The 54,785-nt window shown below is 69.9% G+C and carries 61 protein-coding genes (2 of these 61 cut by a window edge); 37 read left to right on the forward strand and 24 right to left on the reverse strand.

Features of this window, described 5'->3' with window-relative positions; translation table 11 throughout:
- The 7 genes in view from ABZX12_RS07045 to ABZX12_RS07075 are tightly spaced (at most 34 nt apart) and all read left to right on the forward strand, a layout consistent with a single transcriptional unit that may run on beyond the window.
- Positions 1–1,058, forward strand: partial view of a cobyric acid synthase gene (locus ABZX12_RS07045; protein ID WP_355690606.1) — the 3' portion only. 394 nt of this gene lie to the left of the window's left edge; only the last 1,058 of its 1,452 coding nucleotides appear in the window; its start codon lies beyond the left edge, outside the window; it ends in the stop codon at positions 1,056–1,058.
- Positions 1,055–1,621 (forward strand): DinB family protein, encoded by a 567-nt coding sequence (locus tag ABZX12_RS07050; protein ID WP_355690608.1) that lies wholly within the window; start codon positions 1,055–1,057, stop codon positions 1,619–1,621. Before ABZX12_RS07045 ends, ABZX12_RS07050 begins: the two co-directional genes overlap by 4 nt.
- Before the next feature lies 1 nt (position 1,622).
- The gene (sigJ, locus tag ABZX12_RS07055; RefSeq protein ID WP_355690610.1) at positions 1,623–2,531 is read left to right on the forward strand and encodes an RNA polymerase sigma factor SigJ; all 909 of its coding nucleotides are present in this window, start codon (positions 1,623–1,625) and stop codon (positions 2,529–2,531) included.
- Between the two features lie 14 nt (positions 2,532–2,545).
- Positions 2,546–3,271 (forward strand): NAD(P)H-binding protein, encoded by a 726-nt coding sequence (locus ABZX12_RS07060; RefSeq protein ID WP_355690612.1) that lies wholly within the window; start codon positions 2,546–2,548, stop codon positions 3,269–3,271.
- The gene (locus ABZX12_RS07065) at positions 3,268–3,657 is read left to right on the forward strand and encodes a hypothetical protein (protein ID WP_355690614.1); all 390 of its coding nucleotides are present in this window, start codon (positions 3,268–3,270) and stop codon (positions 3,655–3,657) included. Before ABZX12_RS07060 ends, ABZX12_RS07065 begins: the two co-directional genes overlap by 4 nt.
- 34 nt (positions 3,658–3,691) lie before the next feature.
- On the forward strand, positions 3,692–4,813 hold the full coding sequence (locus ABZX12_RS07070; protein WP_355690615.1) for a CaiB/BaiF CoA-transferase family protein: 1,122 nt from the start codon (positions 3,692–3,694) through the stop codon (positions 4,811–4,813).
- A 13-nt stretch (positions 4,814–4,826) separates the two neighbouring features.
- A complete protein-coding gene (locus ABZX12_RS07075; protein WP_355690617.1) occupies positions 4,827–5,969 on the forward strand; it encodes an acyl-CoA dehydrogenase family protein in 1,143 nt (380 codons plus the stop codon).
- 7 nt (positions 5,970–5,976) lie between these two features.
- Here the strand turns inward: ABZX12_RS07075 and ABZX12_RS07080 are convergent, their stop codons facing one another.
- The gene (locus ABZX12_RS07080; RefSeq protein ID WP_355690619.1) at positions 5,977–6,690 is read right to left on the reverse strand and encodes a GAF and ANTAR domain-containing protein; all 714 of its coding nucleotides are present in this window, start codon (positions 6,688–6,690) and stop codon (positions 5,977–5,979) included.
- Entirely contained in the window at positions 6,687–7,535 is an 849-nt protein-coding gene (locus ABZX12_RS07085; protein ID WP_355690620.1) for a GAF and ANTAR domain-containing protein, read from the reverse strand. The genes ABZX12_RS07080 and ABZX12_RS07085 overlap by 4 nt, the downstream gene beginning before the upstream one ends.
- 147 nt (positions 7,536–7,682) lie before the next feature.
- Here ABZX12_RS07085 and ABZX12_RS07090 point away from each other — a divergent pair, with 147 nt between their 5' ends.
- From ABZX12_RS07090 to ABZX12_RS07100, 3 genes are read left to right on the forward strand one after another with little or no spacing between them, the layout of a single operon-like run.
- A complete protein-coding gene (locus ABZX12_RS07090) occupies positions 7,683–8,279 on the forward strand; it encodes a sulfite oxidase-like oxidoreductase (protein WP_355690621.1) in 597 nt (198 codons plus the stop codon).
- Positions 8,249–8,977 carry a ferredoxin reductase gene (locus ABZX12_RS07095; RefSeq protein WP_355690623.1) on the forward strand — a complete coding sequence of 243 codons (729 nt, stop codon included), beginning with the start codon at positions 8,249–8,251 and terminating at the stop codon, positions 8,975–8,977. The genes ABZX12_RS07090 and ABZX12_RS07095 overlap by 31 nt, the downstream gene beginning before the upstream one ends.
- Positions 8,974–9,240, forward strand: a complete 267-nt coding sequence (locus ABZX12_RS07100; protein ID WP_355690625.1) for a DUF6510 family protein — start codon at positions 8,974–8,976, stop codon at positions 9,238–9,240. The genes ABZX12_RS07095 and ABZX12_RS07100 overlap by 4 nt, the downstream gene beginning before the upstream one ends.
- Here ABZX12_RS07100 and ABZX12_RS07105 read toward each other — a convergent pair whose 3' ends face one another.
- Positions 9,241–9,978 (reverse strand): MerR family transcriptional regulator, encoded by a 738-nt coding sequence (locus tag ABZX12_RS07105; RefSeq protein WP_355690627.1) that lies wholly within the window; start codon positions 9,976–9,978, stop codon positions 9,241–9,243.
- A 181-nt stretch (positions 9,979–10,159) separates the two neighbouring features.
- On the opposite strand from ABZX12_RS07105, the gene ABZX12_RS07110 reads away from it, so the two are divergent.
- The 5 genes from ABZX12_RS07110 (at position 10,160) to ABZX12_RS07130 (ending at position 16,859) form a co-directional block, all read left to right on the forward strand.
- Positions 10,160–11,380, forward strand: coding sequence for an acetyl-CoA C-acetyltransferase (locus ABZX12_RS07110; RefSeq protein WP_355690629.1), 1,221 nt, complete (start codon positions 10,160–10,162; stop codon positions 11,378–11,380).
- Between the two features lie 5 nt (positions 11,381–11,385).
- Positions 11,386–13,521: a 3-hydroxyacyl-CoA dehydrogenase NAD-binding domain-containing protein gene (locus ABZX12_RS07115; RefSeq protein WP_355691319.1), complete on the forward strand. Its 2,136-nt coding sequence runs from the start codon at positions 11,386–11,388 to the stop codon at positions 13,519–13,521.
- A 208-nt stretch (positions 13,522–13,729) separates the two neighbouring features.
- On the forward strand, positions 13,730–15,016 hold the full coding sequence (locus ABZX12_RS07120) for a sugar ABC transporter substrate-binding protein (protein WP_355690631.1): 1,287 nt from the start codon (positions 13,730–13,732) through the stop codon (positions 15,014–15,016).
- Positions 15,013–15,975 (forward strand): sugar ABC transporter permease, encoded by a 963-nt coding sequence (locus ABZX12_RS07125; protein WP_355690633.1) that lies wholly within the window; start codon positions 15,013–15,015, stop codon positions 15,973–15,975. The genes ABZX12_RS07120 and ABZX12_RS07125 overlap by 4 nt, the downstream gene beginning before the upstream one ends.
- Positions 15,975–16,859: a carbohydrate ABC transporter permease gene (locus tag ABZX12_RS07130; protein WP_355690635.1), complete on the forward strand. Its 885-nt coding sequence runs from the start codon at positions 15,975–15,977 to the stop codon at positions 16,857–16,859. The genes ABZX12_RS07125 and ABZX12_RS07130 overlap by 1 nt, the downstream gene beginning before the upstream one ends.
- A 303-nt stretch (positions 16,860–17,162) precedes the next feature.
- Here ABZX12_RS07130 and def (ABZX12_RS07135) read toward each other — a convergent pair whose 3' ends face one another.
- Positions 17,163–17,786: a peptide deformylase gene (gene def / locus ABZX12_RS07135; RefSeq protein ID WP_355690637.1), complete on the reverse strand. Its 624-nt coding sequence runs from the start codon at positions 17,784–17,786 to the stop codon at positions 17,163–17,165.
- 57 nt (positions 17,787–17,843) lie between these two features.
- On the opposite strand from def (ABZX12_RS07135), the gene ABZX12_RS07140 reads away from it, so the two are divergent.
- Complete coding sequence (locus ABZX12_RS07140) at positions 17,844–18,341, forward strand: winged helix-turn-helix domain-containing protein (protein WP_355690639.1); 498 nt, start codon at positions 17,844–17,846, stop codon at positions 18,339–18,341.
- 61 nt (positions 18,342–18,402) lie between these two features.
- On the opposite strand, the gene ABZX12_RS07145 is transcribed toward ABZX12_RS07140, so the two are convergent.
- Positions 18,403–19,254: a nucleotidyltransferase domain-containing protein gene (locus tag ABZX12_RS07145; RefSeq protein WP_355690641.1), complete on the reverse strand. Its 852-nt coding sequence runs from the start codon at positions 19,252–19,254 to the stop codon at positions 18,403–18,405.
- A gap of 49 nt (positions 19,255–19,303) precedes the next feature.
- Here ABZX12_RS07145 and ABZX12_RS07150 point away from each other — a divergent pair, with 49 nt between their 5' ends.
- Positions 19,304–19,681, forward strand: coding sequence for a YchJ family metal-binding protein (locus ABZX12_RS07150; protein ID WP_355690643.1), 378 nt, complete (start codon positions 19,304–19,306; stop codon positions 19,679–19,681).
- Between the two features lie 233 nt (positions 19,682–19,914).
- Positions 19,915–20,424: a hypothetical protein gene (locus ABZX12_RS07155; RefSeq protein ID WP_355690645.1), complete on the forward strand. Its 510-nt coding sequence runs from the start codon at positions 19,915–19,917 to the stop codon at positions 20,422–20,424.
- Positions 20,425–20,467: 43 nt separating this feature from the next.
- Here ABZX12_RS07155 and ABZX12_RS07160 read toward each other — a convergent pair whose 3' ends face one another.
- Complete coding sequence (locus ABZX12_RS07160) at positions 20,468–20,998, reverse strand: YbhB/YbcL family Raf kinase inhibitor-like protein (RefSeq protein WP_355690646.1); 531 nt, start codon at positions 20,996–20,998, stop codon at positions 20,468–20,470.
- Positions 20,999–21,133: 135 nt separating this feature from the next.
- Between ABZX12_RS07160 and cobT the strand changes: the two genes are divergently transcribed.
- The 6 genes from cobT (at position 21,134) to ABZX12_RS07190 (ending at position 26,524) form a co-directional block, all read left to right on the forward strand.
- On the forward strand, positions 21,134–22,168 hold the full coding sequence (gene cobT, locus ABZX12_RS07165; protein ID WP_355690648.1) for a nicotinate-nucleotide--dimethylbenzimidazole phosphoribosyltransferase: 1,035 nt from the start codon (positions 21,134–21,136) through the stop codon (positions 22,166–22,168).
- On the forward strand, positions 22,165–23,409 hold the full coding sequence (gene cobA, locus ABZX12_RS07170; RefSeq protein ID WP_355690649.1) for a uroporphyrinogen-III C-methyltransferase: 1,245 nt from the start codon (positions 22,165–22,167) through the stop codon (positions 23,407–23,409). The genes cobT and cobA overlap by 4 nt, the downstream gene beginning before the upstream one ends.
- Positions 23,406–24,212 carry an RNA methyltransferase gene (locus tag ABZX12_RS07175; protein ID WP_355690651.1) on the forward strand — a complete coding sequence of 269 codons (807 nt, stop codon included), beginning with the start codon at positions 23,406–23,408 and terminating at the stop codon, positions 24,210–24,212. Before cobA ends, ABZX12_RS07175 begins: the two co-directional genes overlap by 4 nt.
- A 27-nt stretch (positions 24,213–24,239) precedes the next feature.
- Positions 24,240–25,040, forward strand: coding sequence for a helix-turn-helix transcriptional regulator (locus ABZX12_RS07180; protein ID WP_355690653.1), 801 nt, complete (start codon positions 24,240–24,242; stop codon positions 25,038–25,040).
- A gap of 71 nt (positions 25,041–25,111) precedes the next feature.
- Positions 25,112–25,954 (forward strand): MBL fold metallo-hydrolase, encoded by an 843-nt coding sequence (locus ABZX12_RS07185; protein ID WP_355690655.1) that lies wholly within the window; start codon positions 25,112–25,114, stop codon positions 25,952–25,954.
- Positions 25,955–25,975: 21 nt separating this feature from the next.
- Positions 25,976–26,524, forward strand: coding sequence for an AAA family ATPase (locus ABZX12_RS07190; protein WP_355690656.1), 549 nt, complete (start codon positions 25,976–25,978; stop codon positions 26,522–26,524).
- Positions 26,525–26,527: 3 nt separating this feature from the next.
- Here ABZX12_RS07190 and def (ABZX12_RS07195) read toward each other — a convergent pair whose 3' ends face one another.
- The 12 genes from def (ABZX12_RS07195) to tkt form a co-directional block, all read right to left on the reverse strand.
- Positions 26,528–27,127 (reverse strand): peptide deformylase, encoded by a 600-nt coding sequence (gene def, locus ABZX12_RS07195; protein WP_355690657.1) that lies wholly within the window; start codon positions 27,125–27,127, stop codon positions 26,528–26,530.
- 99 nt (positions 27,128–27,226) lie between these two features.
- Complete coding sequence (locus ABZX12_RS07200; protein WP_355479328.1) at positions 27,227–28,042, reverse strand: LLM class F420-dependent oxidoreductase; 816 nt, start codon at positions 28,040–28,042, stop codon at positions 27,227–27,229.
- 45 nt (positions 28,043–28,087) lie between these two features.
- On the reverse strand, positions 28,088–28,492 hold the full coding sequence (locus ABZX12_RS07205; protein ID WP_355690658.1) for an SRPBCC domain-containing protein: 405 nt from the start codon (positions 28,490–28,492) through the stop codon (positions 28,088–28,090).
- 188 nt (positions 28,493–28,680) lie between these two features.
- The gene (locus ABZX12_RS07210; protein ID WP_355690660.1) at positions 28,681–29,241 is read right to left on the reverse strand and encodes a hypothetical protein; all 561 of its coding nucleotides are present in this window, start codon (positions 29,239–29,241) and stop codon (positions 28,681–28,683) included.
- Positions 29,231–30,046: an isocitrate lyase/phosphoenolpyruvate mutase family protein gene (locus tag ABZX12_RS07215; protein ID WP_355690662.1), complete on the reverse strand. Its 816-nt coding sequence runs from the start codon at positions 30,044–30,046 to the stop codon at positions 29,231–29,233. Before ABZX12_RS07215 ends, ABZX12_RS07210 begins: the two co-directional genes overlap by 11 nt.
- 42 nt (positions 30,047–30,088) lie before the next feature.
- Positions 30,089–30,982: a hypothetical protein gene (locus ABZX12_RS07220; RefSeq protein ID WP_355690664.1), complete on the reverse strand. Its 894-nt coding sequence runs from the start codon at positions 30,980–30,982 to the stop codon at positions 30,089–30,091.
- A 79-nt stretch (positions 30,983–31,061) separates the two neighbouring features.
- A complete protein-coding gene (gene pgl, locus ABZX12_RS07225; RefSeq protein ID WP_355690666.1) occupies positions 31,062–31,787 on the reverse strand; it encodes a 6-phosphogluconolactonase in 726 nt (241 codons plus the stop codon).
- Positions 31,784–32,914 carry a glucose-6-phosphate dehydrogenase assembly protein OpcA gene (locus ABZX12_RS07230; protein ID WP_355690668.1) on the reverse strand — a complete coding sequence of 377 codons (1,131 nt, stop codon included), beginning with the start codon at positions 32,912–32,914 and terminating at the stop codon, positions 31,784–31,786. Before ABZX12_RS07230 ends, pgl begins: the two co-directional genes overlap by 4 nt.
- The gene (gene zwf, locus ABZX12_RS07235; protein ID WP_355690669.1) at positions 32,911–34,461 is read right to left on the reverse strand and encodes a glucose-6-phosphate dehydrogenase; all 1,551 of its coding nucleotides are present in this window, start codon (positions 34,459–34,461) and stop codon (positions 32,911–32,913) included. Before zwf ends, ABZX12_RS07230 begins: the two co-directional genes overlap by 4 nt.
- 27 nt (positions 34,462–34,488) lie before the next feature.
- Entirely contained in the window at positions 34,489–36,069 is a 1,581-nt protein-coding gene (locus ABZX12_RS07240; RefSeq protein ID WP_355690671.1) for a glucose-6-phosphate isomerase, read from the reverse strand.
- Positions 36,066–37,175, reverse strand: coding sequence for a transaldolase (tal, locus tag ABZX12_RS07245; protein WP_355690673.1), 1,110 nt, complete (start codon positions 37,173–37,175; stop codon positions 36,066–36,068). Before tal ends, ABZX12_RS07240 begins: the two co-directional genes overlap by 4 nt.
- Before the next feature lie 41 nt (positions 37,176–37,216).
- Complete coding sequence (gene tkt / locus ABZX12_RS07250) at positions 37,217–39,394, reverse strand: transketolase (RefSeq protein WP_355690675.1); 2,178 nt, start codon at positions 39,392–39,394, stop codon at positions 37,217–37,219.
- A 298-nt stretch (positions 39,395–39,692) separates the two neighbouring features.
- Here tkt and ABZX12_RS07255 point away from each other — a divergent pair, with 298 nt between their 5' ends.
- Both ABZX12_RS07255 and ABZX12_RS07260 read left to right on the forward strand, forming a co-directional pair.
- Complete coding sequence (locus ABZX12_RS07255; protein WP_355691321.1) at positions 39,693–40,631, forward strand: heme o synthase; 939 nt, start codon at positions 39,693–39,695, stop codon at positions 40,629–40,631.
- A gap of 119 nt (positions 40,632–40,750) precedes the next feature.
- On the forward strand, positions 40,751–41,854 hold the full coding sequence (locus ABZX12_RS07260; protein WP_355690676.1) for a ScyD/ScyE family protein: 1,104 nt from the start codon (positions 40,751–40,753) through the stop codon (positions 41,852–41,854).
- 25 nt (positions 41,855–41,879) lie between these two features.
- On the opposite strand, the gene ABZX12_RS07265 is transcribed toward ABZX12_RS07260, so the two are convergent.
- Genes ABZX12_RS07265 through ABZX12_RS07275 form a run of 3 tightly spaced genes read right to left on the reverse strand, consistent with a single transcriptional unit; the run spans position 41,880 to position 44,318 of the window.
- Positions 41,880–42,806 (reverse strand): COX15/CtaA family protein, encoded by a 927-nt coding sequence (locus tag ABZX12_RS07265; RefSeq protein WP_355690677.1) that lies wholly within the window; start codon positions 42,804–42,806, stop codon positions 41,880–41,882.
- Positions 42,807–42,825: 19 nt separating this feature from the next.
- Positions 42,826–43,602: an ABC transporter permease gene (locus ABZX12_RS07270; protein ID WP_355690679.1), complete on the reverse strand. Its 777-nt coding sequence runs from the start codon at positions 43,600–43,602 to the stop codon at positions 42,826–42,828.
- The gene (locus tag ABZX12_RS07275) at positions 43,599–44,318 is read right to left on the reverse strand and encodes an ABC transporter ATP-binding protein (RefSeq protein ID WP_355690681.1); all 720 of its coding nucleotides are present in this window, start codon (positions 44,316–44,318) and stop codon (positions 43,599–43,601) included. The genes ABZX12_RS07270 and ABZX12_RS07275 overlap by 4 nt, the downstream gene beginning before the upstream one ends.
- A 127-nt stretch (positions 44,319–44,445) precedes the next feature.
- Here ABZX12_RS07275 and ABZX12_RS07280 point away from each other — a divergent pair, with 127 nt between their 5' ends.
- The 11 genes from ABZX12_RS07280 (at position 44,446) to ABZX12_RS07330 (ending at position 52,402) form a co-directional block, all read left to right on the forward strand.
- Positions 44,446–45,162, forward strand: coding sequence for a metalloregulator ArsR/SmtB family transcription factor (locus tag ABZX12_RS07280; protein ID WP_355690683.1), 717 nt, complete (start codon positions 44,446–44,448; stop codon positions 45,160–45,162).
- Positions 45,159–46,571 (forward strand): Fe-S cluster assembly protein SufB, encoded by a 1,413-nt coding sequence (sufB, locus tag ABZX12_RS07285; RefSeq protein WP_355690685.1) that lies wholly within the window; start codon positions 45,159–45,161, stop codon positions 46,569–46,571. Before ABZX12_RS07280 ends, sufB begins: the two co-directional genes overlap by 4 nt.
- On the forward strand, positions 46,571–47,767 hold the full coding sequence (gene sufD / locus ABZX12_RS07290; protein WP_355690687.1) for a Fe-S cluster assembly protein SufD: 1,197 nt from the start codon (positions 46,571–46,573) through the stop codon (positions 47,765–47,767). The genes sufB and sufD overlap by 1 nt, the downstream gene beginning before the upstream one ends.
- Positions 47,764–48,102 carry a non-heme iron oxygenase ferredoxin subunit gene (locus tag ABZX12_RS07295; RefSeq protein ID WP_355690689.1) on the forward strand — a complete coding sequence of 113 codons (339 nt, stop codon included), beginning with the start codon at positions 47,764–47,766 and terminating at the stop codon, positions 48,100–48,102. The genes sufD and ABZX12_RS07295 overlap by 4 nt, the downstream gene beginning before the upstream one ends.
- 22 nt (positions 48,103–48,124) lie before the next feature.
- Positions 48,125–48,886 (forward strand): Fe-S cluster assembly ATPase SufC, encoded by a 762-nt coding sequence (gene sufC / locus ABZX12_RS07300; protein WP_355690691.1) that lies wholly within the window; start codon positions 48,125–48,127, stop codon positions 48,884–48,886.
- Complete coding sequence (locus ABZX12_RS07305; protein WP_355690692.1) at positions 48,883–50,139, forward strand: cysteine desulfurase; 1,257 nt, start codon at positions 48,883–48,885, stop codon at positions 50,137–50,139. Before sufC ends, ABZX12_RS07305 begins: the two co-directional genes overlap by 4 nt.
- Before the next feature lies 1 nt (position 50,140).
- Positions 50,141–50,611 (forward strand): Fe-S cluster assembly sulfur transfer protein SufU, encoded by a 471-nt coding sequence (sufU, locus tag ABZX12_RS07310; protein ID WP_355690694.1) that lies wholly within the window; start codon positions 50,141–50,143, stop codon positions 50,609–50,611.
- On the forward strand, positions 50,604–51,002 hold the full coding sequence (locus ABZX12_RS07315) for a metal-sulfur cluster assembly factor (RefSeq protein WP_355690696.1): 399 nt from the start codon (positions 50,604–50,606) through the stop codon (positions 51,000–51,002). The genes sufU and ABZX12_RS07315 overlap by 8 nt, the downstream gene beginning before the upstream one ends.
- An 84-nt stretch (positions 51,003–51,086) precedes the next feature.
- Positions 51,087–51,317, forward strand: coding sequence for a toxin-antitoxin system antitoxin subunit (locus ABZX12_RS07320; RefSeq protein WP_355690698.1), 231 nt, complete (start codon positions 51,087–51,089; stop codon positions 51,315–51,317).
- Positions 51,314–51,739 carry a type II toxin-antitoxin system VapC family toxin gene (locus ABZX12_RS07325; RefSeq protein ID WP_355690699.1) on the forward strand — a complete coding sequence of 142 codons (426 nt, stop codon included), beginning with the start codon at positions 51,314–51,316 and terminating at the stop codon, positions 51,737–51,739. The genes ABZX12_RS07320 and ABZX12_RS07325 overlap by 4 nt, the downstream gene beginning before the upstream one ends.
- Positions 51,740–51,775: 36 nt before the next feature.
- Positions 51,776–52,402: an acVLRF1 family peptidyl-tRNA hydrolase gene (locus tag ABZX12_RS07330; RefSeq protein ID WP_355690701.1), complete on the forward strand. Its 627-nt coding sequence runs from the start codon at positions 51,776–51,778 to the stop codon at positions 52,400–52,402.
- Here ABZX12_RS07330 and ABZX12_RS07335 read toward each other — a convergent pair.
- The 3 genes in view from ABZX12_RS07335 to ABZX12_RS07345 are tightly spaced (at most 48 nt apart) and all read right to left on the reverse strand, a layout consistent with a single transcriptional unit that may run on beyond the window.
- Positions 52,381–52,953, reverse strand: coding sequence for a hypothetical protein (locus ABZX12_RS07335; RefSeq protein ID WP_355690703.1), 573 nt, complete (start codon positions 52,951–52,953; stop codon positions 52,381–52,383). The two genes, ABZX12_RS07330 and ABZX12_RS07335, sit on opposite strands and share 22 nt — an antisense overlap.
- A gap of 3 nt (positions 52,954–52,956) precedes the next feature.
- Positions 52,957–53,496, reverse strand: coding sequence for a hypothetical protein (locus tag ABZX12_RS07340; protein WP_355690705.1), 540 nt, complete (start codon positions 53,494–53,496; stop codon positions 52,957–52,959).
- A 48-nt stretch (positions 53,497–53,544) separates the two neighbouring features.
- On the reverse strand, positions 53,545–54,785 hold the final stretch of the coding sequence (locus tag ABZX12_RS07345; RefSeq protein WP_355690706.1) for a hypothetical protein. It continues 5,764 nt past the right edge of the window; only the last 1,241 of its 7,005 coding nucleotides appear in the window; the start codon falls outside the window, past its right edge — the gene reads right to left on this strand; its stop codon occupies positions 53,545–53,547.

Genomic DNA, 54,785 nt, shown 5'->3' on the forward strand with positions numbered 1-54,785 from the left:
GCGCAGGCAGTCCGGCGGAGATCAACCTGCGGCAGTCGGACTACGTGAACATGGGCCTCGCACAGCACACGCGAGCGCCGGTCGTCGTGGTCGGCGACATCGACCGCGGCGGCGTGTTCGCATCGATGTTCGGCACGGTCGCGTTGCTCGACGCCGCCGACCAAGCGCTGGTCAGCGGGTTCCTGGTGAACAAGTTCCGCGGCGACGTGTCGCTCCTGCAGCCGGGCATCGACATGCTGACCTCGGTCACGGGCCGCCCGACGTACGGCGTCCTGCCCTGGCTGCCGGAGCTCTGGCTGGACTCCGAGGACGCGCTCGACATCCCGGTCCGGCGGACCTCGCCGGGCGACCTGCTGACGATCGCGGTGGTGCGGTTCCCGCGGATCAGCAACTTCACCGACCTCGACGCGCTCGCGGTCGAGCCGACCAACAGCGTGTTCTTCACGACGAGCCCGGCCGAGATCCGGGACGCCGACCTCGTCGTCCTGCCCGGATCCCGCGCCACGGTCGCGGACCTGGCATGGCTCCGCGCCCAGGGCCTGGCCGACGCGCTGACGGCACGGGTGGCCGACCGCCGTCCGGTCCTGGGGATTTGCGGCGGGTACCAGGCGCTGGGCACAGTCGTGTCCGATCCGGACGGGGTGGAGACCGGTGGTGATCACCCCGGACTGGGGTTGTTGCCTGTCACAACTGTTTTCGGGCGGGAGAAGGTGCTGGCGCGGCCGGCGCCGACGGCGTACGAGATCCACCACGGCGTCGTCGACGTGATCGGCGACGCGAAGGAGTTCCCAGGTGGTTGCCGTGCCGGCAACGTCTGGGGGACCATCTGGCACGGTTTGCTGGACGACGACGCCGCGCGGCATGCCTTCCTGCGGGAGGTCGCGGAGCTCACCGGGAAGCCTGCGCCCGACGGTTCGGTCTCGTTCGCGGGGCTGCGGGAGGAGCGGCTGGACCGGCTGGCCGACATGATCGACGAGTACGCCGACACCGCCGCACTGCTGCGCCTGATCGAGGACGGCGCACCCGCTGTTCCCTTCGTCCCGCCAGGAGCGCCATGAAGTCCCACCTGCAGCAGTACCTCCAGGACACGCGCGCGCTGCTGCTCGCGAAGCTCGACGGGATCAGCGAGTACGACCGCAGGCGCCCGCTCGTACCGTCCGGGACGAACCTGCTCGGCCTGGTGAAGCACCTCGTCGGCATCGAGTACGTCTATCTCGGCACCAGCGTCGGCCGCCCGCCGGCCGAGGTCCTGCCCTGGGAGGCGGACGGCTCGGTGTGGGAAGGCGCCGACCTGTGGGCGAAGCCGGACGAGTCGACCGAGTACATCACCGGCCTCTACCGCGAGGCGTGCGCGCACAGCAACCGCTCGATCGCCGAGCTCGACCTGGACCACCCGGCCGAGGTGCCGCACTGGGCCGAAGGCAAACGCGGTACGACGTTCGGCGCGCTGCTGGTCCGCGTCGTCGACGAGACGGCGCACCACGCCGGGCACGCCGACATCGTCCGCGAACTGATCGACGGCCAGGGCGGCAAGGACGCGGACGTGCTCGACGAGGCCGGCTGGTCGGCGTACTACACCAAGATCCAGCGCGCCGCGGAGACATTCCTGCAGGATCGCTGACGTGGACGACTTCGAGCGCCTGCGGGGCCGGTTGTTCGGGATCGCGTACCGGATGACCGGTACCGCGACCGACGCCGAGGAGATCCTGCAGGACGCGTGGCTGCGCTGGCAGGACGTCGACCGCTCCTCGGTGCGGGACCCGGACGCGTATCTGGCCAAGACCGTCACCAACCTGTCCATCAGGCAGCTCACGTCGGCACGGGCACGGCGGGAGACGTACGTCGGTCAGTGGCTGCCGGAGCCGGTGCTGACCGGGCGGACCGAGTTCGACGCGCTCGGACCGCTGGACGTCGTCGCGGAGCGGGAGTCGGTGTCGTTCGCGCTGTTGCTCCTGCTCGAACGGCTGACACCGGCCGAGCGTGCGGCGTACGTGCTGCACGAGGCGTTCGCGTACGGCTACCGCGAGGTCGCCGAGCTGATCGGGACGTCCGAGGCGAACGCGCGTCAGTTGGCGTCGCGGGCCGGCAAGAAGCTGGCCGCGGACAAGCCGCGGGAGCAGCCGGTCGACCGCGCGGGCTGGCGGAAGCTGGTCGAGCGGTTCATCGCGGCCGCCCGGCTGGGGGAGATCGAGGAACTGGAGAAGCTGCTCGCGGCGGACGTGGTGTCCCGCGCGGACAGCGGCGGCAAGGTGTCCGCGGCCCGTAACGTGCTCACCGGGCGGGATCGGGTCGCGCGCTATCTCGCGGGAGCGCTGCAGCGGTTCGGCGGCGGCATCGAGGCACGGCTGGGCGAGGCGAACGGCGGCCCGGCCTTGATTGCCGTCGGCCCCGAAGGCGTGGTCGCGATCTGCTTCGTCGGCATCGGCCCGGACGGTGTCACCGACGTCCAGTTCGTGATGAACCCGGAGAAACTCGCGTTCGCCGTCGGACAGCTGTCACGAATCGGAGGGCTGCCCGATCTGAGCTGGTGACCGAAAGGAATCCGATGAGCTCAATCCTCGTCACCGGCGGGACCGGCACGCTCGGCCGGCCGACCGTGACCCAGCTCGGCGCCGCCGGCCATCAGGTCCGCGTCCTCAGCCGCAGGCCCGGCCCCGATCGGGTCGTTGCCGACCTCACCAGCGGCGCCGGCCTCGACGCCGCCCTCGACGGAGCCGAGGTGGTCGTCCATCTGGCCACCAGCCAGGGCCGGCGCGACGTCGAGCAGACCCGCAACCTCCTGGACGCCGTCAAGGGCGTCCAGCACCTGATCGTGATGTCGATCGCCGGCATCGACCGCATCCCGCTGGCGTACTACCGGTACAAGCTCGAGTCCGAACGGCTGGTCGCCGGGTCGGGCGTGCCGTACACGGTCCTGCGCGCGACCCAGTTCCACGACCTCGTCGACCGGGTCTTCACGGCGCAGCGCTTCGCGCCGGTGATTTTCGCCCCGGCCGTCACCTTGCAGCCGATCTCGGTCGACGAAGTCGCCGTCCGGCTCGCCGAACTCGTGACCGCCGCGCCGGTCAACGGTCACGCCGCCGACATCGGCGGCCCGGAACGGCTGTCGGCGCGGACCTTGGCGCAGCAGTGGAAGCAGGCCCGCTCGTCGCGCCGGTCCGTGCTGCCGGTGCGGGTTCCGGGGAAGACGTTCCGCGCCTTCGCCGACGGTGCTGCGACGGTCGACGGCCCGGCGTACGGGCGGATCACGTTCGCGGAGTACCTGCGATGAAGGCGTACGTCCGCGCGGTGCTGGTCACATTCGCGGCGGTCCAGCTGGTCCTCGGGGTGTGGCTGACGTTCGTGCCGAAGACGTTCTACGACCACGTGCCGACGGTCGACTGGGACCCGCCGTACGCCGAGCACGCGTTCCGCGACTTCGGTGCGGCGTCGCTCGGGCTGGCCGTCGTCCTGATCGCCGCGGCGGTCCGCCTCGACCGGTTCCTCGCGACGCTGGCGCTGGCGGCCTACCTGGCGTTCTCGATCCCGCACACGGTCTTCCACCTCGGCCATCTCGAACCCGATCATCTCGGCTGGTCGATCGTGCTCGCGGTGTTCGTGGGTCTGATGGTCGTGCTACCGCTGACCGCGCTGGCCGGCACGCGCAGGATGACTTGACGACTGTGACAGTAGGACTGTCACAATAGCCCGCATGGGTCCACTCGAGGGCGTGCAGGTGGTCGAGCTGGCCGGTCTCGGGCCGGCGCCGTTCGCGTGCATGATGCTGGCCGAGCTCGGCGCCGAGGTGCTCCGCATCGACCGACCCGGCGGCGGGCTGTCGATGGGGCCGCCGGAACTGGACCTGGTCAACCGCGGCCGTCGCAGTGCGGCCCTGGACCTCAAGCAGCCGGCCGCGGTCGACGTCGTACGGCGGCTGGTCGCGCGGGCCGACGTACTGGTCGAAGGCTTCCGGCCCGGGGTCGCCGAGCGGCTCGGGCTGGGACCGGCCGACTGTCACGCGATCAACCCGCGGCTCGTCTACGGGCGGATGACCGGGTGGGGCCAGGACGGGCCGCTGGCGCAGGCCGCGGGACACGACATCGACTACCTCGCGGTGTCCGGCGCGCTGCACCTGATCGGGCGGGCCGGTGGACCGCCGCAGGTGCCGGCGAACCTGCTCGGCGACTTCGCGGGCGGGTCGCTCTACCTCGTGATCGGCGTCCTCGCCGCGCTGCACGAGGCCGGGCGCAGTGGGCAGGGACAGGTCGTCGACGCGGCGATCGTCGACGGCTCGGCGCACCTGACCACGATGCTGCTCGGTGCGCTCGCGGCCGGTTCCTGGCGGCAGGAGCGCGGGACGAATCTGCTCGACACCGGGGCGCCGTTCTACGACGTGTACGAGACCGCCGACGGCAAGCACGTCGCGGTCGGCGCGCTCGAGCCGCAGTTCTACGCCGATCTGCTCGGCAAGCTCGGCGTGGACGCGCCGGACCGCAACGATCCGGCCAACTGGCCGGAGCTGCGCAAGGTCCTGGCCGAGACGTTCCGGCAGCGCACCCAGGCGGAGTGGACGGCGCTGTTCGACGGATCGGACGCGTGCGTCGCGCCGGTGCTGCCGCTGGCCGGCGAGCATCCGCATCTCGTTGCCCGCGGCACCTTCGTCGACCACCACGGCGTCCGCCAGGCGGCGCCCGCGCCGCGCTTCGGCCGCACGCCGACCAGCCTCGGCCGGCCGCCGGCGCGGCCGGGGGAGCACACCCGGGAGGCCCTGGCCGACTGGGGCATCACCGACCTCGACGACCTGCTGGCCTCCGGCGCCGCCGTCCAGACCTGAAAGGAACCCGCCCGTGGAACGTCAGCTCTTCGACGCCGATCACGATGCCTTCCGCGAGACCGTCCGGTCGTTCTGCGACAAGGAGATCGTCCCGCACCACGACAGCTGGGAGGACGCCGGGATCGTGCCGCGCGAACTCTGGACCGCGGCCGGCGAGGCGGGCCTGCTCGGCTTCATGATGCCCGAGGAGTACGGCGGGGGCGGGGTGCGGGACTTCCGGTTCAACGCGGTGCTGATCGAGGAGCTGACCAGGGTTCGCGCGAGCGGCGTCGGCTTCACGATCCACACCGACATCAACTCGGCGTACCTGCTGGACTATGCGACCGACGAGCAGAAGGCGCGCTGGCTGCCGGCGTTCTGCTCGGGGGAGACGATCACCGCGATCGCGATGACCGAGCCCGGTGCGGGCAGCGACCTGCAGGGCATCCTGACGACCGCACGGCGCGACGGCGACCACTACGTGCTGAACGGGCAGAAGACCTTCATCTCCAACGGCATCCTGGCCGACCTGGTGATCGTCGTGGCCAAGACCGACCCGGACGCGGGCGCCCAGGGGATCTCGCTGATCGTCGTGGAGCGCGGGATGCCCGGCTTCGACCGCGGGCGGAACCTGGACAAGATCGGGCTCAAGGCGCAGGACACCGCCGAGCTGTTCTTCGACGACGTCCGGGTGCCGGTGGACAACCTGCTCGGCGAGGAGGGCAAGGGCTTCGTCCACTTGATGGAGAAGCTGCCCCAGGAGCGGCTGACGATCGCGGTGGTCGCGGCCGCGGCGTGCGAGAACATGCTCGACGAGACCCTGCGGTACGTGAAGGACCGCAAGGCGTTCGGCCGTCCGATCGGGTCCTTCCAGAACAGCCGCTTCGTCCTGGCCGAACTCGCCACCGAGACACAGATCGCCCGGGTCTTCGTCGACCGCTGCATCCAGGAGCTGAACGCCGGCACCCTGACCGTGGCCGAGGCCGCGATGGCCAAGTGGTGGACCACCGAGCTCCAGAAGAAGGTCGTCGACCGCTGCCTGCAACTGCACGGCGGCTACGGCTTCATGACCGAGTACCCGATCGCCAAGGCCTACCTCGACACCCGCATCCAGACGATCTACGGCGGCACCACCGAGATCATGAAGGAAATCATCGGCCGCACGATGGGCATCTGAGCCGGGATCACCGGGTCAGGGTGATCCGGCCTTCGACGACGTCGGCGGCCACCTCGGTCAGGCGGCGGTTGGTCGAGCGCGCGTAGGAGCGGAGGACGTCGAAGGCTTCGTCGACGCCCACGGAGAGTCTGTGGCTGAGGAAGCCTTTGGCCTGCTCGATCAGGATCCTGCTGTTCAGGGCGGTCTGCAGCTGCTCGGTGATGATCTCCTGCCGGGCCATGGCCCGCTGGTGCACGATACCGATGGTTGCCGCGTCAGCCAGCGCCTGCCCGAGCTGGACGGTGTCCGCGGTCAGCGGGCCGGGCCGGTCGCTGAGCAGGTTGACCGCGCCCAGCGTCGTGTCGCGCAACCGCATCGGCAGCGCCTGGACCGAGGCGTAGCCGGCGTCGACGGCCGCCGTCGTGAACTCCGGCCACGGGCTGGACCCGTCGCGCAGGTCGGCGTGCTGCGCCGGATGCCCGGTGGAGAAGGCGTCGAGGCAGGGACCTTCGAGGTTCTGCAGCTGGCCGAGCTCGATCAGTCGCGCCTCTTCGCTGGACGCGGCGACCAGGTTCAGCACACCGAGGTGGTCGACGAGCAGGATGCCGCACGCCGACACGTCCAGCAGCTCGCTGCAGCGGTCCGCGAGCCGGGCGAGAAACTCGATGATGTCGAAGTCGGCGACGAGGGTGTCGGACAGCTCGATGAATACCTCGCGCACTCGCCTGTCAGTCGCGCTCATGAGTCCTCCTGCTGCTCGCCATGCTGTGAATCCGTCTCCTTCGTTCGCGGTTCGGTGTGGTCGATCTCGAAATGCAGCTCGCCCGCCATGACCGCGGCGGCGACTTCCTGCAAGGTCTGGCCGCTGCTGTAGGCGTGGGCTCGCAGCCGCGCGAGCGCGTCGGTGACGCTGACATCGAGCTGCGCAGCGACCGCGCCGGTGGCCTGGTGCACTTCGGCACGCCGGTTGCTGAAGGCTGCCGAGACCGCCTGCTCCGGGTCGGTGCCGGCGCCGACCCGGTCGTCGAGGGCCAGCACCAGTACGGCGTCGGAGTACACCAACGCGTCCTGGAGCAGCTCCCCGGGCAGCGGGCCGCGCTCGGTCCGGTACACGGTCAGGACGCCGATCCGGGCCGCGCCGACGCCGATCGGGAACGCGAACGCGGCCGCGATGCCGCGCTCCGTGGCGGTCGCGGTGAACGCGGGCCACCGCCGCCCGGCGCCGAGGCCGGCGAGGTCGGATTCGAGGACCGGCGTGCCGCGCCGCAACGCGTCGCAGCTCGGGCCTTCGCCGAGGGTGAACTGCACCTCGTCGAGCTCGGCCGCCTCCGGACCGCTGGCGAGCAGCGGCTCCCAGGCGCCGCCGTCGCGGGTCATCGCGAACCCGGCACCGACTGCCGACATCGCCGCAGCGCACGCGCGGACAGCATGCGACAGCGTCGGAGACGTGCCCTCAGCGCGTGCGGAGGACCTGATCGCCCCCCACACCCTCGCACCGCGGTCAAGATCCACGTACCCCACCCAGATCGGAGCCGCCGCTGGGCGGATGCTCCACTCTAACGGCCGGATCATGATCTGGTGACTCATCGCAACACTGGCCTGAAGGATTGTCTGAACGAGACCCGGTACCCGATGTGGTGCCCTTCACTCGCCCGCCGGGGTGCACGCCGTACGATGCGCTCATCAGCGTGTTCCCGAGCGGTGGCCGGGCGGCACACCGAGGGAGGGGTCGGCATGGACATTGTGTCACCAGGTTTCACAGGTCGGCGTGGGGGCGGCAACGACCTACCGCCGGGGCAGTACCTGACGCGGGACTTCCCGGTGCTGTCGGCCGGTCCCACGCCGCACATCCTGACCGATCACTGGGAGTTCACGGTCACCACTGAGACCGGCGAGAAGTACAAGTGGGACTGGGCGGCGCTGATGGCGTTGCCGTCCGAGGAGATCACCAAGGACATCCACTGTGTGACCCGGTGGTCCAAGCTGCAGACGACCTGGAAGGGCGTCGCGCTCGACACGCTGCTCGCGGACGTCGAGACCGGCGCGGACTTCGCGATGGCGCACAGCTACGGCGGCTACACCACGAACGTGCCGCTCGACGATCTGCTCGACGGGCAGTCCTGGATCGTCTACGAGTACGACGGGGAGCCGCTCGATCCCGAGCACGGCGGACCCGCGCGGCTGCTCGTCCCGCACCTGTACTTCTGGAAGAGCGCCAAGTGGGTCCGCGGCCTGGTGCTGTCCGACACCGAGGACCTCGGCTTCTGGGAGACCGCCGGCTATCACGAGTACGGAGACCCATGGAAAGAACAGCGATACGCCGGCGACTGACGTGGCAGGTCGCCACGGTGGCCGAGGTACGGCGTGAGACCGCCACGGCCCGCACGATCGTGCTCGACGTACCGGACTGGCCGGGGCATCTCGCGGGCCAGCACCTCGACGTCCGGCTGACCGCGCCCGACGGGTACCGCGCGTCCCGGTCGTACTCGATCGCGTCGGCGTGGGACGGCTCGACGATCGAGCTGACCGTCGAACAGGTGCCCGACGGTGAGGTGTCGCCGTACCTCGTCGAGGTGCTGAAGGCCGGGGACCCGCTGGAGATCCGCGGGCCGGTCGGCGGCTGGTTCGTGTGGAAGCCCGGCCAGGAAGGCCCGGTGCAGCTGATCGGCGGGGGATCGGGGGTCGTGCCGTTGCGGTCGATGCTGCGCGCGGCGGCCGGCTCCGGGACGCCGATGCGGTTGCTGTACTCCGTACGGCGGCCGGAGTCGGTGATCTACGTCCAGGACCTGAAGCAGCTGGCCGCGTCGGACGACGTCGACGTCCGGCTGGTGTACACCCGTGAGGCGCCGGCCGGGGAGCCGCGGGTCGGGCGGATCGACGCGGAACTGATCGAGCAGTACGCGTTCGCGCCCGAGGACGGGGCGACGACGTACGTGTGTGGGCCGACGCCGTTCGTGGAGACGGTGGCGGATCTGCTGGTCGCGGCCGGTCACGACCCGGCCCGAGTCAGAACGGAGCGTTTCGGATGAGTGAAGCCAACTACCTGGACGGCAACGCGGCGGCCGGGGCCCTGAGCGAAGTGTTCGCCGTGGACCTGACCACCGCGACCGGCCGGTGCAACGGCTGCGGCCAGGTCGCCGTCTTCGCCGAGTCCCGCCTGTACGTCGACGCGCCCGGCATGGTTGCCCGCTGCAACGGCTGCGAGTCCGTCCTGCTCCGCGTCGTCAGGACTCCCGACAACACCTACCTGGACCTCCGCGGCCTCACCTACCTCCGCGTCCCCAACGCCTGATCACCTGGCGGCGCGTTTGTGCTGGGTGCGGCGGATGGTGTCGCGCTGGGTTTCGCCGACGGCGCGTTCGTAGGCGAGGACCAGGCCCTGGATCGTGACCGGCTTGAACCGTTCGACGAGGTGCTGGATGTGCTCCGGCGGGCCGCCGGAGTCGCGGTAGTGCGGCCAGACCTTGGTGCGGAACACCTCGGTCAGCTCCTCCGCGATCGCGCGGCCGTGCTCGGAGAAGATCCGCCCGGCGTCCAGCACCGCCTCGACCGGCAGGTCCAGGTCGAGCAGCTCGACGCCGAGGCTCAGGTGCGCGGTCGCGACCTGGAACACGTCCTCGTCCGGCGTCGGCTCGACCACCCCGAGCGCGACCAGCATCTCGATGTCGTCGTCGGTCAGCTCCCGGCCGGTCCGCCGGACCAGCGCCGCGCGGTCGAGGGTCTCCGGGAGGTCCCGCATCCACGGCGTCAGCAGCGTGCGGTGCAGCGCGATGTCCTGCGGGGTCGCGTCGGACGGGATCCGGTCCAGGTAGCCCTCGATCGCCTGCAGCGTGAAACCGTGCGCCTGCAGCTCCCGCACCAGGTCGAGCCGCGCGATGTGCTCCGGCCCGTAGTACCCCACCCGCCCGCGCCGGATCGGCGGCGGGATCAGCCCTCGTCCCGCGTAGAACCGCAACGTGCGCACCGTCATCCCGACCCGCGTCGACAGCTCGTCGACAGTCAGGGTTGCGTCCCCCGCCACTTCCGACATGGCGGAGATCATAACGAGTCGCCCTTGACCACCGTGACAGCACTACTGTCACAATCAGCCGTATGACTGTACAAAGGCCACGCCTCCGGCGCGGCGGGTCATGGGGCTGTGGCTCCCGGCCTTCCCTCGTCGTTCCGGTCGCTCCGCTCCCTCCACTCCTCAGTCCAGGCCGGGAGGCCCCATGACCGGCCAAGCGTTCCTGTACGACGCGATCCGGACGCCGCGCGGCAAGGGCAAACCCACCGGCGCGCTGCACGAGGTCAAGCCGATCCAGCTGATCACGGGACTGCTGACGGAGCTGCGCGCCCGGCATCCCGGCCTGGATCCGGCCGCGATCGACGACGTGGTGCTCGGCGTCGTCACCCCGATCGGCGACCAGGGCATGGACATCGCGCGGACCGCCGTCCTGATGGCCGGCTACCCCGAGACCACCGGCGGCGTGCAGCTGAACCGGTTCTGCGCCTCGGGTCTGGAAGCCGTCAACCAGGCCGCGCAGCGGGTGCGGTCCGGCTGGGAGGACTTCATCCTGGCCGGCGGCGTCGAGTCGATGTCGCGGGTGAAGATGGGCTCCGACGGCGGCGCCTGGGCGATGGACCCGGAGACCGCGCTGGAGACCGGCTTCATCCCGCAGGGCATCAGCGCGGACCTGATCGCGACCATCGACGGCTTCTCCCGCACCGACGTCGACACCTACGCCGCCGAGTCGCACGCGCGGGCCGCGAAGGCCTGGGCCAACGGGTACTTCGCGCGCTCCGTCGTACCGGTGGTGGATCGCAACGGCCTGCGGATCCTCGACCACGACCAGCTGGTCCGGCCGGGGACGTCGGTCGAGACGCTGGCCGGTCTGCCGTTGTCGTTCGCGGCGATCGGGGAGCACGGCGGCTTCGACTCGGTCGCCCTGGAGAAGTACCTGACCGTCGAGCGGATCGAGCACGTTCACCATGCGGGCAACTCGTCCGGCATCGTCGACGGCGCCGCGCTGGTTGCTGTCGGCAACGAGAAGGCCGGGGAGGCGCTCGGCCGGGCGCCGCGCGGACGGGTGGTCGCAACCGGTGTCAGTGGCGCCGATCCGACGATCATGCTGACCGGCCCGGCGCCGGCGGCCCGGAAGGCGCTGGCGCGCGCCGGGCTGGACGTGAGCGACATCGACCTGTTCGAGATGAACGAGGCGTTCGCGGCCGCGGTGATGCACTTCATGAAGGATCTCGGCGTACCGCACGAGAAGGTGAACGTGAACGGCGGTGCGATCGCGCTCGGGCACCCGCTCGGCGCCACCGGCGCGATGCTGATCGGAACCCTGCTGGACGAGCTGGAGCGGCGCGAGCTCCGCTACGGACTGGCCACCCTGTGCGTCGGCGGCGGGATGGGCGTCGCGACGATCATCGAGAGGCTCGCTGCATGAACGGCATGATCGAGTGGAAGAACGACGCGGGTGTCGTCACGCTCACGCTGAACGACCCGGACGCGTCGGCCAACACGATGAACGATGCGTACGTCGCGGCGATGGGCCGGACCGTCGACCGCCTGGTGGCCGAGAAGGCCCTGCTCAAGGGCGTGATCATCACCTCGGCGAAGTCGACGTTCTTCGCCGGCGGCAACCTGCAGATGCTGGCGCGGATCCAGCCGTCGGACGCCGCCCAAGTCTTCGAGACGATCGAGCTGGTCAAGCAGCAGTTGCGCACCCTCGAGACCCTGGGCGTCCCGGTGGTTGCCGCGATCAACGGATCCGCGCTCGGCGGCGGCCTGGAGATCGCGCTCGCCTGCCACCACCGGATCGTTGCCGACGACCACCGGATCGAGATCGGCGTCCCCGAGGTGACGCTCGGCCTGCTGCCCGGCGGCGGGGGAGTGACCCGCACGGTCCGGATGCTCGGTCTCCAGGACGCGCTGATGAAGGTGCTGCTGCAGGGGCAGCGGATGAAGCCCGCGCACGCGCTGTCGGTCGGCATCGTCGACGAGGTCGTACCGGCCGGCGACCTGCTCGACGCGGCCCGTCGCTGGATCACGACGTACGACGGCGACGCGAAGCAGCCCTGGGACCGCGACGGGTACAAGATCCCTGGCGGCACGCCGTCGTCGCCGAAGCTGGCCGCGTTCCTGCCGGCGTTCCCGGCGAATCTGCGCAAGCAGCTCAAGGGCGCGCCGTACCCGGCGCCGCGAGCGATCATGAGCGCCGCGGTCGAGGGCAGCCAGGTCGACTTCGAGACCGCCTCGCGGATCGAGTCGCGGTACTTCGTGTCGCTGGCGACCGGGCAGATCGCGAAGAACATGATCCAGGCGTTCTTCTTCGACCTGCAGGCGATCAACGCCGGCGGGTCGCGGCCGGCCGACGTACCGAAGTATTCCGCCCGCAAGGTCGGGGTGCTCGGCGCCGGGATGATGGGCGCGGGAATCGCCTATGTGTGCGCGAAAGCCGGAATCGACGTCGTGCTCAAAGATGTTTCGTTGGAGGCTGCTGCGCGCGGAAAAGAGTATTCCGAGAAGCTGCTCGCGAAACAGGTTGCCAAGGGCCGGACGACCGTTGCCGACGTGGAGGCATTCCTGGGCCGGATCACGCCGACCGGCGACCCGAACGACCTGGCCGGGTGCGACCTGGTGATCGAGGCCGTCTTCGAGGACGGCGGGCTGAAGCAGAAGGTGTTCGCCGAGATTGCGGCCGTGGTCGAGCCCGATGCGCTGCTCTGCTCGAACACCTCCACGCTGCCGATCACCGCGCTGGCCGACGGTGTCGACCGGCCGGACGACTTCATCGGCATGCACTTCTTCTCGCCGGTCGACCGGATGCCGCTGGTCGAGTTGATCGTGGGGGAGAAGACCTCGGACCGGGCGATCGCGCGGGCGTACGACGTCGTCCGGCAGATCCGGAAGACGCCGATCGTGGTCAACGACAGCCGCGGGTTCTTCACCTCGCGGGTGTTCGGCACGCTGGTGATGGAAGGCGCCGCGATGGTCGCCGAGGGCGTCGACCCGGTGACGATCGAGCGCGCCGCGACCCAGGCCGGGTTCCCGGCGCCGCCGCTGGCGATGCTGGACGAGGTCACGCTGACGCTGCCGCAGAAGATCCGGGACGCCGCGCGGGCGGCCGGTGACAGCGCCGGCGCCTTCGACGACCACCCCGGGATGACGGTCACCGACCGGCTCGTCGACGAGTTCGGCCGCCAGGGGAAGGCGGCCGGCGCGGGGTTCTACGACTACCCGGCCGACGGGCCGAAGCGGTTGTGGCCCGGGCTGTGGGAGCAGTTCGGCGGGCAGACCGACGTACGGCTGATCGATCTCCAGGAGCGGATGCTGTTCGCGATGGCGCTGGAGACCGTCAAGTGCCTCGACGAGGGCGTGCTGCGCTCGGTGCCGGACGCCAACATCGGGTCGATCTTCGGGATCGGGTTCCCGCCGCTGCACGGCGGCGCGCTGCAGTACGTGAACGCCTACGGGGTGTCCGCGTTCGCGGAGCGGGCCCGTCAGTTGGCGGCGGCGTACGGCTCCCGGTTCGAGCCGCCGGCCCTGCTGGTTCGGATGTCCGCCTCCGGTGAGATGTTTACGTGATCACGGCCTGACAACATTCCACAGTTTCGAACAATCGAGAGCGCGTCCGGTCTTGCGCCGGGCGCGCTTTTGAGACATTGTGCTGGCACTTCTACAACGATTGACCTGTAGTACGGTGTGCGAAAATCGGAGATGCTTAACTTAGTTAAGTAACTCGGAACCGCTGGCGTCGTACCCCTGCGACGTCGCTCCCGGGAAGGTGGAATTCATGCCTGCTCATGTTCCGAACGCCGGTCTGACCCGGCGGGATCTGCTCAAGCGGACCGGCGGCCTGGCCGCCCTCGCCGCACTGACCGCGGCCTGTGGCGGAAACACCGGCCGGCCGTCCTCCTCCGGCGGCGGAGACGGCGGCGCCAAGGTCAACCTGTCGCAGTGGTACCACCAGTACGGCGAGACCGGGACGCAGCAGGCGGCGCTCAAGTACGCCAAGGCCTACACCGACGCGAACGTCGCCGTGCAGTGGACGCCGGGCGACTACGCCGCCAAGCTGTCCTCCGGGCTGCTGTCCAGCAAGGGCCCGGACGTGTTCGAGAGCCAGTTCAACATCGGCATGGTGAAGAGCAACCAGGTCGTCGCGCTCGACGACATCATGGCCGACGTCAAGGACGACTTCCTGCCCGGCGACCTGGCCACGAACACCATCGACGGCAAGATCTACGGTGTCCGGATGATCATCGACCCGCAGGTCATCTACTACCGCAAGTCGATGCTCGACAAGGCCGGCATCAAGCCGCCGGAGACGATCGACGACCTGATCGCCGCGTCCAAGGAACTGACCACGAACAAGGTCAAGGGCATGTTCGTCGGCAACGACGGCGGTAACGCCATGGGCGGTCCGGCCCTCTGGTCGTCCGGTGGCGAGTACCTGACCGACGACAACAAGCCGGGCTTCACCGACGACCGCGCCGCCCAGGCGTTCGGCAAACTGCACGAGCTCTACGCGAGCAAGAGCATCTTGCTCGGCGCGCCCACGGACTGGTGGGACCCGACCGCGATCAACCAGGGCCTGGTCGCCATGCAGTGGATCGGCATGTGGGCCGTACCGGGCATGCAGAAGGCGCTCGGCGACGACATCGGCGTGATCCCGTTCCCGAAGCTCGACGCGCAGAGCAAGCCGGCCGTGTACTCCGGCGGCTGGACCCAGTTCGTGTCCGCCAAGAGCGCCAACGTCGACGCCGCGAAGAAGTTCGTCAAGTGGCTGTGGATCGACAAGTCGGAGTACCAGGAGGACTGGTCGCTCAACTACGGCTTCCACATCCCGCCGCGCAAGAGCCTCGCCGCCAAGGCGTCCAAGCTGCAGAGCGGTGTCGCGGCCGACACGGTCAAGCTGAACCAGGACTACGGTCACACCGACAACCCGGCCTGGACTCCGAAGATGGGTACGGCGTTCGCCGACATGCTCACCAACGTGATCAAGAAGGGAGCCGACCCAGCTGCCGAGATCGCCAAAGCCGAGAAGACCGTCAACGCCGAGCTTCAGCGGTTGTTCGGATGAGCGCTCCGGCCAAGACGTCCGCGGATCCCGCTGTGTCTGGTGAGCAGCGGGAGACGCGCAAGCGCCGGCACAAGGGCATCGCCGGGAACACCCTGTGGTTCTGGGTGTTCGTCGGTCCGTTCGTGCTCGGGCTGCTGATCTTCTCGTACCTGCCGATCCTGTGGAGCCTGGTCCTCAGCTTCTTCGAGGCGTACAACACCGCGACCCCGTCGAAGTTCGTCGGGTTGCGCAACTACGTCGACATGCTGACCGACCACAACTTCCTGTCCAGCCTGGGCACGTTCACGATCTTCGCGGTGTTCATCGTGCCGCTGACGTTCGCGCTCTCGCTGGCGCTGGCGTTGCTGGTCAACCAGGTGAAGATCGCGCGGGCGTTCTTCCGGTCGGTGTTCTTCCTGCCGACCGCGTGCTCGTACGTCGTCGCGTCGCTGATCTGGAAGCTGTCGATCTTCAACGGCGTCCGGTTCGGGCTCGCGAATACGGTGCTCGGCTGGTTCGGCATCGACAACATCGCCTGGCTGTCGACGGTCGACCCGCCCTGGTACTGGATCCCGCTGGTGACGGTGCGGCTGTGGCTGCAGCTCGGGTTCTACATGATCCTGTTCATCGCCGGCCTGCAGCGAATCTCGCCGACGCTGTACGAGGCGGCGTACGTCGACGGGGCGAAGCCCGGGTGGCAGGTGTTCCGCTACATCACGCTGCCGCAGCTGCGGGCGACGTCGGTCGCCGTGCTGATCCTGAACCTGATCGCGGCGTACCAGGCGTTCGACGAGTTCTACAACCTGGTCGGCAACGTGAACTACGCGCGGCCGCCGCTGGTCTACCTGTACGGCATCTCGCTCGGGTCGATCCAGGACCTCGGGCACGGATCGGCCGGCGCGCTGATCCTGGCGGTGATCATCATGCTCGTGACGCTGCTGCAGAACCGGATCTTCGGCTTCGGAAAGGCGGGCGACTGATGGCTGTCTCCGAACGTACGACGGGAACCCCGCAGCCGATCGGGTTCAGCCGCAGCACCATGGGCATCGTCGGGATGGTGCTGCGCTGGGTCGCGCTGTTCGTCGCGGTCGTGCTGTTCCTGATCCCGTTCTACCTGATCCTGCGCAACGCGCTGTCCACCGAACAGGACATCACCGCGCCCGACTGGACGTTGTTCCCCTCGCATCTGCAGTGGAGCAACATCAGCGAGCTGTTCAACGACACCACGGTGCCGATGGCGCGGGCGCTGTACAACTCCGCCGTCGTCGCGATCCTCGGCACCGGCGGACAGTTGCTGCTGGCCTCGATGGCCGGCTACGGGCTGGCGCGGATCCCGTACCGGCACGCGGACAAGGTCTTCTACGCGATCGTCGCCACGCTGATGATCCCGGGCGCGGTGACCTTCATCCCGTCGTTCATCGTGGTGTCGTCGCTCGGGTGGGTCTCGTCGCTGCGCGGCCTGATCATCCCGACACTGTTCAGCGGGTTCGCGGCATTCCTGTTCCGGCAGTACTTCCTCGGCTTCCCGCGGGAACTCGAGGAAGCGGCCCGGGTCGACGGCGCCGGGTACTTCGGGGTGTTCTGGCGGATCGTCGTACCGAACTCGCTGCCGTTCTTCGCGGCCATCGCGGCGATCACCTTCATCGGCAACTGGAACTCGTTCCTGTGGCCGCTGGTGATCGGCCAGGACTCCTCGTCGTGGACCATCCAGGTGGCGATGTCGACCTTCATCACCGCCCAGACCATCAACATCCACGAACTGTTCATGGCAGTCGCGGTTTCCATCCTCCCGCTGGTGCTGATCTTCGCGTTCCTCCAGCGCTACCTCATCCAGGGCGTCACCCAGTCCGGCATCAAGGACTGACCCAGACCGGCGGGGAGTCCACCAGGCTCCCCGCCGCCCCGTCTCGGGGGCAGTTGGCTGCGGCGCGCAGCTCGGACACCGATCACGCCTCGCCAGGCGGAGTCCCTCGCCGCGTGGCCCAGAAGAGCGTGTGCCCAGAGGCTCCTTCGGGGACGAAGGTCTCGCTGTCGACGGTCAAGCCCGCATCCGTGAGCCACTTGCGGTAGGTCTCGGTGTCGGCGTGGCTCCACCACATGGGCGCTCCGCCGTCGAGCCAGTTGTCGTCGGTGCCGGTCCAGGCGGTGTGGCCTGTACCCGAACAAGCTACTTCTCGAGCAGGCCTAGGCGCGTAGAGCGGTAGGTGAGGACTGCAGAGCGGTTGGCCGCGGACGTGCTCAGGGTTTGGGCGCGCGGACCGGGGGAGAGGTGGTCGACGTAGACCGTGCCGGCGAGGTGCTGGGTCTCGTGGATCAGGCAGCGGGCGAAGTAGCCGGAGGACTCGATCGTGAACGGGCGGCCCTCGACGTCGTACGCGTGCAGCGTCGCGCGGGCCGGGCGGTCGAGGGCGGCGTCGGCGCCGGGGACGGAGAGGCAGCCTTCGGTGCCGGATTGCGTGCCGACCAGGGCGGTCGCGGTTTCGACGTGCGGGTTGAACGCGTGCCCGACGTGGCGGTCGCCGTACTCGTCGGTGAGGTCGTAGACGAACAGCTGCGCGTCGACGTCGACCTGGTTCGCGGCGAGGCCGCACCCTTCGGCGATCCACATCGTCGTGAACATGTCGTCGATCAGCCCGCTCCACCGCGCGGCGCCGTACTCGGTCACCGGCCGGCACGGGCGATGCAGGATCTCTTCGCCGTACTCCGTGATGCGCAGCGGGGCGCCGCGGCGTACCTCGTCGGTCAGCTCGGGCAGGCGACGGCTCGGGCGGCCCAGGATGTACGTCGGCATGCAAAGACCGTACTCTGCAAAGTGTTAGCTTTGCAAAGCCGGGGCTAGGATGCCGCCATGGAGCCCAGTACGCCGAACCGCCGTGCCGTCGTCCGCGCGCATCCGCTGCGGGAGGCGCTGTTGGCGCTGATCGACCGGGACGGTACGACCACCTCGACGATCGCCGCCCGCGAACTGGGGGAGAGCACCGGGTCGTGCTCGTTCCACCTGCGCCGGCTGGAGGCGCTCGGGGTGATCGAGCCGGAGCCGGGCGCGGCCGGCCGGGTGAAGCCGTGGCGCCGGGTGCGCACCGAGCAGGCGGCGCTGAACCGCGAGCTCGAGGACACCGCGTACGCGAGCTGGCTGGCCGCGAAGGCCTCCGACGACGAGGACTTCGCGTTCAGCGCGGTCGTCACGCTGGCGGACGGCGAACTCGCCGAACTCCGCGCCCGCCTGCACCGCGTCCTCCGCGACTTCACCACCCCAGAAGCCACCACCGAACCCACCACCGAACCCACCACCGGCACCCCCACCGCGGTCATCATCCGCGCCTTCCCACTCCACGAGGGGCCATGACGACAGTACGTATATGTGTAGTAGACCCGTCGAAACCCTGCCGCTGCAGGAGCCTCGGCTCTCAGTCGAGTGAGTCGAGAGGTTTCCGGTCGTTGCGGAACGTGGCGCGGAGGTGGTCGACGTCGACCTCGGGCAGGTGGCGTTCGACGAGGTCGTACGTCTCCTCGACGAGGTCGTGGAGGATCTGGGCGCCGGTCGGAGCGGGCGAGGTGAAGACCGCGCGGACGCGGGCGGCGAGTGACGGTGGGGCCAGGGGGAGGTCGCGTTCCATGGTGTCGAGGCGTTTGAAGGCGAGGATGTGACCGCAGTACCGGCCGTTGAGGGCGTGCAGCACGGTCAGGAACTGGCCGGTGATGCGGACGAACTCGCGGGAGATCAGCAGCGGGTTCTCGCGCTCGATCAGCATCTGCAGGCGCCAGAACTTCTCGATGTTGCCGTCATGCTGGACGACGGCGATCGCGAGGTTCCGTGGGTACGTCGCCACGCGCTCCTGCCACCGGGCCACGAGTTCCGGGCGTCGGCCGGTCACATCGGTGCTGTCGACGAAGCCCTGCGCCAGCTGCAGGGTCGCGCCGTCGGGCCGGCCGGCCAGTAGGTCGTTCAAGGCGTCGTCGACCGACTCCGACAGGGTGTGCGCGACCTCGAGCATCAGGCCGTCGATATGCACCTGGTCGTCCCACGGAGGCGGGCCGTCGACGTTGAGCAGCCGGACCTCAGCCGGTACCGCTCGACGTTGGGCCGCGGTGGGCGGCCGTTCCCAGAACACACCGACCTCGACGTCGGACCAGCGATCCGCGTCGCCGCGTGCGGTCGACCCGCCCAGCATCACGGCGTCGACGCCGTCCAGAGCGGCGTACCAGTCGAGGAGCGGCCGCACGACCTGCCGTCGCCAGCGCGCCGCGTCGGTCACCATCCCCGCAGTGAATCACGCTGACTGTTGACCGATCGGCAACAATCGGCACATGCCTGTTCCCACCTGCCCCTGCGGCCAAGACCTGCCGTACGCCGCCTGCTGTGGCCGGCTCCATCGCGGCGAGGCGACGGCGCGCACCGCGGAGGAGCTGATGCGGTCCAGGTACGCCGCCTTCGTGATGCACGACGCGGCGTACCTGCGCAAGACCTGGTCCCTCACCACCCGCCCGGCCCGCATCGACTTCACCCCCGGCCAGAAGTGGACCGGCCTGGAGATCGTGAACGCAACCGGCGGCAGCCCCTTCCACACCGAAGGCACCGTCCAGTTCCGCGCCCACTACACCAGAAACGGCCACCCCGGCACCCAACAGGAAAACAGCACCTTCACGCGCGAAGCCGGCGAATGGGTCTACGTCGCCGCGCTCTGACGGGGGAGGGCTGTACTGATCGACCTCGGCAGGCCATCATGGCCGAGTGCGGCGCTGGGGGGCGCTGCGAGGGGGAGATCATGGGGATCGTTCACGCTTGGACACTGGCAAGGCAATGGGCAGTTGGAGCACTGGTCGTCGTCGCCTGCGCGAGCTGCGTCGTCAACGCACCCTCCGCGCGCTCGGACAAAGAGACGCATGCTGTAAGCGAGGTGCCAGGACCGACCGTCACCGTGACGACTGGACCGCCGAGCGGCCGTCCGCCGTCCGCTCGCACCGCCCTGACCGGGCCAGGAACGTACAGCTTCTCCTACCGCGGGGCGGTGGGCACGGTGCAGGTGCCGGCCAACATCATGGATCCCCGGCTGGAGCGCTACGGCGACTATCGCCGTCTGGCGAAGGCCCGACCGATCACCTATCTGATCGCGCAGGTCGACAACCGGTCCGACGACACGATCAACATGTACGAGGTCGTCGTCGTGACGAACGACGGTCACCAGATCGAGGCGACGTCCATCAGCGACTACGTCGACACCTGGCGGGACGCGTTCGCGGGGGAAGACGGGGACGTGACGAAGTACAACCGGGGGATCGAGTTATCGAACTCGAGCAACTTCTACCTGCACCCGGGAGCCAAGGGAACGGCGATTCTCGGCGCCAAGGAGGCGATCACGACGGTCAAGCGAGTCTTCGTCTACCCCGCGGGAGCCTTTGATCGCGTGGAGGCCAGGAGGACCCGGTAGGCCGGCGAAGGGAGCCCCTCGATCGAGGGGCTCCCCCACGCGGCTACTCCGGGATCTGGTACGTCGGGGTGAGGACGGCTCGGGCGAGGGTGTGGAAGGCGAGGTTGAAGCCGACGACGGCGGGGGTGGCTTCGGGGTCGACGTCGAGGGCTTCTACGTCGATGGCGTGGACGACGAAGTAGTAGCGGTGGATCTGGTCGCCGGGCGGCGGGGCCGCGCCGCCGAAGTTCTTGATGCCGAAGTCGTTGCGGACGTGGAAGGCGCCGTTGTCGAGGCGTTCGGTGGCGCCGGCGCCGGTGGGCAGCTCGGTGACGGTGACCGGGAGGTTGACCAGGGTCCAGTGCCAGAAACCGGAGACGATCGGCGCGTCGGGGTCGAAGCAGGTCACCACGAACGCCTTGGTCTCCGCCGGGAACCCGGACCAGCTGAGCTGCGGCGATGTGTTGCCGCCCGCGAACGCTTGGTCGTCGGACAGCGGCTTGCCATCGGCGACATCGGTGCTGGTGACGGTGAACGACCCGACCTCCGGCAGGAGTTTGTACGGGTCCGGTGCGACGGGGCGCTGCAGCGACATCTGTAACCCTCCGGCAGTTTGCGATGTGTGGTGATTCCGACACTACTGTCCACATCCTGCCGGTCCGTCCCGGGGCACACACTCGGAGATGCGAAGATCGGGACCGGCGCACCCGCCGAACGGATGGAGGACCTGGTGGACGAGTACCTGGAGCGGATCGCTCCGGCTGATCAGGCGGCGATGCGCGCGGCCGCGGAGCGGCACGCGCGGCTGACCAAACCGGCCGGCTCGCTCGGCGTCCTCGAGGACCTGTCCGTGAAGGTCGCCGGCATGAGCGGTAGGTACGCCGTGCCGGCCCCCGCCGTCGTCACGGTGTTCGCTGCCGACCACGGCGTCCATGCGCAGAACGTCTCCCCGTGGCCACAGGAAGTGACCGCCGCGATGCTGGCGAACTTCGCCGGCGGCGGCGCGGCGGTGAACGCGTTCGCCAAGAACAACGGCGTCGACGTCCGCGTGGTCGACGTCGGGGTCGCCACGCCTGTCGACCAGCTCGACATCGTGCACGCGAAGGTCCGCCCGGGCACCCGCGACCTCGCGCACACCGACGCGCTGACCGAGGACGAGGCGCGCGCGGCGATCGCCGTCGGCTTCGACCTGGCCGACCAGCTGGTCCAGGAGGGGTACCGCTGCCTGCTGACCGGTGACATGGGCATCGCCAACACCACCGCGTCCGCCGCGCTGATCGCGACCTTCACCGGCGCGACCGCCGACGCCGTCACCGGCCGCGGGACAGGGATCGACGACGCGGCCCTAGCGCACAAGACGGCCGTCGTACGGGACGCGCTCGCGCTGCACGCCGTACCGTCGACCGAGCCGCTCAAGGCGCTGCAGGCGTACGGCGGCCTGGAGCACGCCGCCCTCGCCGGGTACATCCTCGGTGCGGCGGCGAACCGCACGCCGGTCATCCTCGACGGCGTGATCGCGGGCGCGGCCGCTCTCGTCGCCCAGGCGTTCCACCCGGCGGTGATCGACTACTGCGTCGCCGGGCACCGGTCGGCCGAGCCCGGTCACGCGGTCGCGCTCAAGCAGCTCGGGCTGCAGCCGCTGGTCGACCTGGACCTGCGGCTCGGCGAGGGGACGGGTGCGGTGCTCGCGTACCCGATCCTGACCTGCGCTGTGCGGGCGCTCGCCGAGATGGCCACGTTCGAGGACGCGGGGATCACTTCGTGACGAACCAGTACCTGTCCGGCCTCGTCCTCGAAGGGCGGCGAGTGGTCGTCGTCGGCGGTGGCGGTGTCGCTCAGCGACGGCTGCCGCGGCTGCTCGAGGCCGGCGCGCGGATCGACCTCGTCTCACCGTCGATCACGCCGACGATCGAGGGGCTGCTCGGCAACCCGGCGCTGACCTGGATCGAGCGCGGGTACGCCGCGGGCGATCTGGACGGCGCCTGGTACGTCGTGGTCGCGACCGACGACGCCGCGGTGAACGACCAGGTGTCCGCGGAGGCGGAGGAACGGCGGATCTTCTGCGTGCGGTCCGACGACCGGTCCCGGGCGACGGCGTGGACGCCCGCGTCCGGGCAGCACGACAACGTGACGATCGGTGTCCTCGGCGGCGGCGATCACCGCCGGTCGGCCGCCGTACGGGACGCGATTCTCGAAGGTCTGCGGGTCGGTGAGCTGGCGGCGCGCGACGTGGATCGACGGCCGGGGGTGTACCTCGTCGGCGGGGGACCGGGCGACCCGGACCTGATCACGGTGCGCGGACGGCGGTTGCTGGCGGAGGCGGACGTGGTGGTCGCGGACCGGTTGGCGCCGCAGCAACTGCTGGACGAGCTGCACCCGGACGTCGAGTTGGTCGACGCGGCGAAGTTGCCGCGCGGGCGGGCCGCGCAGCAGGAGGAGATCAACCGGATCCTGGTCGATCGCGGGCTGCAGGGCAAGGTCGTCGTCCGGCTGAAGGGCGGCGATCCGTACGTCTTCGGGCGCGGCTTCGAGGAGGCGCTCGCCTGCGCGGCGGCCGGGGTGCCGTGGACGGTGGTGCCGGGGATCACGAGCTCGATCTCGGTGCCGGCGGTGTCGGGGATCCCGGTCACGCATCGCGGCGTGACGCACGAGTTCACGGTTGTGTCGGGGCACATCCCGCCGTCGCACCCGGACTCGTTGGTGAACTGGGACGCGCTCGCCCAGCTGCACGGGACGCTCGTGCTGCTGATGGCGGTCGAGAACCTGCCGGCGATCGCGGACCGGCTGATCGCCGCCGGCAAGCCGGGCACGACCCCCGCGGCGGCGATTGCCGACGGCACCCTTCCGGGCCAGCGGATGGTCACGTCCGACCTGGCCGGCATCGCCCAGGCGATGGCGGACGACGGCGTCGGCGCCCCCGCAATCGTTGTCATCGGCAACGTGGTCGACGTCGCGGCGCAGAGCCGGACCGAGTCGGCGACCGGCGGGACGGTGGGGCAGGCGTGACGCTGGTCCCGGTCGAGGACGCCGGTGATGCGCGACTGGCGGACTATGTCCGGTTGCGGGAGGTCAGTCTGCGGCGGTTGCTCGAGGAAGAGCACGGGCTGTTCATCGCCGAAGGGGACAAGGTGATCCGGCGGGCGGCCGACGCCGGGTACGAGCCGCGGTCGTTCCTGCTTGCGCCGCGCTGGCTGGACTCGCTGCAGGACGTGCTCGCGCGATGGCCGGACAAGCCGGTGTACGTCGTCTCGGAGGAGCTGGCCGAGCAGGTCACCGGGTTCCACGTGCACCGCGGCGCGCTGGCGTCGTACAAGCGGCGGGCCGCCGTACCGCTCACCCAGCTGCTGACCGACGACGTCCGCCGGATCGCGATCTTCGACGACATCGTTGACCACACCAACGTCGGCGCCGGGTTCCGCGCCGCCGCGGCGCTCGGCGTCGGCCTCGTGCTGGTGACCCCGACCTGCGCCGACCCGCTGTACCGGCGCTCGATCAAGGTGTCGATGGGGACCGTCTTCCAGGTCCCGTGGACGCGGCTGCAGAGCTGGCCCGGCGACCTGCGGCAGCTGCAGGACAACGGGTACGTCGCGGCGGCGATGGCGCTGACCGACGACTCGATCACGCTCGACGAGCTCGCCGACCGCAAGGATGACAAGCTCGCGCTGATCTTCGGCACCGAGGGCCACGGCCTCAAACCGAACGTGCTGCGCCAGGCCGACCTGACGGTCAGGATCCCGATGGCCGGCGGCGTCGACTCCCTCAACGTGGCCTCCTCGGCCGCAGTCGCGTTCTACGCCACGCGTCGCTGACAAGGAGCCGCATCGTAGGCTGAACCCGTGAAGGCGGTCGGTGAGCTCGGGGCGTTCCTTCGCGCCGAGCGGGCCCGGGTCGATCCGTCGGCCGTCGGGCTACCTGCCGGCGGCGATCGGCGCGTCGCCGGGTTGCGGCGCGAGGAGGTCGCCGTCCTGGCTGTCGTCAGTGCCGACTACTACACGCGGCTCGAGCAAGGACGCGAGCGCAATCCGTCCGCGCAGGTCCTGAACGGGATCGCCCATGCGCTGCGGCTCGACCCCGATGCGCGGGCCCACCTGTTCCGGCTCGCCGGGATGGCGCCGACGCCGGCACTCGGCGCCGCACGGGACCAGGTTCATCCGGCGCTGCTGCAGGTGCTGGACAACGTACCGCGCGCGGCGGCCTACGTCCTGAATCCGGCGTACGACGTCCTCGCGACGAACACGGTCGCGCACGGTCTGCTGGCCCCGTTCGGGATGACGAACATGCTGCGGATGATGTTCGAGCACCCCAAGGCACGAGAGATCTTCGGCGACTGGGAGACGGTCGTACGCCGGGCCGTGTATGCCGTCCGGTTCAACGCGGCGACGTACCCGGACGACCCGCGGATCGAGGCCCTGCTGGCGGACCTGCTCCCGCGTTCGCCCGAGTTCCGCGCACTCTGGGAGGACCGGACGGCGCGGGGCTTCAGTCGCGCGTACAAGATCTTCCACCACCCGGAGGCCGGGCGGATCGAGCTCACGTACCAGACCTTCGACGTCCGCGCGGCGCCGGGACAACAGTTGCTCGTCGGTACGGCGGAGCCCGGCAGCGAGAGTGCGGAGGCGCTGGCCCGGCTGGGCTGAGCTGCCTGGGTGCGGCGCACCCAGGAAGACGCGACCTTCCCGGCCGCGGGCGTCCGATCGACGCTGTCTGTATGACAACTCTGAAGTACTCGACGTACGTCGCACCGTCCAAGCCGGCCGTCTCCGACGATCTGCCGCCGGGGGAGGTGCAGCGGATGTGGTCGCCGACCGCGGCCACGCTGATCTCCGGCGACAACGACGCCGTCCTGGTCGACCCGCTGATGACGCAGGCCGAAGGCGACGACCTGGCCGGCTGGATCGCCGCCACCGGGAAGAACCTCACCGCGATCTTCGTGACGCACGGCCACGGCGACCACTTCTTCGGCGCGGCGCCGGTCCTCGATCGCTTCCCGGAGGCCCGGCTCGTTGCGCTGCCTTCCGTGGTCGAGGGGATGCGCAAGCAGCTCACGCCGCCGTGGCTGGACGGATTCTGGCGGGCGCGGTTCCCAGGTCAGCTGCCCGAGCGCCTGATCGTCGCCGAGCCGCTGGACGGTGCCTTCACGCTGGAAGGCGAGGAGCTGATCGCTATGGATCTCGGTCACACCGACACCGACGGCAGCTCGGCGTTGTACGTCCCGTCGATCGGGCTGGTCATCGCGGGCGACGCGGTGTACGACGAAGTCCACCTCTACGTGGCGGAATCAGCCGACGGCGGCCTCGACCACTGGCTGACCGCGCTCGACAAGCTCGAGGCCCTGCAGCCGGTCGCCGTCGTCTCCGGGCACCGCCAGGCCGACGCCTCCGACGACCCGCGGTACATCGACGAAACCCGCCGCTACCTCAAGACCTTCGCCCGCGCCGCGGCTGGAACCAGCACGGCGCTCGACCTCTACAACGCCGTGCTCGAAAGGTATCCCGACCGGCTGAACCGCGGTGTCCTGTGGAACTCCGCGCGTGCTCTCAAAAGCAGTTGACCGCGGTGATGACATAGTCCCGTGCCGAAGGTAGTGCTGATCACCGGGATGCAGGCCGCCGGGAAGTCGACGATCGCGCCGCTGCTGGCCGCGCGGCTGGGGCCGCCGGCGGCGACGCTCGACGGCGATGTGTTCTACCGTGGCGTGGTCGCCGGGGCCGAGGTCATGACGCCGGAGCCGTCGGCCGAAGCGGTGCGCCAGCTCCGGCTGCGGTACGACGCGAGCGCGCTGGTGGCGCAGCACTACGCGGACAACGGCTTCGACTTCGTGTGCAGCGACATCATCTTCGGCGCGGACGTCGAGCGCTGGTTCGACCGGCTGCGCGACGTCGAGAAGTACCTCGTCGTGCTCGTACCGTCGGTGGAGTCGATCGTGCGGCGCGAGATCGGCCGCGGCGGCGCCAACTCGTACCGCGACTGGCAGGAACCGGGCGGCACGCTGGAGGACGCCGTACGGGCGCTCCAGGCCGACCTCGACGAGACTCCGCGCCGGGGCCTGTGGCTGGACACCACCGGCCGGACGGCGGCCGAGAGCCTCGACGCGATCGACCTGGAGAAGGCTCGCTGGTAGCCCTCAGGTCGCGGGGGTGTCCTCGTGGTCGTGGTCGACCATGGGGGAGACGGGCCAGTCCGACGGGTAGTCGGGGGCCAACTCCTCGGCCTCGGCGAAGAGGCGCTTGCGGTACTTGCGGGACAGGCGGTCGCCGAAGACCGTGCCCTGGGTGTGGTCGGTCTCGTGCTGCAGGCAGCGGGCGAGCAGGCCGTCGCCCTCGTACGTGACCGGCTGGTTGTGCTGGTCGACGCCGGTGACCTTGGCGAAGTCGGGACGGGCGCACTTCGTGAACGCGCCCGGCAGCGACAGGCAACCCTCGTCGCCCTCGTCCAGGTTGCGGTCCTTGCCCTCCGGAAGCTCGAGCGTCGGGTTGCACACGACGCCCTGCAGGTGCTTTCCGTCCTTGTCCGGGCAGTCGAACACGAACAGCTGCAGGTCCACCCCGACCTGGTTCGCGGCGAGCCCGACACCCTCGGCGGCGCGCATCGTCGCGACCATGTCGGCGACCAGCGTCTGCAGCTCGTCCCCGAAATCGGTGACCGGCTGATTGACCCGGTGCATGACGTCCTCACCCCAACGGGTGATGGGCCGCACCGAACCGTTCCCAGGCAACGTAGACATGCGGGAAATCCTAACCGCCGCCCCGCGAGACGTCCTTGAGCACCCACCAACCGTTTCCGGGTGGACCAGATGGTTGGTGGGTGCTCAAAGTGGCACTGACTACTTGGCGTTGACCTCGTCGCGCCACGAGACCCACTCGCGGAGCAGGCCGAGGTCGTAGTCGGGGCCGGACGACGAGACCGTGAACAGCCGGGTGCCGACGTCGAGCAGCGACTTGCCGATGTCCTCGGGCGACTTGTCGCCGACGCCCGCGGAGCGCTCGATCTCGCCCGGGTCGCGGCCGATCGTGCGGCAGTGCTCGTCGAGCACGGCGTGCTTGTGCGCGAGGGTCTCGGCGTCGCCGAACCCGTGCCAGATGTTCGCGTGCTTGGCGACCAGCTTCAGCGTCTTCTTCTCGCCGCCGCCGCCGATCAGCACCGGGATGTCCCGGGTCGGCTTCGGGTTGAGCTTCTCCCAGCGCTGCTCGATCCGCGGCAGCGCCTCGCCGAGGGCGTCCAGCCGGCCGCCCGCGGTGCCGAACTCGTACCCGTACTCGTCGTAATCCTTCTCGAACCAGCCCGAGCCGATGCCGAAGATCAGCCGGCCGTCGCTGATGTGGTCGACCGTGCGCGCCATGTCGGCGAGCAGGTCGGGGTTGCGGTAGGAGTTGCAGGTCACCAGCGCGCCGAACTCGACCCGCTCGGTCGCCTCGGCCCAGGCGGCCAGCATCGTCCAGCACTCGAAGTGCAGGCCCTCGGGCTCACCGCTGAGCGGGTAGAAGTGGTCCCAGTTGAACACCACGTCGACGCCGATCTCCTCGGCCGCCGCCACGGTCCGCCGGATGTCGGCGTACTGGGCATGCTGGGGCTGGACCTGCAGACCGATCCGGGCGGGGAAGGCGCCGTACGGACGGTCGGTGGAATCGGAAGCAGTCATGCCCCCGATTCTATCCCGCGTTGCGGAGGACCCTCCGGATAGGTGTCATCGGGTGAAGTACGCCGCCAGGTGGCCGAGCATCGTAGCGACGCCGGGCTCGATCGAGGCCTGCTGCTCGTCGGACAGGCCGACGCTGCGGTAGTCGAGGCGGGTGCGGCCGCCGGGCAGGTCGGCGAGGTCGACCGTGATCTCCTCGGCGGGGTCGTCGAAGTGCAGGACCAGGTGCCGCGGCAGGTCCAGCTCACCGAAGCGGAGCGTGAACGGGATCTCGGCCTCCGGGCCGACGAACACGGCCGAGATCAGCCCGCCGGGCCGGACGTCGAGCGTGACGCGGTCGGCCGGGGTGCTGAGGCCCTCGGCGACGAACCAGGCGGCGAAGGGTTCGGGTTCGGTGAACGCCCGGACGACCTCCGTGGGCGGGGCGTCGACGGTCTGCTGCAGGGTGAACATGGTGTGGACCTCCATCGGGATCGGCTGACTCCAGCACTGTCCCGCGAGGCGTTTACGGTTTGTTTCCGGTCGGGAGCCGGTCGGCGTAAACGGCGGCCCAGGCGATCGGTGCTGCGGTCAGGCCCGGGGTGAGTGTTGTGAAGGTACGCGATCTCGGGAGCCTTCGGCACCCTCCCACCCGGCCGGTCCTAGGCCTCGGGGGCGTTGCGTGCGGCCAGGCGTAAGGTCCAGGTGGGGAACAGCAGGTAGGTGCCGGCCCAGCTGAAGCCGGCTGCGAAGGTCCACGCCGGAGCGGTGTTCATGTCGTCGATGCCCATCAGGATCCCTGGTACGCCGAGCAGGCCGAGCGTCATCACCGCGCCGGCGATCAAGCCCGCCCGCCGGAGCGCGCCTGACGCGGTGCCGAGGAGCCAGATTCCGATCAGGGCGAAGCCGAAGCTCGACCACAGACCGGCGAGGTAGAACCCGGTGGTTCCGGTCATCACGAGGATTGTGCCGACAACCGTCAGCGCGGCGCCGACGGCGGTGAGCCCGAGGAGCACGAGAGCGCGCGACGTGCGCCGCGGGGCGGCGTACAAGGTCCACGCCATGGCGAGGCTCAACACGCCCAGCACCGCATTGCCCACATCGTTGACGGCTCCGAGCGCATCGGCGCCCGCGTAGAACAGGATCAGGCACAAGCAAGTAGCGAGGCCCACGATCCCGTGGGCCAGCGCCACCGGCCGTACGGCACGCGGCTCAGTGCTCACCCTTGGATGATCGCGCAAAGAGTTCGTTGAGGGCAGCCTGCGGGATCTGGTCGGCGGCGAAGGTGATCGTGCCCTTGGTGGCCAGTTCCTCGGCGCTGCGGCGGATGAAGCCCAGGGCGGCCCGGGCGATCGAGCCGCCGAGGCTGATCCGGGTGACGCCGACGGATTGAAGATCGGCCACCGTGAGCGTCGACGTACCCAGGCCGATCACCACGTTCACCGGCCCGTCGATCTCCTGGACCAGAAGGCGGATCGACTCCAGCGAGTTGACGCCGGGCACGTAGAGACAGTCCGCACCGGCCGCGCGGAAGCGGTTCGCCCGGTCGATCGAGTCGGCCAGCGACGCCGGCGTCCGCAGCAGCTGCCCGTCGGTCCGTGCGGTCAGCACGAAGTCCGGGCCGGCCGCCTCCCGCGCCGCGACGATCCGCTCGACCGCCAGCCCGGCGTCGTACAGCTCCCGCCCGTCGTAGTCCTCGATGTTCCCGCCCGCCAGCCCCGCCTCGCGGGCCAGTGCGATCGTCTCCGCGACCCGCGCCGGCTCCGCGCCGTACCCGTCCTCGAGATCCCCGTTCACCGGTACGACGCTCGCGGTCGTGATCTCGCGGATCCGCTCGAACATCTGCTCGCGCGACACCGCCGGGGCACCGTCCGGCAGCGTGTGATCGCCCTTCGCCAGCGAGAATGCGATCCCCGCGCTGGTGGTGGCGATCGCCGGGAACCCGGCCGCGGCGAGCAGCACCGCACTGCCGGCGTCCCACGCGTTCGGCATCACGAACCGACCGGCATGCAACTCGCGGAAAGTCATGCCTCCGAGTCTGTCACCCGGACGCTTCGGCGGCCGCCGAACTCAGCCCAGTTTCTCGACCATCCGCGCGACCGCGGCCCGCGCCTTCGGGCCGTTGACCAGATCGGCATCGCCCTCGGTGCCCTTGGTGTTCCAGTACAGGTAGAACGCCGGCCGGGAGCCCGCGGGCAGACCGTCGAGGTACGCCGTCTCGCGATCGATCTCGTTCGCGCGCGCCTGGTCGCTCTTCGTCCGCTTGAAGCCGCGCTCGGTCAGGCCCCACTTGGACGCCGCGCCGGGTGTCTTCTGCACCACCTCGCGGTACCAGCGCACATGTCCCTCGTGCTCGCTGACGATCGCGCTCGCGGGCTGGGTACCGCCGCTGTACGTGTCGGCACCGTAGAAGTCCGCCTGCACCCGCCACGGCGCCGGGTCCTTGGTCCGCGGCTGCCCGTCCCACTGGAACGCCATCGCCGAGTAGCCGACCTTCACCTGCGGGTTGGCCGCCTTCATCACGTCCCGGACGCGTTTGAACGCCTTCGCGAACGTCGGCCCGTCCATGTCGTTCTCCGGCTCGTGGTACCAGATGAAGTACGTGTCGGGCCGGTCCTTCAGCCACACGGCGAGCTCCTGCAGGCGGCCGTCGTACTTGCCGGCGCTGGTGGCCTTCGGCGCGGTCTTGATGCTCACGAACGGGATCAGCCCGGCGTCCCAGGAAGCCTGCGCGACCCCGGCGTACTTCCTCCGCAGATCGACCTTCGTGCCCTGCACCCCGTTGACGAACTCGCGCGTCGCCCGGACGCCGGGGTAACGCGCCGCCAGGTCCTTCGGTGCGACGTCGTCGTGCGCACCCATCAGGACCGGAGCGGCCGCCTGGACGGGATTGTCTGACGTGGCAACGAAAAAGGTGGCGGCGAGCAACAGGCTCGCCGCCACCGCGATGGTCTTCTTCAGCATGCCCTAGCTCCTGGTCGGTCGCCGTGCAGCCCCCTCGCCGACCCACCCTAGGGCGCGTGCCGGGCCACCTGCCGACCGATCAGGCGTTCGGGATCTTCTCCGCGGCGGCCTCGTCGAGCAGCCACAGCGTGCGGTTGCGGCCCTTCGGACGGGCCGCCGGGACATCCCCGTCGCTCAGCGCCTTCGCGACCGCCTCGGCCTTGTCCGAGCCGGAGACCACGAACCAGACCTCACGGGCCCGGTTCAGCTGCGGCAGGGTCAGCGACACCCGGGTCGGCGGCGGCTTCGGCGAGTCGTGGACGGCGACCGCGGCCGCGTCCGTCACGCCGAGCTGCGGATACCCCGGGAACAGCGACGCCACGTGCCCGTCGGGCCCGACGCCGAGCATCAGTACGTCGAACGTCGGCGAACCCGCCGCGGCCAGCTCCTCGGCGTACGCCGCAGCCGCCGCCTCCGCGCCTTGCCCGCTGTCGGCCGGCATCGGGTGCACCCGCGCCGGATCGACGTCGAGGGCCGACAGGAACGCGTCTCGCGCCTGCGTCTCGTTCCGCTCGGGGTCGCCGGACGGCAGGAACCGCTCGTCGCCCCACCAGAACTCGACCCGCCGCCAGTCGACCTCGACCCGCGCCGGCGATTCCGCGACCGCCTGGTACACCGCCGCGGCCACCCGGCCGCCGGTGAGCACGACCTGCGCGACCGAACCGGTGCTTTGGGCGTCCACGAGCGCCGTGACGAAGCGGGACGCCACCGAGAACGCCAGGTCCCCGGCGTCGGAATGGATCAGGAGTTCCGGATCGACCGTCATCGCTTCGCCGCCTTCTTGGCAACCGTCTTCTTCGCCGCGGTCTTCTTCGCTGCGGTCTTCTTCGCCGCCGCCGGTTTCGGCGCCGTCTTCTTGGCAGCGGCCCGCTTCGCGGACGCCGGTTCCTTGCCGGCGCTCGAGGCGGCGACCTTCTTGCCGGCCGCGGTCACCTTCGCGGCGGTCGACTTCCGCGCGGACTCACCGACCTTCTTGGCGTCGGCCGGCAGCGCGTCCCGCTCGACCATCGTCGCGAGGGTCTTCGCGTACACGTCGTCGGGATCGAGCCGGCGCAGTTCCTCGCTCAGCAGCTCGGACGTCGTCCGCCGCTTCAGCGCCACCGGACGGTCCGGCTGACCCGGCACGCTGAACGTCGCGACCGCACCGTCCGGCCGCGTCAACGCGATCGGGCCGGACGGCGTGAACAGCCGTACGGCGGTCACACCCGGCCCGCGCGAGTTGCGCTGCTCCACCGGCACCTTCAGCCGGGACTGCAGCCACGCGGCCATCAGATCGGCGCTCGGGTTGCCCTTGGCGGCCGCGACCTCGGCCCCGGTCACCTTCGTCGGGTACTGGTCGAGGGCAGCCGCCATCAGCGCACGCCACGGCGTCAACCGCGTCCACGCGAAGTCGGTGTCGCCCGGCGCGTAGCCCTCGGCGCGGGCGCTGTAGTCGACCGACGCCCGGCGGGTCGCCGCCGCGTCGGTCACCCGGCGCCGTCCGAGCCGGCCCAGCGGGTCCTCCGCGGGAACCCGCGGTCCGCCGCCCGGCCACCAGACGATGACGGGGGAGTCGGGCAGCAGCAGCGGCGTGATCACGGACTCCGGCACCTTCGCCAGCTCACCGTGCAGCCGCAGCAGCACCGCCTCGCCGGGGATGCCCTCGCCGACCCGCACCTCGGCGTCCAGCCCGGACGCGCCGCGCCCCGGCCGCAGGATCGCGACCAGGACCCGGGACGGGTGTTCGCGGCCTGCCTCGTTCGCGGCCTTCATCGCGTCGTGGTGGGACGCCTCGTCGACGACCACCACGATGGTGCCGACCATGCCCATGGCCGGTGAGCCGGCGTTCCGCCGGGCCTTCAGCAGCGCCGACGCGATCTCGCTCGACGTGGTGTCGGTCAGGTCGATGATCATGGCCGCCTCCAGGCCCGTCCGTCGCGGGCGAGCATCTCGTGCGCCGAGTCCGGGCCCCAGCCGCCGGACGCGTACTGCTCCGGCTTGCCGTGCCGCTCCCAGTAGTCGAGCACCGGGTCGAGGATCTTCCAGCCCAGCTCGACCTCGGTGTGCTGCGGGAACAGCGGCGGGTCGCCGAGCAGTACGTCGAGGATCAGCCGTTCGTACGCCTCGGGGGAGGATTCGGTGAACGAGCCGCCGTACGCGAAGTCCATGTTCACGTCGCGGATCTCCATCGACGTGCCGGGCACCTTGGCGCCGAAGCGGACCGTGATGCCCTCGTCCGGCTGGATCCGCAGGACGAGCGCGTTCTGGCCGAGCTCCTCGGTCTCGGTCTTGGTGAACGGCAGGTGCGGCGCGCGTTTGAACATCACCGCGACCTCGGTGACGCGCCGGCCGAGCCGCTTGCCGGTCCGCAGGTAGAACGGGACGCCGGCCCAGCGCCGGGTGTCGACGTCGACCCGCAGCGCGGCGAACGTCTCCGTTGCGGACGACTCGGGGATGCCGTCCTCCTGCAGGTAGCCCTTGACCTTCGTGCCACCGGCCCAGCCGGCCGCGTACTGCCCGCGGGCGCTGTGCAGGTCCAGCCGCTCGGGCAGCTGGACGGCGTTGAGGACCTTCTTCTTCTCCTGGCGCAGCGACCAGGCGTCGAAGCTGACCGGCTCTTCCATCGCGACCAGCGCGAGCAGTTGGAGCAGGTGGTTCTGGATCACGTCGCGGGCGGCGCCGATGCCGTCGTAGTACCCGGCGCGGCCGCCGATGCCGATGTCCTCGGCCATCGTGATCTGCACGTGGTCGACGTAGTTGCTGTTCCAGATCGGCTCGAACATCGCGTTCGCGAACCGCAGCGCGAGGATGTTCTGCACCGTCTCCTTGCCGAGGTAGTGGTCGATCCGGAAGACCGCCTCGGGCGGGAACACCGACTCGACCACCCGGTTCAGCTCACGGGCACTCGTCAGGTCGTGACCGAACGGCTTCTCGATCACCACCCGCCGCCACGAGCCGGGGTGCTCGTCGGTCAGCCCGTGCTCGGACAGCTGCCGGACCACCTCCGGGAACAGCCCCGGCGGGATCGACAGGTAGAACGCGTGGTTGCCGCCGGTGCCGCGGGTCACGTCGAGCTCGTCGACGGTCTCCCGCAGCCGCTTGAACGCCTCGTCGTCGGTCAGGTCGCCCGGCACGAACCGGAAGCCCTCGGCGAGCTGCTGCCAGACCTCCTCACGGAAGGGGGTCCGGGCGTGCTCCTTCACCGAGTCGTGCACAATCTGGGCGAAGTCCTGGTTCGTGTAGTCCCGGCGGGCGAACCCCACCAGCGCGAACCCCGGGGGCAGCAGCCCCCGGTTCGCCAGGTCGTAGACCGCCGGCATCAGTTTCTTGCGGGCCAGGTCGCCGGTGACGCCGAAGATCACCAGGCTGCACGGCCCGGCGATCCTCGGCAGCCGCCGGTCCTGCGGATCGCGCAGCGGGTTCACCGGGCCGGCCGGCTCTTCGTTGAGCTCAGCGGTCATGGGCCGCTTTCCCTCCGAGTGTCGTTCTTACTGGAACAGGGACAACAGCTGCTGTACGCCGGCCGCCACGTCCGTGAGCTGCAGCCGCAGCACCGGACGCCCGCGCTCGGCCAGGACGTTCGCGTCACCGGCGGCCTGCGCCGAGATCAGCGTGCCGAACGTGAACGGACGGTCCGGGATCTCGACGTCGGTCGGGTGCGCGCCGGTGATCTGCAGGTACACGCCCTCCGGGTGGCCGCCCTTGTGGTACTGACCGGTCGAGTGCAGGAACCGCGGTCCCCAGCCGAAGGTGACCGGACGGCCCGTCTTGGTCGCCAGCGCCGGCCGGACCGCGAGCAGGTCGGCGTCGCGCTCGGAGTCCAGGTACGCCATCACCGCGACGTAGCCCTTGTCGTCGAGCTTGCCGAGCAGCGCGTCCACCGCGCCCTGCAGCGAGTCGACGCCGTCGAGCAGGCCCTCGGAACCGCGGACCTCGACAGCGCCCTCGGTGAAGGCCGCGGCCTCCGGCTCCGGCTGCGCGTCGAGCAGGCCACGGGCCGCCTTCTTCGCGCTCTCCACGTCGGGCTGGTCGAACGGGTTGATGCCGAGCAGGTAGCCGGCCACCGCGGTCGCCATCTCCCAGAGCAGGAACTGACCGCCGAGCGAGCCCGAGGTGAGCGCCGTCGGTACGCCGCTCGTCGCCTTCTCCGCGAGCAGGGCGTTGGTGAGGTCGGCGGCCTCGCTGGTCAGCTCCGGCGCCGTCACCTCGACCGCGACGGGCAGTACGCCGGTGCCGTTCTTGCCGGTGCTCTCCGCGATCAGCTGCTCGGCCCAGTCCGGGAACCCGACGATGTCGGAGCCGTCGGCCGTGATGATCGCCTTGTCCCGGCCGGCGCTCGCCGCGAGGACGGCGCCCAGCCACAGGGCCGGGTTGTCGGCGGAGTCGGCCTGCAACGCCGGCGCCGCCTCGGCCGCCTGGTCGAGGAGCTCGGCGATGTCGGCGCCGGCCAGACCGGACGGCACCAGGCCGAACGCGGTCAGCGCGCTGTACCGGCCGCCGACGTTCGGGTCGGCGAGGAACGTCTTGCGGTAGCCCTCGTCCGCGGACAGCTTCTCGAACGGCGACCCCGGGTCCGTCACGACGACGATCCGCGAGGCCGCGTCGATCCCCGCGTCCGTGAACGCCTTGGCGAAGGTGCGACGGTGGCTGTCGGTCTCGACCGTGCCGCCGGACTTGCTGGACACCACGATCACGGTCTTCGACAGGTCACCGTCCAGCGCGCGCTTGACGACGCTCGGGTCGGTCGAGTCGAGGACGACGAGCTCCACGCCCGCCGTCCGGGTGATGACCTCCGGCGCCAGCGACGAGCCGCCCATGCCGGACAGCACGATCCGGTCCAGACCCTCGGACCGCAGGTCGGCCTGCAGCGCCTCGATCTCGGCGAGCAGCGGACGCGACGTGTCGTGCAGGTCGACCCAGCCGAGCCGGATCGAGGCCTCGGACTCCGCCTCCGGGCCCCAGATCGTCGCGTCCTTCGCGGCGATCCGGGACGCGATCTTCTCGGCCACCAGCTTGTCGACGACCTCGGCCCAGTCGCCGTTCTGCGTCGATACCTTGGGAGTGCTCACTTGGCGGCCGCCTTCAGGGCCGCGGCGACGGTGTCCTGCAGCTCCGACCAGGACGCGTCGAACTTCGCGACGCCCTCGTCCTCGAGCACCTGCACGACCTCGTCGTAGGAGATGCCCAGCCGCTCCAGGTCGTCGATCACCTTGCGGTCGGCCGCGTAGTCGCCGCGGACCGTGTCGCCGGTGATCTCGCTGTGCTCCTCGACGGCCTTGATGGTTGCCTCGGGCATCGTGTTCACGACGCCGCGGGTGACCAGGTTGTCGACGTAGAGCGTGGGGGAGTAGGACGGGTCCTTGGTGCCGGTCGACGCCCACAGCGGACGCTGCGGCTTCGCGCCGACGGTCTCCAGCTCGCGCCAGCGGTCGGTGTCGAAGATCTCCTCGTAGGCCTCGAAGGCCAGCCGGGCGTTGGCGATCGCCGCCTTGCCCTTCAGCGCCTTCGCTTCGTCGGTGCCGATGGCGTCCAGCCGCTTGTCGACCTCGGTGTCCACCCGGCTGACGAAGAACGACGCGACACTCGCCACCTTGGTGACGTCGTGACCGTTCTCGACGGCCTGCTCCAGGCCGGTCAGGAACGCGTCCGCGACCGCCTTGTAGCGCTCGAGCGAGAAGATCAGCGTCACGTTAACGCTGATCCCGGCGGCCAGGGTCTGGGTGATCGCCGGCAGACCCGCCTTGGTGGCCGGGATCTTGATGAAGATGTTCTCCCGGCCGACGATGTCCCACAGCTGCTTGGCCTGCTCGACCGTCTTCGCGGTGTCGTGCGCGAGCGTCGGCTCGACCTCGATCGACACCCGGCCGTCCTGGCCGTCGGTGTCGTCGTACGTCGGCTTGAACACGTCGGCGCCGTCGCGGACGTCGCTGGTGGTGATCACCCGGATCGCCTCGTCGGTGGACACGCCCTGCGCGGCCAGCTTGCCGATCACCTCCGCGTACGCGTCGGCGTCCGAGATCGCCTTCGCGAAGATCGTCGGGTTGGTGGTCACGCCGGTGACGTGCTTGTCCTCGATCATGGCCTGCAGGCTGCCGCTGGTCAGCCGCACACGCGACAGGTCGTCGAGCCAGATGGAGACACCCGCGTCGGCGAGTGCTTTCAAGCGATCGTTCATGGTTCCGATGCCTTCTTCCGGAATGTTCTGTTGTGGTGTCTTCAGTTGGCTTCGCTCGTGTCGGCCGGCCCGACCGGGCCCGCGGCCGCGCGCCCGGGCGGTACACCCGGTCCGCTGATCTTCGAGGCCGCGGCGATGCTGTCCCGCGCGGCCTGGACGACGGCGTCGGTGGTGATGCCGAACTCGTCGTACAGCGTCTGGTACGCCGCCGAGGCGCCGTAGTGCTCCAGGCTCACGCTGCGGCCCGAGTCGCCGACGATGTCGTGCCAGCTCTGCGCGATCCCGGCCTCGACCGAGACCCGGGCCCGGACGTCCGCGGGGATGACGGTCTCGCGGTACGCGTCGTCCTGCTCGTCGAACCACTCCCGGGAGACCATCGAGACCACGCGGGCCTGGACGCCCTCCTCGGCGAGGACCTTGCGGGCCTCGACCGCGATCTGCAGCTCGGAGCCAGTGCCGATCAGCACGACGTCCGGGGTGCCCTCGGTGTCGAGCAGCACGTAGCCGCCCTTGTGCACGTTCTCGGTGGTGGCGAAGCCGTCCGTGCCGCGCGGGAAGGTCGGCACGTTCTGCCGGGTCAGCGCCAGGCCGGCCGGGCGGTCGGTGTGCTCGAGGATGGCCGCCCACGCGGCGGCCGTCTCGTTCGCGTCACCGGGCCGGACGACGTCCAGTCCGGGGATCGCGCGCAGCGCCGACAGGTGCTCGATCGGCTGGTGCGTCGGGCCGTCCTCGCCGAGGCCGATCGAGTCGTGCGTCCACACGTACGTGACCGGAAGCTGCATCAGCGCCGCCAGCCGCACCGACGGGCGCATGTAGTCGGAGAAGACCAGGAACGTGCCGCCGTACGGACGGGTCAGGCCGTGCAGGGCGATGCCGTTCAGCACCGCGCCCATCGCGTGCTCGCGGATGCCGAAGTGCAGGACCCGGCCGTACTCGTCGCCGGAGAACTCCTTGGTCGAGTACTCCGCCGGGATGAACGACGGCTGGCCCTTCGGGGTGGTGTTGTTCGAACCGGCCAGGTCGGCGGAGCCGCCCCACAGCTCGGGCAGCTCCGGTGCGAGCTTGGTGAGCACGTCACCGGACGCGGCGCGGGTGGCGACCCCCTTGGCGTCGGCGTCCCAGCTCGGCAGCGCGTCCTTCCAGCCGGCCGGCAGCTCACGCTTCGACAGCCGGTCGAGCAGCGCGGCCCGCTCCGGGCTCGCGGCCTTCCACTCGTCGAACTTCGCGGTCCACTCGGCCTCCAGGGCCTTGCCGCGCTCCAGCGCCCTGCGGGTGTGCGCGAGCACGTCGTCGGCGACCTGGAACGACTGCTCCGGGTCCCAGCCGAGGACCTTCTTGGTCGCGGCGACCTCGTCGGCGCCGAGCGCCGAGCCGTGGATCTTGCCGGTGTTCTGCTTGTTCGGGGCCGGCCAGCCGATGATCGTGTGCAGGCGGATGAAGCTCGGCTTGTCGGTGACCGCCTTCGCCGCCTCGAGCGCGTCGTACAGCGCCTGGACGTCCTCGTGGTAGCCGGTGCCGCCCTGGGTCCAGTCGACGTCCTGGACGTGCCAGCCGTAGGCCGCGTAGCGGGCCGCGACGTCCTCGGACAGCGCGATGTCGGTGTTGTCCTCGATCGAGATCTTGTTCGCGTCGTAGATGACCGTCAGGTTGCCGAGCTTCTGGGTGCCGGCCAGCGACGAGGCCTCGGACGCGACGCCTTCCTCGATGTCGCCGTCGGACGCGATCACGTAGACCTGGTGATCGAACAGGCCCTCGCCCTTCGGGGCGTCGGGCTCCAGCAGGCCGCGCTCGCGGCGGGCCGCCATCGCCATGCCGACCGCGTTGCCGACGCCCTGGCCGAGCGGGCCGGTGGTGGTCTCCACACCGGCGGTGTGCCGGTATTCCGGGTGGCCGGGCGTCTTGCTGCCCCAGGTCCGCAGCGACTTCAGGTCGTCCAGCTCCAGGCCGAACCCGGCCAGGTAGAGCTGGATGTAGAGGGTCAGGCTGGAGTGCCCCGCGGACAGCACGAACCGGTCGCGGCCGGCCCAGTGCGGGTCGGCCGGGTTGTGCCGCATGACCTTCTGGAACAGCAGGTACGCCGCCGGCGCCAGGCTCATCGCCGTACCGGGATGTCCGTTCCCCACCTTCTCGACCGCGTCCATCGCGAGCACCCGCACGGTGTCGACCGCGCGCTGGTCGAGCTCGGTCCATTCAAGCTTTGGGCTGGTCTTCTCCGTCACGCCGGCGGCGCTCCTCTCGATGGTCTTCCGATGTCGCCTCAGGGTGAGCCTACTGTGGCCGGGGCGTTCCCTTGCGCACCGCTCACTTGGTTGTCAACCGTTCGCCGACTCTGCCTGTTCCCCGACCTGTTCGGCCGCAGACACACGCGATCGGAGGGGGGTGGCAGAACCCTCCTACGGGGCGTCGTAGACTGCTGAATCGTCAGCGCCGGAGTTCCGGCGTCAACCCAGATTGTTCGAGGTGTTCGTGACGGCCGTCGACCCGCGTCCCGCCGCGACGACGTCGTACCCGACGCCGCTGCCGGACGCTACCGCTGTATCAGCTGCAACATCGGCTGCAACGCTGCGTCCGTCGGTGCGCGACGTGGTGAAGGCGTACGTCGGTCTGACCAAGCCGCGCATCATCGAGCTGCTGCTGATCACCACCGTGCCGGTGATGTTCCTGGCGGCCGGCGGTGTGCCCGGTCTGCGGGTGGTGGTCGCCACCCTGATCGGCGGCATCCTCGCCTCCGGCAGCGCGAACACCATCAACTGCGTGCTGGACCGCGACATCGACGAGCAGATGCGCCGCACCCGGCGCCGCCCGCTGCCGCGGCACGCGGTCAGCCCGCGCTCGGCGACCACGTTCGGCGTCGTGCTCGGCGTGCTGGCCACCCTCGAGCTCGGCTTCTTCGTGAACTGGCTCTCCTCCGGCCTGGCGCTGGCGGCGAACCTGTTCTACGTCTTCGGCTACACGATGGTGCTGAAGCGTCGCACTGTGCAGAACATCGTCTGGGGCGGGATCGCCGGCTGCTTCCCGACCCTGATCGGCTGGACCGCGGTCACCGGCAAGCTCGCCTGGACCCCGGTCGTGCTGTTCCTGGTGGTGTTCTTCTGGACGCCGCCGCACACCTGGTCGCTCGCCATGCGGTACCGCGAGGACTACGCGTCGGTGGACGTGCCGATGCTCCCCGTGGTCGCCACCCCGGTCGCCACCGCGCGGCAGATCATGGCGTACTCGGTGGTCATGGTGATCACGTCGATCGCGCTCTGGCCGATCGGCGACACCGGCTTCGTGTACCCGCTGGCCGCGATCGTGCTCGGCTTCGTGTTCCTGCGCGAGGCGCGCCGGTTGTTGCTGCGGGCCCACACCGGCGCGGACGGCGCCGCCCTGCGGCCGATGCGGCTGTTCCACTTCTCGAACATCTACCTGGCGCTGCTGTTCATCGCGGCCGCCATCGATCCGCTCCTGCACTGAGAGTCGCGGTTCGCCTGCCGGGAGTTTCCCCGTTGACCTGATCGTGATCTGATGTTGCGATGGGGTCCTGCCTGTGGAGGGGGATCCACGCCTGGGGAGGCGCTGCAGCAGGGGGATACATGGGGGTACGAACACGCATCGCCGCGGTCGCGGCGCTCGCCTTGACCGGTTCGGTGCTGGTCGCAGGTCAGGCGCAGGCGGGTGGGAGCCACGGGACGCTGAAACCGGTGGTCACCGGTCTCGACTCGCCGCGCGGGGTCGCCCTGCACGGCGGGACGATCATCTACAGCGTCGGTGACGGCTCGGTGTACGCGAAGTACGGCAGCAAGACCCGGCTCCTCGGCAAGGTCGGCGAAGGCTTCGCTCCGGCGATCGACACCAACTTCCGGGGGACGACGTACGCGCTGACCGGCGGTGGCGGTCCGGGCGAGTCGTTGCCGCCGGGCGCCGCGACGCTCTACCGGCTGCGCCCGGGCAAGTCGCCGGTCCCGGTCGCGGACATCGGTAAGTACCAGGCCAAGGATCCGGATCCGTACGACCTGGAGCAGGTCCCGACGGACTCGAACCCGTTCGGGGTGGCCGCGCTGAAGGACGGCACGGTGCTGGTCGCGGACGCGGGTGGCAACGACCTCCTGCGGGTCTGGCCGAACGGCACGATCAAGACGGTTGCCCGGCTGAAGCCGCGCGTGGTGACGGTTCCGCCAGGGCTGCCACCGACCGATCCGGAGGGGCACCCGCTGCCGCCGGCCGGCACCAAGGTGCCCGCGGAAGCGGTCGCGACGTCGGTCACCGTCGGCTCGGACGGCTACTGGTACGTCGGTGAGCTGCGCGGCTTCCCGGCAACGCCCGGAACGTCGCAGATCTGGCGGATCAAGCCCGGCTCGATCGGCGCGGTGTGCGACCCGGTCAAGCCGTGGAAGGGCAACTGCACGCGGTACGCCGACGGGTACACGTCGATCGTGGACCTGGCCGGTGGGCCGAAGGGCACGCTGGCCGTGGTCGAGTTGGCCAAGGCGAGCTGGATCGCGGTCGAGACCGGCGGCCCGGCCGTCGGGTCGCTGTTCCTGCAGTACCCGGGCAAGCACCACAAGGCGGGCTACAAGCGTGAGCTCGCGGCGGGCAAGTTGATCCTGCCCGGTGGTACAGCGGTGAGCCGGTCCGGTGACGTCTACGTGTCGTCGCCGCTGTTCGGCCCGGGCGCGATCTACAAGGTGAAGCACTAGCAATGCGAAGCCCGCGGGGCGCCCGTCAGGTGGCGGGTGTCCCGCGTTCGCCGTACACGGCGGTGACGAGGGCGATCAGCAGGCCGGCCAGGAACATGTGGACGAGCACCACTGGCCAGGGCAGGCCGGTGAAGTACTGCGTGAAGCCGACGGCGCCCTGGAGCAGCTCGACGGCCAGCAGCCAGGCGGCCAGCTTGCGCAACGTCCGCGAGGTCGCGGTGACCCTGGTCGCGATCACCAGCGCGACCGAGATCCCGAGCAGGCCGAAGACCACGTCGGCGTGCAGCTGGGCGACCAGCTCCGGGTCGAAGCCGTTGCGGCCGGTGTCCGGATCGCCGGAGTGCGGACCGGCGCCGGTGACAACGGTGCCGAGGGCAACGGAGAGCCAGACCGCCACCACACAGGCGGTGGCGAGCGCGCGGACCACCGGGGGCGTGTGTGGGTACGGGCTGGTGCGCGAGCGGCGCATCATCGAGACGGTCAGCGTGATGATGATCGGCGAGACCAGGAAGTGCGCCGAGACGATCCAGGGGTTCAGCCCGGTGAGCACGCTGATGCCGCCGATCACGCCCTGCAGCGGAACCCCGAGCGCGGCCGCGGTCGCCAGCCGGCGCAGGTCCCGCCGGACCGGGCGGTAGCGCATCACGACCAGCCAGGTGATGATCGCGACGATCGCGACGACGAACCCGAGCATCCTGTTGGTGAACTCGATCGCGCCGTGCACGCCGAGCGCGGCGTGCGGGACGTAGGAGTCGTCGGTGCAGGACGGCCACGTCGGGCAGCCGAGCCCCGAGCCGGTCAGCCGGACCAGTCCGCCGGTGACCACGATGCCGATGTTCACCACCACCGACGCCCAGCCCCAGCGCCGGACGACGTCCAGGCTCGGCTCGGGCACCAGTCGCCATAATCCGCGCACTGGCTCGGTCTCTTGGGGCGGGGTCTCCGTCGTCATCACCGGCACACTCTAAAGGTCAGTCCCACTTGAAGGTCCTCGAGACCAGGTATCCGAGGACCGCGGCCCACAACGCCAGCGAGAGCGCGGCGGCCCACGGGATCACGCCTTCGACGGTGGAGTTCGCCAATCCGCTGGCCAGAGCCGCGCTCGGCAGCAGGCGGACGACGCCCTGCATGCCTGCGGGGTACTCGCTGACCGGCGTCATGATCGCGCCGCCCACGAGCAGCAGGAGGTACAGCAGGTTCGCCGCGGCGAGGGTTGCCTCCGCCCGGAGCAGGCCGGCCATCAGCAGGCCCAGTGACGCGAACGCCGCCGTACCGCACAAGACGGTGAGGATCACACCGAAGACCGCGGCGAATCCTCCGACAGGCTTCCAGCCGAGCGCGAACCCGGTGCCGATCAGCACCGCCAGCTGGATGGCCTGCACGATCAGGACCGCGCCGATCTTCCCCGCGAGCAGACCCGTGCGGGACAGCGGGGAGGCGCCGAGCCGCTTGATCACGCCGTACCGCCGTTCGAAGCCGGTGGCGATCGCGAGCGACGTGAAGGAGGACGACAGGACGGCCAGCGCGAGCACCCGCGGGACGGCCTCGTCGATCGGCCGGCCGCTGCCGAGGGGGAGGCGCTCACCGAGGCCGGTGCCGCCGAGCAGCAGGAGCAGGCCCAGCGGGATCACCAGCGCGAGCAGCAACTGCTCGCCGTTGCGGACGAGCAGCTTGAACTCCATCCGCGTGTGCGCGATCACCTTCCGTGACCACGGCGCACTGCCGGGCTGAGGCGCATACGTCGTCATTGCGTGCCCCTCGGCGTGGTGAGTTCGAGGAACACTTCCTCGAGCGACTTCGTGTGGTGCTGGGTCAGCTCGTCGGGCGTGCCGGACGCGATCACCTTGCCGGCCGAGACGACGTGCACCTGGTCGGACAGCTGCTCGGCCTCGTCCATCGCGTGCGTCGTCAGCACCACGGTGACGCCGTCGTCGCGCAGGTCGCGGATCAGCTGCCAGATCTCCCGGCGGCCGTGCGGGTCCAGTCCGGTGGTCGGTTCGTCGAGGAACGCGATCTCCGGCCGCCCGACGATCGCCAGCGCGAACGACAGCCGCTGCTTCTGCCCGCCCGAGAGCCGGCGGTACGGCGTGCGCCCGCAGCTGCCCAGGTCGAGGCGCTCCACGAGCGCGGGGATGTCGAGCGGATGGGTGTGCAGCGTCGCGACGTACCGAAGCATCTCGACGGCGCGGACACCCGACCAGGCGCCGCCCTCCTGCAGCATCACGCCGATCTTGGGCATCAGCTCGTCGTGGTCGGCGAGCGGGTCCAGCCCGAGCACCCGGACGCTGCCCGAGTCCGGGCGCCGGAAGCCCTCACACGTCTCCACGGTCGTGGTCTTGCCGGCACCGTTCGGGCCGAGCACGGCCGTCACCGTGCCGGCGGCTACGGTGAGACTCAGACCGTCGACCGCGGTCTTCTCGCCGTACCGCACGACGAGGTTGTCGATCTCTACCGCGACTGGCACAAACGCAGCATAGAGAACGGCTCGACGTGACCTCGCTCACGCCTACCCCCGGTGCCCCGCGTGAGCGCGGGAAACGGTTAGGCGAACCTTATTTGAAGGCCCCGGGGAATTACGCGACACTGATGTTGTGAAAAATCCTGCGACTACCGGAGCCGTCAGCGGCGCCGCGCGGGACGAGTCCACCCGGGACCGGGTTGCACGCTCGATCCTGACCAACGGCCCGTCCAGCGCTGCGGTGCTGGCCGAGCGGCTCGAACTCACCCCGGCGGCAGTCCGCCGGCACCTGGACCACCTGCTCGACGAGGGCCTGGTGGAGTCCCGCGAGGAGCGTGTCTACGGCCCGCGCGGCCGCGGCCGCCCGGCGAAGGTGTTCGTGCTGACCGACACCGGCCGGCACGCCTTCCACCAGGCGTACGACGACCTGGCGGCCACCGCGATGCGGTTCATCGCCGAAGCCGGCGGTGACGACGCGATCACCGAGTTCGCCCGGCGCCGCGTCGCCGAGGTGGAGGAGCGGTACCGGGAGCTGCTCGCGCAGGCTCCCGAGAGCAAGAAGGCGGAGGTGCTCGCGCAGGCCCTGACGGCCGACGGGTACGCCGCTTCCACGGCGGAGGCGGGCCACGGCGCCCAGCTCTGCCAGCACCACTGCCCGGTCGCGCACGTGGCCGAGCAGTTCCCCCAGCTGTGCGAGGCCGAGACCGAGGTGTTCTCGAGACTCCTCGGCAAGCACGTACAGCGGCTGGCCACCATCGCGCACGGCGACGGTGTGTGTACGACGCATATCCCGGGTCCTGCCCCTGTGACCCCTGTATCCGACGGCGAATCTGCGAGGACTGCACGATGACGCAAACCGCTCACCCCGAACTGGAAGGCCTCGGCAACTACCAGTACGGCTGGTCCGACTCCGACGCCGCCGGCGCGGTCGCTCAGCGCGGCTTGAGCGAGGACGTGGTGAGAGGCATCTCCACCCTCAAGAACGAGCCGGACTGGATGCTCGACCTGCGCCTGAAGGGCCTGAAACTCTTCGGCCGCAAGCCGATGCCGTCCTGGGGCGCCGACCTGTCCGGGATCGACTTCGACAACATCAAGTACTTCGTCCGGTCCACCGAGAAGCAGGCCACCTCCTGGGAGGAGCTGCCGCCGGACATCAAGAACACCTACGACAAGCTCGGCATCCCGGAGGCGGAGAAGCAGCGCCTGGTGGCCGGCGTCGCTGCGCAGTACGAGTCCGAGGTCGTCTACCACCAGATCCGCGAGGACCTGGAGCAGCAGGGTGTCATCTTCCTGGACACCGACACCGGCCTGAAGGAGCACCCGGAGCTCTTCAAGGAGTACTTCGGCTCGGTGATCCCGGTCGGCGACAACAAGTTCGCCTCGCTGAACACGGCGGTCTGGTCCGGCGGCTCGTTCATCTACGTCCCCAAGGGCGTCAAGGTGGACATCCCGCTGCAGGCCTACTTCCGGATCAACACCGAGAACATGGGCCAGTTCGAGCGGACGCTGATCATCGTCGACGAGGGCGCCTACGTGCACTACGTCGAGGGCTGCACGGCGCCGATCTACAAGTCCGACTCGCTGCACTCCGCGGTCGTCGAGATCATCGTGAAGAAGGGCGCCCGCTGCCGCTACACGACGATCCAGAACTGGTCGAACAACGTCTACAACCTGGTCACCAAGCGCGCCACCTGCGAGGAGGGCGCGACCATGGAGTGGATCGACGGCAACATCGGCTCCAAGGTGACGATGAAGTACCCGGCCGTGTACCTGATGGGCGAGCACGCCAAGGGCGAAACCCTGTCGGTCGCGTTCGCGGGCGAGGGCCAGCACCAGGACGCCGGCTCCAAGATGGTGCACAACGCGCCGTACACCTCCAGCTCGATCGTCTCGAAGTCGGTGGCCCGCGGCGGCGGCCGGACGTCGTACCGCGGTCTGGTCGAGGTGGCGCCGGGCTCGCACCACAGCAAGTCCACGGTGCGCTGTGACGCGCTGCTGGTCGACACCATCAGCCGTTCGGACACCTACCCGTACGTCGACGTCCGCGAGGACGACGTGGCGATGGGGCACGAGGCGACCGTGTCCAAGGTCAGCGACGACCAGCTCTTCTACCTGATGAGCCGGGGGATGGCCGAGGACGAGGCGATGGCGATGATCGTCCGCGGCTTCATCGAGCCGATCGCCCGCGAGCTCCCGATGGAGTACGCGCTGGAACTGAACCGACTGATCGAGCTGCAGATGGAAGGGGCCGTCGGCTGATGTCGACCTCTGAAACTCTTGTTGCCACCGGCAACAAGGCACACTCGCACGGCGCCGGCGTGCCGCTGCAGGCCCGCAGCGAGCGGCCGACGTCGTACGACGTCGCCGAGTTCGCGGTGCCGAACGGGCGCGAGGAGGAGTGGCGCTTCACCCCGGTCAAGCAGCTCAAGGCGCTGTTCGAGGACGCCGCGGGCACGGAGACGCCGAAGATCGACGCCTCCGGTCCCGAGGGCGTCGTGATCGAGACCGTCGCCGCCGACGCGGTCAAGGTCGGTACGCCGCAGGACCGGACCGCGGCCGTCGCCTGGAACCACGCGTCCGAGGCGCTCGCGGTGCGGATCCCGGTCGAGGCCGAGCTGACCGAGCCGGTGCACGTGAACGTCGCGAGCCTGGGCGGCCGCGGCTTCAGCCACCTGATCGTGGAAGCCGGCCGGTTCAGCAAGTCGATCGTGATCATCGATCACACCGGCGCCGGTGAGCTGAGCGGCAACGTCGAGATCAGGCTCGGCGACGGCGCCGACCTGCGCGTGGTCAGCATCCAGCAGGGCGACCACGAGTCGATCCACCTCGCCCAGCACGACGCGCTGGTCGGCCGGGACGCCCGGCTGCACCACGTCGCGGTCACGCTCGGCGGCCGGATCGTCCGCCTCAACACCAACGTCCGGTACGCCGGTCCGGGCGGCGACGCCGAGCTCGTCGGCGTGTACTTCGCCGAGTCCGGCCAGCACCACGAGCACCGGCTGTTCGTCGACCACGAGGCCACGCACTGCAAGAGCAACGTGCTCTACAAGGGCGCGCTGGCCGGTGACGACGCCCGCTCGGTGTGGATCGGCGACGTGCTGATCCGGGCCGCGGCCGAGGGCACCGACACCTTCGAGCTGAACCGGAACCTGGTGCTCACCGACGGCGCCCGCGCCGACTCGGTGCCGAACCTGGAGATCGAGACCGGCGAGATCGAGGGCGCCGGGCACGCCTCGGCGACCGGTCGGTTCGACGACGAGCAGCTGTTCTACCTGCAGGCCCGCGGTATCCCCGAGGACGCCGCCCGGCGCCTCGTCGTGGCCGGCTTCTTCAACGACATCATCGGCAAGATCGGCGTCCCCGAGGTCTCCGAGCACCTGCACGACGTGATCGAGGAGAAGCTCGCCCGGACCGCCGAGCTGAGCGAAGCGGCCAAGGCGGCTACGGGCCGGTGAGCGACACCTTCGAGCGCGCCTGCGCCGCCGCCGATGTCCCCGACGAGGGCGTGGTCCCCGTCGAGGTCGGCGGCGTCGAGGTCGCGGTCGTGAAGAGCGACGGACAGTACTTCGCGGTGCGGGACGAGTGCTCGCACGCGCAGATCCAGCTGTCCGAGGGCGACGTCGGCGAGTGCGAGATCGAGTGCTGGCTGCACGGGTCGCGGTTCGACCTGCGCACCGGCGAGCCGACCAGCCTGCCCGCGTACGACCCGGTGCCGATCTACCCGGTGCGCCTCGACGGCGACGACGTCCTCGTCGACGTGAAGAACCCCATCAACCAGGCTTCACTTTGAGCTGTAGGAGATAGCAGAAACCATGGCGACACTCGAGATCCGCGACCTGCAGGTGTCGGTCGACACCGAGGCCGGCCCGAAGCAGATCCTGCGCGGCGTCGACCTGACCATCGCCGGTGGTCAGACGCACGCGATCATGGGCCCGAACGGCTCCGGCAAGTCGACGCTGGCGTACTCGATCGCCGGGCACCCGAAGTACAACATCACCGGCGGCACCGTGACGCTGGACGGCGAGGACGTGCTGGACATGTCCGTCGACGAGCGCGCCCGGGCCGGACTGTTCCTGGCGATGCAGTACCCGGTCGAGGTGCCGGGGGTGTCGGTGGCGAACTTCCTGCGCACCGCCAAGACCGCGATCGACGGCGAGGCGCCGAAGCTGCGGACCTGGGTCAAGGACGTGAACACCGCGCTGGCCGAGCTGCAGATGGACCCCGAGTTCGCCCAGCGCAACGTCAACGAGGGCTTCTCCGGCGGTGAGAAGAAGCGCCACGAGATCGTCCAGCTCGAGCTGCTGAACCCGAAGATCGCGATCCTCGACGAGACCGACTCCGGCCTCGACATCGACGCGCTCAAGATCGTCTCCGAGGGCGTCAACCGGTTCGCCGGCCAGGGCGACAAGGGCATCCTGCTGATCACCCACTACACGCGGATCCTGCGCTACATCAAGCCGGACTTCGTGCACGTCTTCGTCGACGGCCGCGTCGCCGAGGAGGGTGGCCCGGAGCTGGCCGAGGAGCTGGAGGCCAACGGGTACGAGCGCTTCGTCAAGGCAGGCGCGAAGTGACCTCCGCCCGGACGTTCAGCAGTCCCCTGGACCTGCAGTCGGTCCGGGCGGACTTCCCGATCCTGTCCCGCGAACTGGCGGGCGGGTTCCCGCTGGTCTACCTGGACTCGGCGAACTCCTCGCAGAAGCCGCGCCAGGTGGTCCAGGCGATCGAGGACCACTACCTCAAGCACAACGCCAACGTCGCGCGCGCCATGCACCAGCTGGGTGCTGAGGCGACCGCGGCGTACGAGGGCGGCCGGGACAAGGTCGCGGCTTTCATCGGCGCGCCGTCGCGGGACGAGATCGTCTTCACCAAGAACGCCTCCGAGGCGCTGAACCTGGCCGCGCACACGCTGGGCGCATCGCTGAAGCCGGGCGATGTCGTGGTGATCTCCGAGATGGAGCACCACAGCAACATCGTCCCGTGGCAGCTCGCGTGTGAGCGGACCGGCGCGACGCTGAAGTGGTTCGGCGTGACCGAGGACGGGCGGCTCGACCTCAGCAACATCGAGGAGCTGCTCACCGAGAACACCAAGGTCGTCTCGCTGACCTGGGTGTCGAACGCGCTCGGCACGATCAACCCGATCACGGAGATCGCGGCCAAGGCGCATGCGGTCGGCGCGACCGTCGTCGTCGACGCCTCGCAGGCGGTCCCGCAGTTCCCGGTCGACGTCTCCACACTGGGCGCGGACCTCCTGGTCTTCACCGGCCACAAGGTGGTCGGTCCGACCGGTATCGGCGTGCTCTGGGGCCGCTACGAGCTGCTCGCCGAGCTGCCGCCGTTCCTCGGCGGCGGCGAGATGATCGAGGTCGTCCGAATGACCGGTTCGACGTACGCGCCGCCGCCGGCCCGGTTCGAGGCCGGGACGCCGCCGATCGCGCAGGCGGTCGGGCTGGGTGCGGCCGTGGACTACCTGTCCGGGATCGGCATGGACAAGATCGCCGCGCACGAGCACGCGATCGTCGAGTACGCGCTGGAGGGGCTGAAGACCGTCCCGGGTCTGAAGCTGCTCGGCCCGACGGACGCCAAGGACCACGGCGGCGCGATCAGCTTCGAGCTGGACGGCGTGCACCCGCACGACGTGTCGACGGTTCTGGACACCCGGGGTATCGCCGTGCGGGCGGGTCACCACTGTGCGCGCCCGGTCCACGAGCGGTTCGGAATGCAGTCGTCGACCAGAGCGTCTTTCTACCTGTACACGACTCCCGAGGAGATCGACGCGCTCGTCGACGGCCTCGGCTTCGTCCGATCATTCTTCAAGGTGGACTGATATGCAGCTCGACAGCCTGTACCAGGAGATCATCCTGGACCACTACCGCAGCCCGCACCACGCGGGTCTCGCGGACCCGTACGACGTGGAGGTGCACCACGTGAACCCGTCCTGCGGGGACGAGGTCACGCTCCGGGTCGAGCTCGACGGCGACACCGTCAAGGGCGTCACGCACGCGAGCGTCGGCTGCTCGATCAGCCAGGCCGCCACCTCGGTGATGTCGGACCTGGTGATCGGCAAGCCGGTGTCGGAGGGGATGGCGACGTACGAGAAGTTCCTCGAGCTGATGCAGGGCCGGGGGAATGTCGAACCGGACGAAGAGGTTCTCGAGGACGGCGTCGCGTTCGCGGGCGTCGCGCAGTTCCCGGCCCGGGTGAAGTGTGCACTGCTGGGCTGGTCGGCGTGGCGCGATGCCACCGCCCAGGCCCTGGCGAACAGCGGGGCAGCCAACCAAGGAGTGAGCAATGCCTGACCAGACCGACGAGAAGATCGAGCTGCCCGAGGTCGACCTCGAGGCCGCGCAGGCCGCCCAGGCCGGACAGTCGGTCACGAGCCCGCCCAAGGTCGAGGACGTGAACGAGGCGCTCAAGGACGTCGTCGACCCCGAGCTCGGGATCAATGTCGTCGACCTGGGCCTCGTCTACGGCGTGACCGTGGACGACGCGAGCACGGCGACCATCGACATGACGCTGACGTCGGCGGCCTGCCCGCTGACCGACGTGATCGAGGACCAGACCCGGATGGCGCTGGACGGCCTCGTCAACGACTTCCGCATCAACTGGGTCTGGATGCCGCCGTGGGGCCCGGAGAAGATCACCGACGACGGCCGCGACCAGCTGCGCGCCCTCGGCTTCAACGTGTGAGAAGGATCGTCTCGCGGTATCCGTATCCCTCGGGCTCCCTCGTCTTGCTAGCATTGACAGCAGAACGAGGAGAGGGGGAGGATCATGGCTACACTCACGGTGCGCAACGTAGGTGCTGAGACACACAGTGCGTTGCGGCGGCGGGCAGCGCAGCACAACCGGTCGATGGAGGCTGAGGCGCGCGCGATTCTCGAGGCGGCCGTTCGTACCTCGGACGGCTTCATCGGAGACTGGCTGGACTCCGCGGAGGCGCTCCGGGGAGAGCCGTTGGAGCTCCCGGAGCGGTCCCTGCCCCGCGAGGTCGACCTGGCGTGATCATCGCCGACACGAACGTTTTGTCGGAGCCCCTGAGGACGACGCCGGATTCAGCGGTTCTCGCCTGGCTGGCGGACAACGGACCAGACCTGGCTATCACGACCGTGACAGTGTCCGAGTTGCTGTACGGCGTGCAGCGTCTTCCGGTCGGTCGGCGTAGAACGGGTCTGACGGCGGCCATTGACCGGCTGCTGACGTCGGCGCAGGATCGGGTGCTCGCCTACGACGAGGAGGCAGCCAGACTGCACGCGTCGCTGCGTGTGGCCCGGGAGGCGGAGGGAAAGCCGACGTCTGCCGAAGACGGGATGATTGCGGCCATCGCGTTGGCGTACGGCGCTCAGATCGCAACCCGCAACGTCAGGCACTTCGAGGGGTTTGGCCTGGAGGTCATCAACCCTTGGGACGTTCCTGGATCGCGCTGACAGTCGGCCCTCGCAGCATGGACTACCGTCAGCAGGGTGAAGCGCACTGTCTTCGTCGTACCTGAGCGGCTTGAGCGCTGGCTGACTGGGTTTGGTGAGCGGCACGGCGCGGTCACGTACGACGTGACGCCGCAGAGCGTCACGGTGACGGCCGAGGACGGCTCGTCTGCCGTCGTCACCGTGCCTTTCGAGCCCCTCGCGGTGTTGTCCCGTGAGGGGCTCGTCGCGCATGTGCTGACCGAGCGGCGGATCGGCGTCCTGCTGGTCCGGCGCGGCGGGTACGGCGTGGGCGTGTTCGCCGGCGGCACGCTGCTCGACTCGAAGGTCGGGTCACGGCACGTGCAGGGGACCACCAAGGCAGGCGGCTGGTCGCAGCAGCGGTACGCGCGCCGACGGGACAACCAGGCGCGGGAGGCGTTCGCGGCGGCGACCGAGGTCGCGGTGCGGATCCTGGCGCCGGCCCGCCTCGACGTACTGGTGTGCGGGGGAGACCGGCGGGCCGTCGACACCGTGCTCCAGGACCCGCGCCTGAAGGAGCTCGTCGCGCTGGTCCGGCCGCCGTTCCTCGGCGTACCGGATCCGAAGCAGAAGGTCCTCGAGCAGGCCGGCGCTGACGCGCGGGCGATCCGGATCGACGTCGATCAGGAGTCGGCGGTGCCGTGAAGTGAGCGGAAGTCCTCGAGGGTGCCGCGGTACGTATCCAGGTCCTCCTCCAGCCGGGCACGCGTGACCGCGTACGGGTCGTCGGCGAGGATGTCGGCGCCGTACGTCGTCCAGATCGCCTCGTCCGGGACCCGGTCCGCGCCCTCGGGCAGGAACTTGATCGCCTCCGCGATCGCCTCCGCGGCGAGTTCGTAGTTCAGCGCGACGAGGTTGCGTTCCCTGCCGGGCTCGCCGTTGTACGCCATGTCGGCCTCGACCCCGCGCTCCCAGTACAGCCGCCCGACCGCGACCCACTCCGCCGCGTCGACCAGCCGCGACCGGCCCAGCCCCCAGTGCGCGCCGGTCAGCGTCGCCGACTTCTCCGAGGCGTACGGGATCGTGATCTCGCCGACCGGCGACGCGTAGATCCAGGCGTCCGGGCCCTCGGTCATGTTGACGCCGGGCTCGAAACCGGGAGCCGGCAGGAGCTCCACACCGGGCTCCGGTTCCTCCTGCGCGCGGGTCAGGGCCACGTAGATGTCGGCCTCCATCAGGGTCCTCGCGGTCAGCATCGGTTATCTCGCTCCTGTTTCCCTGATCCGATTGGCCAGTTCGCCGTACGCGTCCCGGGTGACCAGCAACCGGTCCAGCCGGAACCGCCCGGGCTCGGCCGCCCGAACCGCCTGTCCTTCCGGTGTCCAGAACTCGTCCTCCGGTACGGCGTCCGCGCCGGCCGGGACGAACTTGATCACCTCGGCCACCGCGGCGCGCGCGACGGCCAGCACCCTACCCGCCTCGACGGGATCCGTGGGGACGGCGGCGGCCGCGGTGTCGGCCACGTCCAGCCACTGGCCGGCGTCGATGATCTCCGACGGCTCCGGACCGCCGAACGTCGGCCAGCCCTGCACCGCGGTCCCCTGCGCGGGCAGCCCGAACAAGTACTCGCGCTCGGCGCGGCACCCCGGGCAGACCGCCGCGTAACTGGAGGCGGGCTCACCGTCGATCTGGACCAGCGCCTGCTCCCAGGGCGCCTCGACCGATCCACAGTCCGGGCACGGATGCAGCTCGAGGTACAGCTGTGCCTCGTCCCAGGTGCGGGCCACCGCGAAGGCCATGAAACCCCTCTCGTTCTCGGAGTACTCGAAAAGCGACTGTCATCGGCCTCACGGCCCGGACATCGTCGGTCCTTGGCCGGGAGATGCGATCGTCCGGCCGGAAACCGCCGACGACCGTCCTCCGTGCCCGCCGGCCGGCGGCAGCGAGCGCGCCGCCATCGTGTGATCGAGCGCCTTCAGCACGTCCCGCGGCACCCCCGTCTGCTCCAGCGCGGCGGCCACCTTCGCATTGAAGCTGCCGTCCGGTCCCGACGTGTTGTAGAGCTCGCGCAGGTCGACCCGCCCCTCGGCCATCAGCGCCAGGTTCGGGTGCAGGCCGGCGAACGCGGAGCCGAATCCGCCGTCGCGGTCGCCGACGAAACGTGCCGGGGTGTTCCGTTCGGGGTCGGCGGGAACGGCCTTGTACTTGCGGTCGGTCCCGTCGGCGCCCCGGACCAGCAGCACGACCGCCCTCTTCAAGGACTTCGCACGCTCGATCGCCTTGAGCAGCGGGCGGTACGGCTGATAAACCGCGCCGGACTTGCCCTGCCCGTACTCGGTCTCGACCAGGTCCGGCCGTCCGAAGTCCTCCGGCCGCACCTCCAGCCGCGCGTTCGCCAACACCGAGTCGAGCGTCGCACCGGCCTCCATCTGCCGCAGGCACTCGAGGAACTGGCTCGCGCGCATCCGGACGAACATCTGGCCGTTGGCCAGCTCCGGCAGGTGGGTGGTGTCCCGTACGACCGGTTCGCCGGAGCCGTTGTCGGTGGCCGTCCGGACCGTGGCGTGGTAGACCACCGGGATCCGCACCGTGACCAGCTGGCCCTCGGTGAACCTGCTGGTCTCCAGCCGGGTGCCTGCCTGGTCCGAGGACTGCTCGCGGACCTGTTCGCCGATCGAGCCGCCGACCGAGACGAGTCCGCCGTCGACGCCTCCGGAACCGGTCACCGGCAGCATCCGGTTGCTGCTGCTGGACGAGCGGTACGCATCCTGCCGGCGCCAGACCCGGCCGTCCTGGCCGAGGACGTGCGGGCCGTGCAGCTCCAGGCCGACCGCCTCCGCGTTGAGCTGGACGTTGACCGTCGTCCGCCCGTTGCCCGGCTTCGCCATCGGCTGCAGGGCGATGCCGCTGTCGAGCAACCGGCCGGCCTTGGCCCGCAGCGCGCTCGGCTTGAGGTTGGACCGGATCAGGTGCCGGTACTCCTGCGCGCCGCGTTTCCCGAGGACGTCGGGTTGTGCGAGGTACGCGGTCAGCTTCTCGGAGAGCTCGTTGCGCCGTTCGCCGCTCCGGGCGTGCAGCGCGGCGCGAA

It is taken from the genome of Kribbella sp. NPDC003505, assembly GCF_040610875.1.
Taxonomy (GTDB): domain Bacteria; phylum Actinomycetota; class Actinomycetes; order Propionibacteriales; family Kribbellaceae; genus Kribbella.

Coding starts and splice junctions, on each gene's coding strand:
- ABZX12_RS07065 (WP_355690614.1), top strand. CDS start 3,268: ATGAAGGCGTACGTCCGCGCGGTGCTGGTCACATTCGCGGCGGTCCAG.
- ABZX12_RS07335 (WP_355690703.1), bottom strand. CDS start 52,953: ATGCTGACCGCGAGGACCCTGATGGAGGCCGACATCTACGTGGCCCTG.
- pgl (WP_355690666.1), bottom strand. CDS start 31,787: ATGACGGTCGATCCGGAACTCCTGATCCATTCCGACGCCGGGGACCTG.
- def (WP_355690637.1), bottom strand. CDS start 17,786: ATGCCGACGTACATCCTGGGCCGCCCGAGCCGTCGCCTGCCCGAGCTG.
- ABZX12_RS07050 (WP_355690608.1), top strand. CDS start 1,055: ATGAAGTCCCACCTGCAGCAGTACCTCCAGGACACGCGCGCGCTGCTG.
- ABZX12_RS07060 (WP_355690612.1), top strand. CDS start 2,546: ATGAGCTCAATCCTCGTCACCGGCGGGACCGGCACGCTCGGCCGGCCG.
- ABZX12_RS07315 (WP_355690696.1), top strand. CDS start 50,604: ATGCCTGACCAGACCGACGAGAAGATCGAGCTGCCCGAGGTCGACCTC.
- ABZX12_RS07150 (WP_355690643.1), top strand. CDS start 19,304: ATGCCTGTTCCCACCTGCCCCTGCGGCCAAGACCTGCCGTACGCCGCC.
- ABZX12_RS07105 (WP_355690627.1), bottom strand. CDS start 9,978: ATGTCGGAAGTGGCGGGGGACGCAACCCTGACTGTCGACGAGCTGTCG.
- ABZX12_RS07185 (WP_355690655.1), top strand. CDS start 25,112: ATGACAACTCTGAAGTACTCGACGTACGTCGCACCGTCCAAGCCGGCC.
- ABZX12_RS07215 (WP_355690662.1), bottom strand. CDS start 30,046: ATGACTTTCCGCGAGTTGCATGCCGGTCGGTTCGTGATGCCGAACGCG.
- ABZX12_RS07115 (WP_355691319.1), top strand. CDS start 11,386: ATGATCGAGTGGAAGAACGACGCGGGTGTCGTCACGCTCACGCTGAAC.
- ABZX12_RS07340 (WP_355690705.1), bottom strand. CDS start 53,496: ATGGCCTTCGCGGTGGCCCGCACCTGGGACGAGGCACAGCTGTACCTC.
- ABZX12_RS07120 (WP_355690631.1), top strand. CDS start 13,730: ATGCCTGCTCATGTTCCGAACGCCGGTCTGACCCGGCGGGATCTGCTC.
- ABZX12_RS07100 (WP_355690625.1), top strand. CDS start 8,974: ATGAGTGAAGCCAACTACCTGGACGGCAACGCGGCGGCCGGGGCCCTG.
- def (WP_355690657.1), bottom strand. CDS start 27,127: ATGTCTACGTTGCCTGGGAACGGTTCGGTGCGGCCCATCACCCGTTGG.
- ABZX12_RS07130 (WP_355690635.1), top strand. CDS start 15,975: ATGGCTGTCTCCGAACGTACGACGGGAACCCCGCAGCCGATCGGGTTC.
- sufU (WP_355690694.1), top strand. CDS start 50,141: ATGCAGCTCGACAGCCTGTACCAGGAGATCATCCTGGACCACTACCGC.
- ABZX12_RS07110 (WP_355690629.1), top strand. CDS start 10,160: ATGACCGGCCAAGCGTTCCTGTACGACGCGATCCGGACGCCGCGCGGC.
- ABZX12_RS07160 (WP_355690646.1), bottom strand. CDS start 20,998: ATGTCGCTGCAGCGCCCCGTCGCACCGGACCCGTACAAACTCCTGCCG.
- ABZX12_RS07090 (WP_355690621.1), top strand. CDS start 7,683: ATGGACATTGTGTCACCAGGTTTCACAGGTCGGCGTGGGGGCGGCAAC.
- ABZX12_RS07095 (WP_355690623.1), top strand. CDS start 8,249: ATGGAAAGAACAGCGATACGCCGGCGACTGACGTGGCAGGTCGCCACG.
- sufD (WP_355690687.1), top strand. CDS start 46,571: ATGTCGACCTCTGAAACTCTTGTTGCCACCGGCAACAAGGCACACTCG.
- ABZX12_RS07070 (WP_355690615.1), top strand. CDS start 3,692: ATGGGTCCACTCGAGGGCGTGCAGGTGGTCGAGCTGGCCGGTCTCGGG.
- ABZX12_RS07205 (WP_355690658.1), bottom strand. CDS start 28,492: ATGTTCACCCTGCAGCAGACCGTCGACGCCCCGCCCACGGAGGTCGTC.
- ABZX12_RS07220 (WP_355690664.1), bottom strand. CDS start 30,982: ATGCTGAAGAAGACCATCGCGGTGGCGGCGAGCCTGTTGCTCGCCGCC.
- ABZX12_RS07145 (WP_355690641.1), bottom strand. CDS start 19,254: ATGGTGACCGACGCGGCGCGCTGGCGACGGCAGGTCGTGCGGCCGCTC.
- ABZX12_RS07265 (WP_355690677.1), bottom strand. CDS start 42,806: ATGACGACGGAGACCCCGCCCCAAGAGACCGAGCCAGTGCGCGGATTA.
- ABZX12_RS07125 (WP_355690633.1), top strand. CDS start 15,013: ATGAGCGCTCCGGCCAAGACGTCCGCGGATCCCGCTGTGTCTGGTGAG.
- zwf (WP_355690669.1), bottom strand. CDS start 34,461: ATGACCGCTGAGCTCAACGAAGAGCCGGCCGGCCCGGTGAACCCGCTG.
- ABZX12_RS07140 (WP_355690639.1), top strand. CDS start 17,844: ATGGAGCCCAGTACGCCGAACCGCCGTGCCGTCGTCCGCGCGCATCCG.
- ABZX12_RS07080 (WP_355690619.1), bottom strand. CDS start 6,690: ATGAGCGCGACTGACAGGCGAGTGCGCGAGGTATTCATCGAGCTGTCC.
- ABZX12_RS07200 (WP_355479328.1), bottom strand. CDS start 28,042: ATGACTGCTTCCGATTCCACCGACCGTCCGTACGGCGCCTTCCCCGCC.
- tal (WP_355690673.1), bottom strand. CDS start 37,175: ATGAACGATCGCTTGAAAGCACTCGCCGACGCGGGTGTCTCCATCTGG.
- ABZX12_RS07270 (WP_355690679.1), bottom strand. CDS start 43,602: ATGACGACGTATGCGCCTCAGCCCGGCAGTGCGCCGTGGTCACGGAAG.
- ABZX12_RS07320 (WP_355690698.1), top strand. CDS start 51,087: ATGGCTACACTCACGGTGCGCAACGTAGGTGCTGAGACACACAGTGCG.
- ABZX12_RS07085 (WP_355690620.1), bottom strand. CDS start 7,535: ATGAGTCACCAGATCATGATCCGGCCGTTAGAGTGGAGCATCCGCCCA.
- ABZX12_RS07260 (WP_355690676.1), top strand. CDS start 40,751: ATGGGGGTACGAACACGCATCGCCGCGGTCGCGGCGCTCGCCTTGACC.
- sufB (WP_355690685.1), top strand. CDS start 45,159: ATGACGCAAACCGCTCACCCCGAACTGGAAGGCCTCGGCAACTACCAG.
- sufC (WP_355690691.1), top strand. CDS start 48,125: ATGGCGACACTCGAGATCCGCGACCTGCAGGTGTCGGTCGACACCGAG.
- ABZX12_RS07230 (WP_355690668.1), bottom strand. CDS start 32,914: ATGATCATCGACCTGACCGACACCACGTCGAGCGAGATCGCGTCGGCG.